46 protein-coding genes and 1 pseudogene (1 of these 47 running past the window's edge) are annotated in these 57,671 nt (G+C 72.8%); 22 read left to right on the top strand and 25 right to left on the bottom strand.

Going from position 1 to position 57,671, the window contains the following annotated elements; genetic code table 11:
• Positions 1–241: the start of a DNA-3-methyladenine glycosylase 2 family protein gene (locus P3T37_RS31570; protein WP_280727342.1), read on the bottom strand. It extends 686 nt beyond the left edge of the window; only the first 241 of its 927 coding nucleotides appear in the window; its start codon is at positions 239–241; its stop codon lies beyond the left edge, outside the window.
• Between the two features lie 19 nt (positions 242–260).
• On the bottom strand, positions 261–1,469 hold the full coding sequence (locus tag P3T37_RS31565) for a peptidoglycan recognition protein (RefSeq protein WP_280727341.1): 1,209 nt from the start codon (positions 1,467–1,469) through the stop codon (positions 261–263).
• Positions 1,470–1,606: 137 nt separating this feature from the next.
• Here P3T37_RS31565 and P3T37_RS31560 point away from each other — a divergent pair, with 137 nt between their 5' ends.
• Entirely contained in the window at positions 1,607–2,383 is a 777-nt protein-coding gene (locus tag P3T37_RS31560) for a TIGR03089 family protein (protein ID WP_280727340.1), read from the top strand.
• A 213-nt stretch (positions 2,384–2,596) separates the two neighbouring features.
• On the top strand, positions 2,597–3,829 hold the full coding sequence (locus P3T37_RS31555) for an LCP family protein (RefSeq protein ID WP_280727339.1): 1,233 nt from the start codon (positions 2,597–2,599) through the stop codon (positions 3,827–3,829).
• A gap of 30 nt (positions 3,830–3,859) precedes the next feature.
• Here the strand turns inward: P3T37_RS31555 and P3T37_RS31550 are convergent, their stop codons facing one another.
• The 4 genes from P3T37_RS31550 to P3T37_RS31535 all read right to left on the bottom strand — a co-directional run bounded on the left by P3T37_RS31550 (position 3,860) and on the right by P3T37_RS31535 (position 8,957).
• The gene (locus P3T37_RS31550) at positions 3,860–4,456 is read right to left on the bottom strand and encodes an acyltransferase (protein ID WP_280727338.1); all 597 of its coding nucleotides are present in this window, start codon (positions 4,454–4,456) and stop codon (positions 3,860–3,862) included.
• Positions 4,457–4,475: 19 nt separating this feature from the next.
• Positions 4,476–5,504, bottom strand: coding sequence for a glycosyltransferase family 2 protein (locus P3T37_RS31545; RefSeq protein WP_280727363.1), 1,029 nt, complete (start codon positions 5,502–5,504; stop codon positions 4,476–4,478).
• Between the two features lie 88 nt (positions 5,505–5,592).
• Positions 5,593–8,154: an FtsX-like permease family protein gene (locus P3T37_RS31540; protein ID WP_280727337.1), complete on the bottom strand. Its 2,562-nt coding sequence runs from the start codon at positions 8,152–8,154 to the stop codon at positions 5,593–5,595.
• 14 nt (positions 8,155–8,168) lie between these two features.
• Entirely contained in the window at positions 8,169–8,957 is a 789-nt protein-coding gene (locus P3T37_RS31535; protein ID WP_280727336.1) for an ABC transporter ATP-binding protein, read from the bottom strand.
• A gap of 322 nt (positions 8,958–9,279) precedes the next feature.
• On the opposite strand from P3T37_RS31535, the gene P3T37_RS31530 reads away from it, so the two are divergent.
• Positions 9,280–10,533, top strand: coding sequence for an LCP family protein (locus P3T37_RS31530; RefSeq protein WP_280727335.1), 1,254 nt, complete (start codon positions 9,280–9,282; stop codon positions 10,531–10,533).
• Here P3T37_RS31530 and P3T37_RS31525 read toward each other — a convergent pair whose 3' ends face one another.
• Entirely contained in the window at positions 10,534–10,659 is a 126-nt protein-coding gene (locus P3T37_RS31525; protein WP_280727334.1) for a hypothetical protein, read from the bottom strand.
• Positions 10,660–10,950: 291 nt separating this feature from the next.
• Positions 10,951–12,108: an acyl-CoA dehydrogenase gene (locus P3T37_RS31520; protein ID WP_280727333.1), complete on the bottom strand. Its 1,158-nt coding sequence runs from the start codon at positions 12,106–12,108 to the stop codon at positions 10,951–10,953.
• Positions 12,109–12,258: 150 nt separating this feature from the next.
• Between P3T37_RS31520 and P3T37_RS31515 the strand changes: the two genes are divergently transcribed.
• Together P3T37_RS31515 and P3T37_RS31510 are read left to right on the top strand one after the other, a co-directional pair.
• Positions 12,259–13,599: a UDP-glucose/GDP-mannose dehydrogenase family protein gene (locus P3T37_RS31515; protein WP_280727332.1), complete on the top strand. Its 1,341-nt coding sequence runs from the start codon at positions 12,259–12,261 to the stop codon at positions 13,597–13,599.
• A 37-nt stretch (positions 13,600–13,636) separates the two neighbouring features.
• A complete protein-coding gene (locus P3T37_RS31510; RefSeq protein WP_280727331.1) occupies positions 13,637–14,047 on the top strand; it encodes a CoA-binding protein in 411 nt (136 codons plus the stop codon).
• Here the strand turns inward: P3T37_RS31510 and P3T37_RS31505 are convergent.
• The 3 genes from P3T37_RS31505 to P3T37_RS31495 are packed head-to-tail and all read right to left on the bottom strand — an operon-like array spanning position 14,044 to position 16,936.
• Positions 14,044–15,234: a dipeptidase gene (locus P3T37_RS31505; RefSeq protein WP_280727330.1), complete on the bottom strand. Its 1,191-nt coding sequence runs from the start codon at positions 15,232–15,234 to the stop codon at positions 14,044–14,046. The two genes, P3T37_RS31510 and P3T37_RS31505, sit on opposite strands and share 4 nt — an antisense overlap.
• 14 nt (positions 15,235–15,248) lie before the next feature.
• The gene (gene purE / locus P3T37_RS31500; RefSeq protein WP_280727329.1) at positions 15,249–15,782 is read right to left on the bottom strand and encodes a 5-(carboxyamino)imidazole ribonucleotide mutase; all 534 of its coding nucleotides are present in this window, start codon (positions 15,780–15,782) and stop codon (positions 15,249–15,251) included.
• The gene (locus P3T37_RS31495; RefSeq protein WP_280727328.1) at positions 15,779–16,936 is read right to left on the bottom strand and encodes a 5-(carboxyamino)imidazole ribonucleotide synthase; all 1,158 of its coding nucleotides are present in this window, start codon (positions 16,934–16,936) and stop codon (positions 15,779–15,781) included. The genes purE and P3T37_RS31495 overlap by 4 nt, the downstream gene beginning before the upstream one ends.
• A 177-nt stretch (positions 16,937–17,113) precedes the next feature.
• On the opposite strand from P3T37_RS31495, the gene P3T37_RS31490 reads away from it, so the two are divergent.
• Complete coding sequence (locus P3T37_RS31490; RefSeq protein ID WP_280727327.1) at positions 17,114–17,650, top strand: GtrA family protein; 537 nt, start codon at positions 17,114–17,116, stop codon at positions 17,648–17,650.
• Between the two features lie 3 nt (positions 17,651–17,653).
• Here P3T37_RS31490 and P3T37_RS31485 read toward each other — a convergent pair whose 3' ends face one another.
• Positions 17,654–18,898, bottom strand: a complete 1,245-nt coding sequence (locus P3T37_RS31485; protein WP_280727326.1) for an ATP-binding protein — start codon at positions 18,896–18,898, stop codon at positions 17,654–17,656.
• A gap of 105 nt (positions 18,899–19,003) precedes the next feature.
• On the opposite strand from P3T37_RS31485, the gene P3T37_RS31480 reads away from it, so the two are divergent.
• Positions 19,004–19,276, top strand: a complete 273-nt coding sequence (locus P3T37_RS31480) for a type II toxin-antitoxin system Phd/YefM family antitoxin (RefSeq protein WP_280727325.1) — start codon at positions 19,004–19,006, stop codon at positions 19,274–19,276.
• Complete coding sequence (locus tag P3T37_RS31475; protein ID WP_280727324.1) at positions 19,273–19,530, top strand: Txe/YoeB family addiction module toxin; 258 nt, start codon at positions 19,273–19,275, stop codon at positions 19,528–19,530. Before P3T37_RS31480 ends, P3T37_RS31475 begins: the two co-directional genes overlap by 4 nt.
• A gap of 15 nt (positions 19,531–19,545) precedes the next feature.
• On the opposite strand, the gene P3T37_RS31470 is transcribed toward P3T37_RS31475, so the two are convergent.
• On the bottom strand, positions 19,546–20,220 hold the full coding sequence (locus tag P3T37_RS31470) for a response regulator transcription factor (protein WP_035801071.1): 675 nt from the start codon (positions 20,218–20,220) through the stop codon (positions 19,546–19,548).
• A 497-nt stretch (positions 20,221–20,717) separates the two neighbouring features.
• Between P3T37_RS31470 and P3T37_RS31465 the strand changes: the two genes are divergently transcribed.
• The 6 genes from P3T37_RS31465 to P3T37_RS31440 all read left to right on the top strand — a co-directional run bounded on the left by P3T37_RS31465 (position 20,718) and on the right by P3T37_RS31440 (position 31,628).
• Complete coding sequence (locus P3T37_RS31465; protein WP_280727323.1) at positions 20,718–22,226, top strand: oligopeptide:H+ symporter; 1,509 nt, start codon at positions 20,718–20,720, stop codon at positions 22,224–22,226.
• A gap of 199 nt (positions 22,227–22,425) precedes the next feature.
• Positions 22,426–25,425: a type 2 lanthipeptide synthetase LanM family protein gene (locus P3T37_RS31460; protein ID WP_280727322.1), complete on the top strand. Its 3,000-nt coding sequence runs from the start codon at positions 22,426–22,428 to the stop codon at positions 25,423–25,425.
• Entirely contained in the window at positions 25,403–25,585 is a 183-nt protein-coding gene (locus P3T37_RS31455; RefSeq protein ID WP_280727321.1) for a hypothetical protein, read from the top strand. Before P3T37_RS31460 ends, P3T37_RS31455 begins: the two co-directional genes overlap by 23 nt.
• Positions 25,586–25,684: 99 nt before the next feature.
• Positions 25,685–28,594 carry an AAA family ATPase gene (locus P3T37_RS31450; RefSeq protein ID WP_280727320.1) on the top strand — a complete coding sequence of 970 codons (2,910 nt, stop codon included), beginning with the start codon at positions 25,685–25,687 and terminating at the stop codon, positions 28,592–28,594.
• A 173-nt stretch (positions 28,595–28,767) separates the two neighbouring features.
• Complete coding sequence (lanL, locus tag P3T37_RS31445) at positions 28,768–31,512, top strand: class IV lanthionine synthetase LanL (RefSeq protein WP_280727319.1); 2,745 nt, start codon at positions 28,768–28,770, stop codon at positions 31,510–31,512.
• Between the two features lie 5 nt (positions 31,513–31,517).
• On the top strand, positions 31,518–31,628 hold the full coding sequence (locus P3T37_RS31440; protein WP_280727318.1) for an ALQxL family class IV lanthipeptide: 111 nt from the start codon (positions 31,518–31,520) through the stop codon (positions 31,626–31,628).
• 78 nt (positions 31,629–31,706) lie between these two features.
• Here the strand turns inward: P3T37_RS31440 and hutI are convergent, their stop codons facing one another.
• The 8 genes from hutI to P3T37_RS31400 form a co-directional block, all read right to left on the bottom strand.
• Complete coding sequence (gene hutI / locus P3T37_RS31435) at positions 31,707–32,873, bottom strand: imidazolonepropionase (RefSeq protein ID WP_280727317.1); 1,167 nt, start codon at positions 32,871–32,873, stop codon at positions 31,707–31,709.
• 57 nt (positions 32,874–32,930) lie between these two features.
• Positions 32,931–34,286: a formimidoylglutamate deiminase gene (locus P3T37_RS31430; protein WP_280727316.1), complete on the bottom strand. Its 1,356-nt coding sequence runs from the start codon at positions 34,284–34,286 to the stop codon at positions 32,931–32,933.
• Positions 34,277–35,461, bottom strand: coding sequence for an allantoate amidohydrolase (locus P3T37_RS31425; protein WP_280727362.1), 1,185 nt, complete (start codon positions 35,459–35,461; stop codon positions 34,277–34,279). Before P3T37_RS31425 ends, P3T37_RS31430 begins: the two co-directional genes overlap by 10 nt.
• A gap of 17 nt (positions 35,462–35,478) precedes the next feature.
• Positions 35,479–37,149, bottom strand: coding sequence for a urocanate hydratase (gene hutU / locus P3T37_RS31420; protein WP_280727315.1), 1,671 nt, complete (start codon positions 37,147–37,149; stop codon positions 35,479–35,481).
• 202 nt (positions 37,150–37,351) lie between these two features.
• On the bottom strand, positions 37,352–39,568 hold the full coding sequence (locus P3T37_RS31415) for an MMPL family transporter (RefSeq protein ID WP_280727314.1): 2,217 nt from the start codon (positions 39,566–39,568) through the stop codon (positions 37,352–37,354).
• 104 nt (positions 39,569–39,672) lie between these two features.
• Entirely contained in the window at positions 39,673–44,493 is a 4,821-nt protein-coding gene (locus P3T37_RS31410) for a type I polyketide synthase (RefSeq protein WP_280727313.1), read from the bottom strand.
• A gap of 184 nt (positions 44,494–44,677) precedes the next feature.
• On the bottom strand, positions 44,678–45,028 hold the full coding sequence (locus P3T37_RS31405) for a hypothetical protein (RefSeq protein ID WP_280727312.1): 351 nt from the start codon (positions 45,026–45,028) through the stop codon (positions 44,678–44,680).
• Between the two features lie 80 nt (positions 45,029–45,108).
• A complete protein-coding gene (locus tag P3T37_RS31400) occupies positions 45,109–45,975 on the bottom strand; it encodes a MurR/RpiR family transcriptional regulator (protein ID WP_280727311.1) in 867 nt (288 codons plus the stop codon).
• 194 nt (positions 45,976–46,169) lie between these two features.
• Here P3T37_RS31400 and P3T37_RS31395 point away from each other — a divergent pair, with 194 nt between their 5' ends.
• Entirely contained in the window at positions 46,170–46,625 is a 456-nt protein-coding gene (locus P3T37_RS31395) for a hypothetical protein (RefSeq protein WP_280727310.1), read from the top strand.
• A 40-nt stretch (positions 46,626–46,665) separates the two neighbouring features.
• Here the strand turns inward: P3T37_RS31395 and hutH are convergent, their stop codons facing one another.
• On the bottom strand, positions 46,666–48,246 hold the full coding sequence (gene hutH / locus P3T37_RS31390; RefSeq protein WP_280727309.1) for a histidine ammonia-lyase: 1,581 nt from the start codon (positions 48,244–48,246) through the stop codon (positions 46,666–46,668).
• A 103-nt stretch (positions 48,247–48,349) separates the two neighbouring features.
• Between hutH and fdhD the strand changes: the two genes are divergently transcribed.
• A complete protein-coding gene (gene fdhD, locus P3T37_RS31385) occupies positions 48,350–49,168 on the top strand; it encodes a formate dehydrogenase accessory sulfurtransferase FdhD (RefSeq protein ID WP_280727308.1) in 819 nt (272 codons plus the stop codon).
• Positions 49,169–49,912: 744 nt separating this feature from the next.
• On the opposite strand, the pseudogene P3T37_RS31380 reads toward fdhD, so the two are convergent.
• The 3 genes and pseudogenes from P3T37_RS31380 to P3T37_RS31370 all read right to left on the bottom strand — a co-directional run.
• Positions 49,913–50,953: pseudogene (locus P3T37_RS31380) on the bottom strand (sensor domain-containing diguanylate cyclase); the annotation flags it as partial.
• Between the two features lie 247 nt (positions 50,954–51,200).
• Complete coding sequence (locus tag P3T37_RS31375; protein WP_280727307.1) at positions 51,201–52,397, bottom strand: adenylate/guanylate cyclase domain-containing protein; 1,197 nt, start codon at positions 52,395–52,397, stop codon at positions 51,201–51,203.
• A gap of 168 nt (positions 52,398–52,565) precedes the next feature.
• A complete protein-coding gene (locus tag P3T37_RS31370; protein ID WP_280727306.1) occupies positions 52,566–53,453 on the bottom strand; it encodes a biotin--[acetyl-CoA-carboxylase] ligase in 888 nt (295 codons plus the stop codon).
• A 227-nt stretch (positions 53,454–53,680) separates the two neighbouring features.
• Between P3T37_RS31370 and P3T37_RS31365 the strand changes: the two genes are divergently transcribed.
• The 6 genes from P3T37_RS31365 to P3T37_RS31340 form a co-directional block, all read left to right on the top strand.
• Positions 53,681–55,282, top strand: coding sequence for an acyl-CoA carboxylase subunit beta (locus tag P3T37_RS31365; RefSeq protein WP_280727305.1), 1,602 nt, complete (start codon positions 53,681–53,683; stop codon positions 55,280–55,282).
• Positions 55,283–55,309: 27 nt separating this feature from the next.
• The gene (locus P3T37_RS31360; RefSeq protein ID WP_280727304.1) at positions 55,310–55,531 is read left to right on the top strand and encodes an acyl-CoA carboxylase subunit epsilon; all 222 of its coding nucleotides are present in this window, start codon (positions 55,310–55,312) and stop codon (positions 55,529–55,531) included.
• A gap of 68 nt (positions 55,532–55,599) precedes the next feature.
• Positions 55,600–55,725, top strand: coding sequence for a hypothetical protein (locus P3T37_RS31355; RefSeq protein WP_280727303.1), 126 nt, complete (start codon positions 55,600–55,602; stop codon positions 55,723–55,725).
• Positions 55,726–55,758: 33 nt separating this feature from the next.
• Positions 55,759–56,358, top strand: a complete 600-nt coding sequence (locus P3T37_RS31350; protein WP_280727302.1) for a nucleoside triphosphate pyrophosphatase — start codon at positions 55,759–55,761, stop codon at positions 56,356–56,358.
• Between the two features lie 102 nt (positions 56,359–56,460).
• Positions 56,461–57,306, top strand: coding sequence for a hypothetical protein (locus tag P3T37_RS31345; protein ID WP_280727301.1), 846 nt, complete (start codon positions 56,461–56,463; stop codon positions 57,304–57,306).
• A 249-nt stretch (positions 57,307–57,555) separates the two neighbouring features.
• Positions 57,556–57,671 (top strand): biotin carboxylase N-terminal domain-containing protein (locus P3T37_RS31340; RefSeq protein WP_280723437.1); only part of this gene is annotated, 116 nt, incomplete at its 3' end.

The following is a 57,671-nucleotide window of genomic DNA, read 5'->3' as shown; positions in this document are numbered from 1 at the left end:
GCAGCCGGTCGAGCAGCCACCCGGCGCCCGGGCCCCAGGCCTGCGCCAGCACCTCGCCGTACGCGCTCGCCACCCGCAGCGTGCCGATCCCCTCCGGCGTGCGCGAGGCCCGCCAGACGGCCCCGTCACCGGCCGTACGGTAGGCCGGATCGCCCGGGCCGCGTTGCAGCGGCGCCAGCGTGCGGTGCAGGTCCAGCGGACGGCCGGGAAGCCAGCGGCGCTCGGCCGGGAGGTCGTTCACGGGTCCAGTGTGGACTCCGTTACTGACGCCCCTGGAGGTGGGCGGCCTGGGTGCGGATGTCGGGCAGGTGGGTGAAGAGGGCGTTGCCCGGGCATTCGGTGTTGAAGGCGTCCCGGTGGCCGGAGATCGCGTCGAAGGTGTGCCGCCTGCCCTTCGGGTAGCGGCTGCCGTCGTTGGCGGAGAGCAGCGTGGTGGTGGCGCGGGCGTCCCGGCCGGTCAGGCCGAGCTTCCAGGCCGCGATCGCGGCGATGCCGTCGAGCTGGGCCTTCGGGGGCTGGGTCGAGACGAAGCTGCCGAGGGCCGCGACGCCGGCCGAGTCGGTGTTGAAGCCGAGCGTGTGCGCGCCCAGCACCGGCCGGTCCACCCCGCCGGCCCGGCCCTCGTAGACCGTGCCGCACTTGTCGACCAGGAAGTTGTAGCCGACGTCGCGCCAGCCGTTGGACCGCACGTGGTACTGGTAGATGGCGCGGATCAGCTTGGGCGAGTCCGCGCAGCCGTAGTCGTTGCCGGTGTCGGTGTGGTGGACGAAGACCTCCCGGACGGCGCCGGTGTAGCCGAAGTCCGGCTCGCGCAGGGACTCGTCGGCGCCCCAGCCGGCGCGGGTGACGATGCCCGGGCGCGGCGCGCCGTGGTCGGCGGCCGGGAGCGCGCGGGGCTGCGGGGGCGGCGTGGCGGCCACGCCGGGGCCGTCCGTGCCGGGGTCCACCAGCTCGACGCGCAGCCCGGCCGGCAGCGCTCCGCGCCCGGTGGCCCGGACCTCGACGCCGTCGCTGGGCCCGACCCAGAGCGGGGCGGTGGCGCCGCGGGCCCGCGGGCCGGTCAGCTCGGCGGAGCCGGTGTCCGGGCGGTCCTCGTCGTCCGCCACAAGCGAGCGCCAGTCACTCCAGCCTCCCTGGCCGGCCGGGTCGACGCTGCGGGTGCGGACCTGCACGGAGCCGTCCAGCGCGGCGGCGGGGTCGTCCCAGCTGACGCCGAGCAGGGAGTAGCCGGCGGTGTGGCGCGGGGTGAGGCCGCGGGTGGCAGCGCCCGAGCCGGCGGCGCGGGAGGCCGGGGGGTCCAGGGTGAGGGTGGTGGTGCGCGGGGCGGTGGACGCCGGTATCCCGGGGTCCGTACGGCGCACGGCGTCGGCTGCGTCCGCGGCCAAGGCGGTCGGGCCGGGGCCCGCGACCGGCAGCAGGAGGGCGGCGGCGCAGCCGGTCCCGATCAGGGAGACAACAGAAATACGCATAAATCGGATCATCAGTCCAACGGGCCCAGCTCGCCACCCGTCCCCGAAGCGGTTTCTGACGGGTCTTCGCCAAGCAGCGAACCGCCCGCGGGCCCCCTCCCATCTCCCCCGGGGAAGGCCCTAGGCTGGGGTGCACCATGAATGCGCCTTTCGCTGCCGACGCCCGCACCCCTGCCGAGCTGCTGCGCGCCGCCCTCGGTGAGGACCCCGCACGCCCCCTGGTCACCTTCTACGACGACGCCACGGGCGAGAGAGTCGAACTCTCCGTCCGCACCTTCGACAACTGGGTCGCCAAGACCGCCAACCTCCTCCAGGACGAGCTGAACGCCGGTCCCGAGGACCGCGCCGCCCTGCTGCTTCCCGCCCACTGGCAGACCGCCGTCTGGCTGGTGGCCTGCTGGTCGGTGGGCGTCACCGCGGCACCCGGCGGCGATCCGGCCGAGGCCGGGCTGGTGGTCAGCGGCCCGGACGGCCTGGAGGCCGCCCAGGCCTGCACCGGCGAACGCGTGGCCCTGGCGCTGCGCCCGCTGGGCGGCCGCTTCCCGCAGCGCCCCGACGGCTTCCTCGACTACGCCGCCGAGGTGCCCGGCCAGGGCGACCGGTTCGCGCCGTACTCGCCGGTCGACCCGGAATCGCCTGCCCTGGAGACCCTGGTGGACGGGTTGCCGCTGCGCCTGAGCGGCGAGCAGACCGTCCAGCTGGCCCGCGAGGGCGCGGCCAGGATCGGCCTGGAGCGCGGCGGCCGGGTGCTCAGCACCCTGCCGTACGACGACTGGTCCGGCCTGGAGGCCGGCCTGCTCGCCCCGCTCGCCGCGGGCGCCTCGGTGGTGCTCTGCCGGAACTCCGACAGCTTGACGGACGATCAGTGGCGCAGCCGGATCGAGTCGGAGCGCGTGACGCTCCGGCTCGGCTGAGCCGAAGCCGCAGCCGACAGGCACTGAGGCCCGGGTGAACGTCTCACCTGGGCCTCATCCATGTTTCAACTGTTCTGATCATGTAACAAATCGGCTGTTCGGCAGCCGTCACAGGGTACGTTCGCCCACGTAGCCACGGGGGGCACCTGCCGCAGTCGCGCCGCCTCGCGCCCGGGAAGTCCCCGGGAGGCCACGAGAGGCGGTCGACCAGCGGTGACGACGGACGAACAGCGGACACCGGTGCGACGGTCCCGGCGGCGCTGGCCGAAGATCATCGCCCTGACGCTGGGCGGCGCGCTGGTGGCGAGCTGCGGGGCGGGCTACCTCTACCTGCGCCATCTGGACCACAACATCCAGCACGCCCCGCTCAGCGCGGGCAACCCCCCGCCGCCGCCCGGCCCCACCGACTCCGCCGGGCACAGCGCGATGAACATCCTGATCATCGGCACCGACAGCCGGGCCGGCCTGGGCGGCGCGTACGGCGACATCGACAACACCGGTATCGGCAACAACGACGTCAACATCCTGCTGCACGTCTCCCCCGACCGGGACTCCGCCGTCGCACTGAGCCTGCCCCGGGACACCCTGGTCGACCTGCCGCAGTGCACCGACCCCAAGACCGGCGAGGTCTACCGCGCGCGGACCCACCGGCCGCTCAACGAGGCGCTCGGCCGGGGTGGCCCGAGCTGCGTATCGGACACCGTGGAGTCGATCACCCACCTGAAGGTCGACCACTTCGCACTGGTCAACTTCCAGGGCGTCAAGGACATCACCGACGCGGTGGGCGGGGTGGAGGTCAACCTCTGCCGTCCGATCGTCGACCGGGAGTCCCACCTCAACCTCCCCGCCGGCCGGAACACGCTGACGGGCGAACAGGGGCTGGAGTTCGTCCGGACCAGGATGGCGGTCCAGGACGGCAGCTCGCTCGGCCGCTTCACCATGCAGCGGGCCTTCCTCGCGGCGCTGCTGAAGAAGGTCACCAGCGCCGGGACGCTGCTCGACCCGACCACCGCGTTCCCGGTGATCGAGGCCGCCACCAAGTCGATCACCGTGGACGACGGGCTGGCCGGGACCACCAAGCTGGTCGAGCTCGGCACCCAGCTCAAGGACGTCAAGCCGGCCGACGTCGCCTTCGTGCAGCCGCTGATGCGCTACACGCCGGACGATCCCAACCCGGAGCTGCGGGCCAAGGCCGCCTTCGTGCAGCCGCAGGCGGACCGGCTGTTCGGCCTGATCCTCGCGGACCAGCCGCTCACGGGCGGCTCGCCCGGCCAGGGAGCCTCGCCGTCGGCTTCCGCGACGTCGGCCGTCGTGCAGGCCGCCGACATCTCGCCCAGCCCCAGCCCGAGCGCTTCGCCGTCGGGGACGTCGTCGCCCGGCGTCTCGGTGCACACCGGCGACGAGGGCGGCTGCGTCCAGGGCTGGACCGGCTCGCTCGACCAGTGACGCCCGGCCTGCCTGCCCCGGCCCCGGGCATCACGCCGGGGCCAGCAGGCCGTCCGTCTCGCGGTACTCCTCCGCCGTGCGCGGGCAGCGCCAGCGGCCGTCCCCGAGCGGCTCCAGCGGCTCGCCGGCCCGGCCGACCCACTTGATCCGGCGGGCCGGCACCCCGGCCACCAGCGCGAAGTCGGGCACGTCCCGGTGCACCACCGCCCCGGCCGCGACCAGCGCCCAGCGGCCCACCGTCACCCCGGCCACCAGCACCGCCCGGCCGCCGATCGAGCAGCCCTGGCGCAGCGTCACCCCCTCGGCCTGCCAGTCGCCGCCGCGCTTGAGCCGACCGTCGACGTCCACCGAACGCGGGTAGCGGTCGTTGGTCAGCACCACCGCCGGCCCGATGAACACCCCGTCCTCGACCACGGCCGGCTCGTAGACCAGGGCGTGGTTCTGCACCTTCACCCGGTCCCCGATCCGCACCCCGGGCCCGATGTACGCCCCGCGCCCGATGACGCACTCGGCACCGATCACGGCGTCCTCACGCACCTGCGCGAGCTGCCACACCGTAGTCCCGCCCCCGACCCGGGCCCGCGGATCCACCTCCGCACCCGCCTCCACACGCACCGTATCCACCATGCGGCAGACGGTAGCGCCTCTACTGAGGTTGGGGAGCGCGGGCGGCGGCGGGGGTGGTGCTGTCGATGACCTTGCGGGCCAGTTTGCGGGGGGAGGTCAGGAAGCCGAAGCCCCAGCTGAGGTGCATGGTGGCGAGGGCGAGCGGGAGTTGGAGGCGGGCGCGGGTGGAGAGGCCGCGGCCCTCGACGACCGAGCCGCCCAGGATGCCGAGCAGGTAGCCGGCGGGCAGGGCGAGGAAGGCGGGGTGGACGGCGGCGCCCAGCAGCAGGCCCAGCAGCACGCCGAGCAGGGCGGCCGGCGGGGCGAGGTAGCGCAGGTTGACGGAGCCGCGGTGGTAGCGGGTCACCACGCGGCGCCAGCGGCCGTAGTCCTTGTACTGCTTGCCCAGGGCGCGCATGCTCGGGCGCGGCCGGTAGGTGACCCGCAGCTGCGGGGTGAACCAGATCAGGCCGCCGTCCTGGCGGATGCGGTAGTTGAGTTCCCAGTCCTGGGCGCGGATGAACTCCTCGTTGTAGCCGCCGAGTCGGTCCAGCACCTCGCGGCGGAAGACGCCCAGGTAGACGGTGTCCGCCGGGCCGGCCAGGCCGCCGGTGTGGAAGGCCGCGTTGCCGACGCCGATCTTGGAGGTCATGGCGGCGGCGACCGCCTTCTCCCACTCGGTCTCGCCCTCGGCGTGCATGATGCCGCCGACGTTGGCGGCGTCCATCTCGCCGAGCAACCGGACCGCGGTGGTGATGTAGCCGGGCGTGAGCAGACCGTGCCCGTCGACCCGGACCACAATCGGGTGCCGGGAGGCGCGGATCGCGGCATTCAGTCCGGCCGGGGTGCGGCCGGTGGGGTTCGGCACGGTGCGGACCCGGGGGTCCTCGGCGGCCAGTTCGGCCGCGATGGCGTCGGTCCGGTCGGTCGACGGGCCGAGCGCGATCACCACCTCCATGCCGCCGGCGTACTCCTGTTCCAGGATGTGCCGGACGGCGGTGCGCAGGTGTCGTTCCTCGTTGAGCACCGGCATGATCACGGAGACCGCCGGCAGCTCCTCAGCAGCCATGGTGTTCATCGGGGCAACCGTACCGGTAAACGCGTGGACGCCGGCGGCCCCCCTGGTCGGGGGCCACCGGCGTCCGCGGGAGGCGGTGTCAGTCCGTGGCGATGGCGGCCAGGACGTTCATCCGGCCCGCCCGGAAGGCCGGCAGCAGCGCCGCGCCCAGGCCGACCAGCGCCGAGAGCAGCAGGATCACCACGATGGTGGTCACCGGCACGGTCAGGGTGTCCAGGCCCTGGGTGGCCAGCACCTTCTGCGAGCTGATCCCCCAGGCCAGGCCGAGCCCGGTGCCGAGCAGCGCGCCGAAGAGCGCGATGACCACCGACTCCAGCCGGATCATCCGGCGCAGCTGACGGCGCGACAGGCCGATCGCCCGCAGCAGGCCGATCTCCCTGGTCCGCTCCACCACCGACAGCGCCAGCGTGTTGACCACGCCGAGCACCGCGACCGCGATGGCCAGGCCCAGCAGGCCGTAGACCATGTAGAGGAGCTGGTTGACCGAGCTCTGGATGATCTGCTTGTAGCCGGCCTGGTCCTTGACCGAGAGCTGCGGGTAGGCGGCGAGCGAGTCCTGCAGCGAGGCGAGCGTCTTCTCGACGTCGGTGCCGGGCGCGGCCTTGCCGAGCAGCAGCACCGGCAGCGGCTGGTCGGCCGCCGGCACGGCCTGGGTCACCGTGTCGATGCTGGTGTTGAAGGAGTGGTCGGAGAGCGAGTTGCCCTCGGTGGTGATCAGCGCCACCGGCACGCTCTGGGTGTGGCCCTTGCCGTAGTCGATCGCCAGCTTGTCGCCGACCGACAGGTTGTGGTCCTTGGCGAAGGTCTGGTCGACCGAGATGCCGCCGCTGAAGGCCGCCTGCGGCGAGCCGGCGGTGACGGGCAGGTGCAGGTCGTCGACGAAGGTCGGGTCGGAGGCGTCCACCTGGGTCTCGGTGGTCCTGCCGTCCGGCGTGGTGATGTTCGCCGGGAGCTGCTTCTCCTCGGTGATGTGCGCCAGGCCGCTCGCGCCGCGCGCCGCCTGCACGATGGCCGGGCTCAGACCGCCGGTCCGCGAGGTGACGATGTAGTCCGCGCCGACCGACTTGTCGATCTGCGCGGTGGCCGAGCTGACCATCGAGGAGGTGACCACCGAGGCGCCGGTGACCAGCGACAGGCCGATCATCAGCGCGGCCGCGGTGGCCCCCGTGCGGCGCGGGTTGCGCATCGCGTTGCGCTGGGCGAGCTTGCCGGACGGGCCGAACAGCGCCGGCAGCACCGCGCCCAGCACCCGGATCACCCCGGTGGAGAGCAGCGGGCCGAGCACCACGAAGCCGACCAGCGTCAGCAGCACGCCCAGGCCCAGGTACGAACCGCCGGTGGAGGCCTTCTTCGCGGTGGCGGCCAGCACCAGCAGGGCGCCGCCGCCGGCCGTCAGCACCAGGCCGACCACCCCGCGGATCGTGTTGGCCCGGGCCTCGCTCGGCGTGCCGTGGTCGCGCAGCGCGGCCATCGGCGAGATCCGACCGGCCCGGCGGGCCGGGATCCAGGCGGCCAGCACGGTGATCACGATGCCGATGGCGTAGGCCGCCACCGGGACGCTCCAGGTGATCTGCAGCGCGCCCTGGAGGTTCATCCCGGCCATCTTCATCAGCGCGATGAGGATCTCGGCCAGGCCCAGACCGGCCAGCAGGCCGAGGGTGGAGCCGATCACGCCGAGCAGCAGCGCCTCGATCAGCACCGACTGGTTGACCTGCCGGCGGCTGCTGCCGATGGCGCGCATCAGCCCGATCTCACGGGTGCGCTGGGCGACCAGCATGGAGAAGGTGTTGATGATCAGGAAGCCGCCGACCAGCAGCGAGATGCCGGCGAAGCCGAGCATCGCGTACTTCATGAAGCTCAGGAAGCCCATGCTCTTGGAGCTGTCGGCCTTCTGCTCGTCGGCGGTCTTCACGTCGAAGCCGCTGCCGACCGCGGTGGTGATCTCGGCCTTCAGCTGGTCGTTGCTGCGGCTGCCGTCGCCGTAGGTCTCGATCGAGGTGAAGTCGGAGCTGCCGATCAGGTCGTGCTGGGCGGTCGCGACGTCCGTGAAGGCCATCGCCGCACCGGGGTTGGTGGTGGTGAAGGTGGCGATGCCGGAGAGCGTGAAGTCGTAGCTGCCGATCGTGGTGATCACCCGCAGCGGGCTGCCCACGGTGAGCTTGGCCTTCTTGGCGGTGTCCGCGTCGAGCAGGATCTGCGAGGAGTTCTGCGGGGCCTGCCCCGAGGTGATCTTGAGCGGGTTGCCGGGGGTCGGCGTCCAGGCACCGACCAGCGTCGGAGCGCCGGACGTCGGACCGACCGACTTGTTGGTCGCCGGGTCGACCAGGGTGGCGCTCGCCACCATGATCTCGCCGGTGGCCGACTTCACGCCGGGCTGGGCGGCGACCTTGGCGACCGTGTCGGACGGGACGGTCGGGGTCTTCCCGCCCTGGTTCTCGCCGGCCGCGAGCTTGTCGGGCTTCGGCTGGACCGCGACGTCGGAGGCGGTGGAGGCGAACAGCTTGTCGAAGGTGCTGGTCGCGGTGTTGGAGAAGATCAGGGTGCCGGAGACGAAGGCGACCGACAGCACCACGGCGATCAGCGAGAGCACCATCCGGCCCTTGTGGGCGAGGAAGCTCCGCAGGGACGTCTTGAGCAGCATGAGTACGCCCCCGCTCAGCTGGTGCGCTTGCCGTCGAAACGGCGCATGCGTTCGAGGACGGAGTCGGCGGTCGGGGCGTGCATCTCGTCGACGATCACGCCGTCGGCGAGGAAGAGGACGCGGTCCGCGTAGCCGGCCGCGACCGGGTCGTGGGTGACCATGACGATGGTCTGCGCGAGCTCGTCCACCGAGCGCCGCAGGAACGTCAGCACCTCGGAGCCGGAGCGCGAGTCCAGGTTTCCGGTCGGCTCGTCACCGAAGATGATCTCCGGACGGGCGGCCAGGGCGCGGGCCACCGCGACGCGCTGCTGCTGGCCGCCGGAGAGCTGGGTCGGGCGGTGCTTGAGCCGGTCGGCCAGGCCGACGGTCTCCACCACCTGGTCCAGCCAGGCCTGGTCGGCCTTGCGGCCGGCGATGTCCATCGGCAGCGTGATGTTCTCCAGCGCGTTGAGCGTGGGGAGCAGGTTGAAGGACTGGAAGATGAAGCCGATCTTGTCCCGGCGCAGCTTGGTCAGCTGCTTGTCCTTCAGACCGGTGATCTCGGTGTCGCCGATCCAGATCCGACCCTCGGTGACGGTGTCCAGTCCGGCCAGGCAGTGCATCAGGGTGGACTTGCCGGAGCCCGAGGGGCCCATGATCGCGGTGAACCGGCCGCGCTGGATGTCGACGTCGACCGCGTCGAGTGCCGTCACCCGGGTCTCGCCCGAGCCGTACGCCTTGGTCACGAGCCGCGCGGAGGCGGCGTTGGCGGACGGGCCGCCGGGGTTCTCGGATGTCTGCACGGCTGCAGTCGCAGTCGTCACTGGTCGCTCCTAGGTCTGTGGTCCCCCGCCGCCCCCAGCCCCGATTTCCACCAGGTCGAGCGGATGCCTCCAACGTAGGCCGCCCAGGTCAACGGGTCGTCATCCGCCGGGAGGAACCCTGATGGCGACGGAGGTACGGGTCCGCGACGCCGTCCCCTAGGGGTCCCGGCCCCGGGGCTCAGGGTCCTCCCGTACGAGGTTGTGCGGCGGCGCGGTGACCATGCGCCGGAACCATCGCCACCCTGCATCAACTCTGCTACAAGCGCTCTGGTGAGCGGCTCGGGACGACTCGGGCGGACCCGGATCGGGCATCCTCTGGAACATGAACACGTGGCAGGAGGGCCGCCCGAGCGGCGGTGGCAGTGGGTACGGCAGCGGCGCTGAGCCGACGCTGCCGCCGTCGCTCAACCCGCGCGGCCCGGGTGCGCCCGCCGCGCCGGGCGTGCCGCGCCCGGCCGGACCGCGGCCCGGGAACCCGTACGCGACGCCGTCCGCCGCGCCGGGCGGTGCCCCGGGCGGACCCGGTGCGCCGCGCGGCCCGCAGGGTCCGCAGGGCCCGCGCCCGCCGGCCGGCGGTCCGGCCCGCTCGCGGTGGCCGCGCCGGCGGAAGATCAAGGTGACCGTCCTGGGCCTGGTCACCGCGCTGCTGGCGACCGGCGTCGGCACGTACTTCTGGGCCGACTCCAAGCTGAACCACCAGAACGTGCTCGCCTCGTACCAGGGCCGCCCGGCCGCCGGGAAGGGCACCAACTGGCTGATCGTCGGCTCGGACAGCCGGGACGGCCTGAGCGACACCCAGAAGATCGACATGCACACGGGTACCGACAGCGGCAAGCGCAGCGACTCGATGATGATCCTGCACATCGGTTCGGGCGGGAACACCCTGATGAGCATTCCGCGCGACTCCTGGGTGCCGATCCCCGCGCACCTGGACACCTCGGGCAGCGGCAGGACCATCCCCGCCACCACGTCCAAGATCAACTCGGCCTTCAACAACGGCGGCGGCAGCCTGCTGGTGGAGACCGTCGAGACCAACACCGGCATCCACATCGACCACTACGCCGAGGTCGGCTTCGCCGGGTTCGCCGGCATCGTCGACGCGGTCGGCGGTGTGAACATGTGCATCGACCAGCCCATCCAGGACCAGGACTCCGGCCTCAACCTCAAGGCCGGCTGCCAGACCCTGAACGGCACCCAGTCGCTCGCCTTCGTCCGCCAGCGCCACCAGATGGCCGACCAGGACCTCGGCCGGATGAAGAACCAGCAGAAGTTCCTCTCCGCCCTCGCCCACCAGGCGGCCACGCCCGCCACCCTGCTCGACCCGTTCACCCTCTACCCGCTGATCAGCTCCGGCCTCGGCACGCTGATCGTCGACGACAACACCGGGCTGACCGACCTCGCCTCGCTGTTCGACGCGATGAAGGGCGTCAGCGGCGGCGGCGGGAAGAGCATCACCGTCCCGATCGGCAACCCCGACTACCACACCTCCACCGGGGAGTCGGCGGTCAAGTGGGACCCGGTCAAGTCGAAGCAGGTCTTCGACGCGATCAGGAACGACACCGCAGTGCCCTCGTGACTAGTCGCTCGGCGGCCTGACCGGCGGGCGGCCCGGGGGCGGCGGCTGGGCGGGACCGGGCGGCGGCGCGGGCTTGCCGCCCGGCAGATCCGTCGGCGGCTGACTGGGCGGCAGTTGCGGACTCACGATGTGCGGCTCCTCGTCTACTCCGGCCGGGGGTGGCGATGTCGGCGGCAGCGGAGGCCGGTTGCCCTTGCGAGGCCCACGGGTGCCGCGTCGGCCGCCGGGGTACGACGGCCCGGACGCTCCTGGCGGTGGGGTGTGGCTCATCGGTCGTGCTCCTCGTGCTCCTCGCGCTCCCGGCAGACGCGTCCCCCCATCGTCACCCGAAGCTGCCCCGCCCGGAGCCGACTTCACACGAAAGGGCCCCCACCTCGCTGCTGCGAAGTGGGGGCCCTTTCGGCTGTCCGGGTCGGACTACGGCAGGTTGCGCGCCATCACGATGCGCTGGACCTGGTTGGTGCCCTCGTAGATCTGGGTGATCTTCGCGTCGCGCATCATGCGCTCCAGCGGGTAGTCACGGGTGTAGCCGTAGCCGCCGAGGAGCTGGACGGCGTCGGTGGTGACCTCCATCGCGACGTCCGAGGCGAAGCACTTGGCAGCGGCGCCGAAGAAGGTCAGGTCGCTGTCCGTGCGCTGCGACTTGGCCGCGGCGGCGTAGGTGAGCTGGCGGGCGGCCTCCAGCTTCATCGCCATGTCGGCGAGCATGAACTGGATGCCCTGGAACTCGCCGATCGGCTTGCCGAACTGCTTGCGCTCCTTGACGTAGCCCGCCGCGTAGTCGAGCGCACCCTGGGCGATGCCGATGGCCTGGGCGGCGATGGTGACGCGGGTGTGGTCGAGGGTCTTCATCGCGGTGGCGAAGCCGGTGCCCTCCTCGCCGATCATGCGGTCGGCCGGGATCCGGACGTTGTCCAGGTAGACCTCGCGGGTCGGCGAGCCCTTGATGCCGAGCTTCTTCTCCGGCGCGCCGAAGGAGACGCCCTCGTCGCCCTTCTCGACCACGAAGGCCGAGATGCCCTTGGAGCGCTTCTCGGGGTCGGTGACCGCCATGACGGTGTAGAACTCGGAGACGCCCGCGTTGGTGATCCAGCGCTTGACGCCGTTGAGCACCCAGAAGTCGCCGTCGCGCACCGCGCGGGTCTTCATCCCGGCGGCGTCCGAACCGGCGTCCGGCTCGGAGAGGCAGTACGAGAACATGCCCTCGCCGCGGGCCAGCGCGCCCAGGTACTTCTGCTTCAGCTCCTCGGAGCCGGACAGCTGGACCGGCAGCGAACCGAGCTTGTTGACGGCCGGGATCAGCGAGGAGGACGCGCAGACGCGGGAGATCTCCTCGATCACGATCACGGTGGCCAGCGCGTCGGCGCCGGCGCCGCCATACTCCTCCGGGACGTGCACCGCGTGCAGGTCGTTGGCCTGCAGGGCGTCCAGCGCCTCCTGCGGGAAGCGGCTGTGCTCGTCGACGTCCGCCGCGAAGGGGGCGATCTTGGCCTCGGCGAGCGAGCGCACCGCCTCCCGGAGCATGTCGTGCTCCTCCGAGAGACGGAAGAGGTCGAAGTCCGAACTGCTCGCCATGGCCGATTTCCCCTTATTGGTCAACACCGTTAACTACCGTTAAGTAGATCCTAATTCTAGGCCCGTACCCTGCCTAGAGCAGGGTGACATGCACGACACGGGTGCAGATACCATCAGTCCCTGACCGTCCTACCCTCAAAGGGGAAGCCCGTGGCCCTGCGCATCTCGGTGATCGGTACCGGCTATCTCGGTGCCACCCACGCCGCCTGCCTCGCAGAACTGGGCTTCGAGGTGCTGGGGATGGACATCGACCCCGAGAAGCTGGCCTCGCTCGCCGCGGGCAAGGTGCCGATGTACGAGCCCGGGCTCTCCGAGCTGCTGCTCAAGCACGTGGCCGGGCACGAGGGTTCGACCGGCCGGCTGCGCTTCACGGCCTCCTCGCAGGAGGTCGCCGAGTTCGCCGACGTCCACTTCATCTGCACCAACACCCCGCAGAAGAAGGGGGAGTTCGCCGCCGACATGAGCTACGTCGACGCGGCGGTGGACGCACTGGCCCCGCACCTGACCCGCCCCGCCCTGGTGGTCGGCAAGTCCACCGTGCCGGTGGGCAGCGCGAGCCGGCTGCTCGACCGGCTGCGCGCGCTGGCACCGGCCGGCGACGCCGTCGAACTGGCCTGGAACCCGGAGTTCCTGCGCGAGGGCTACGCCGTGGGCGACACCCTGCACCCCGACCGCCTGGTGGTCGGCGTGCGCGAGGGCGGCCGGGCCGAGGAGCTGCTGCGCGAGGTCTACGCGACGCTGCTCGACGAGGGCGTGCCGCTGGTGGTCACCGACTTCGCCACCGCGGAGCTGGTCAAGGCCGCGGCCAACTCCTTCCTGGCCACCAAGATCTCCTTCATCAACGCGATGGCCGAGGTCTGCGAGAGCGCGGGCGCGGACGTCACCCAGCTGAGCAAGGCGCTCTCCTACGACGAGCGGATCGGCGGCCGCTTCCTCCAGGCCGGACTCGGCTTCGGCGGCGGCTGCCTGCCCAAGGACATCCGGGCCTTCATGGCGCGGGCCGGCGAGCTGGGCGCGGACCAGGCGCTGACCTTCCTGCGCGAGGTGGACTCGATCAACATGCGGCGCCGCAGCCGGATGGTGGAACTGGCCCGCGAGCAGTGCGGCGGCGGCTTCCTGGGCCGCCGGGTGGCCGTGCTCGGCGCCGCCTTCAAGCCGAACTCGGACGACATCCGCGACTCGCCCGCGCTGAACGTGGCCGCGCAGATCCAGTTGCAGGGCGCGCAGGTGACCGTCTACGACCCCAAGGCGATGGACAACGCCCGCAAGATGTTCCCCGGCCTCTCCTACGCGGCCACTGCGCTGGAGGCCGTCGAGGGCGCCCACGTGGTGCTGCACCTGACGGAGTGGCAGGAGTTCCGCGACCTGGACCCGGCCCAGGTCGGCGCCCTGGTCGCCGAGCGGCGGCTGGTGGACGGCCGGAACGTGCTGGACGCCGACGCCTGGCGCGCGGCCGGCTGGACCTACCGCGCGATGGGCCGTCCCAGCTAGCCGGAATGACCGGTCGGCCGCCGGGGTTGAAGCCGCTATGACGAGCTACCGGGACCAGGCAACCGCGCGCGAGATCCTGACCACCTCCGGGGACACCTGGGCCGTGGTCGGGCTGTCCAGCAACACCCGGCGCGCCGCGTACGGCGTCGCCCAGGTGCTCCAGCGCTTCGGCAAGCGCGTGGTGCCGGTGCACCCGAAGGCGGAGACCGTGCTCGGCGAGCAGGGGTACGCCTCGCTGGCCGACATCCCGTTCCCGGTCGACGTGGTGGACGTGTTCGTCCGCAGCGACCTCGCCGGGCAGGTGGCCGACGAGGCCGTGGCGGCCGGCGCCGCGGCGGTCTGGTTCCAGCTCGACGTGATCGACGAGGCGGCGTACCAGCGCACCACGGCGGCCGGCCTGCGGATGGTGATGGACCGCTGCCCGGCGATCGAGATCCCGCTGCTCTAGGAGTCCAGCTCGGCCAGCGTGGCGATGGACGGCCGGCGGGTGGTCTGCAACGCGCGGGCCGCGTCCTCGGCTGCGCGCAGGGTGCGGACGGCGTTCTGCCAGGTGAGCTTGGCCAGGTCGGCCTCCGACCAGCGGCGGCCGAGCAGTTCGGCGACCAGGTTGGGGTAGCCCGCGACGTCGCCCAGGTCGGCCGGGACGAACGCGGTGCCGTCGAAGTCGCCGCCGATGCCCAGGTGGTCGATGCCGGCCACCTCGCGCATGTGGTCCAGGTGGTCGGCGACGGTGGCGGCGGTGGCCAGCGGGCGCGGGTGCTCGGCCTCGAAGGCGTGGTGCACCTTCATCGCATCGGGGGTGTGCTCCAGGGCGTGCAGGCCGTGCGCCTCCATGTTGGCGTCCGCGAGGGCGGTCCACTCGACGGCGGCCGGCAGGATGAACTTCGGCACGAAGGTGGCCATCGCCACGCCGCCGTTGGCGGGCAGCAACGCCAGCACGTCGTCCGGGATGTTGCGCGGGTGGTCGCAGACCGCGCGGGACGAGGAGTGCGAGAAGATCACCGGCGCCTCGCTGACCCGCAGCGCGTCGCGCATGGTGTCGGCGGAGACGTGCGAGAGGTCGACCAGCATGCCGAGCCGGTTCATCTCCCGGACGACCTCCACTCCGAACGCGGTGAGCCCGCCCGCGGCCGGCGCGTCGGTGGCCGAGTCCGCCCACGGCACGTTGTCGTTGTGGGTGAGCGTCATGTAGCGCACGCCCAGCTGGTGCAGCGCCCGCAGGGTGGCCAGCGAGGAGTTGATGCTGTGTCCGCCCTCGGCGCCCATCAGCGAGGCGATCCGCCCGTCGGCCCGGGCGGCCTCCATGTCGTCGGCGGTCAGCGCCAGCCGCAGCCGCTCGGGGAACCGGTCGACCAGCGCGCGGACGAAGTCGATCTGCTCCAGCGTCGCGCTGACGGCCTGGTCACCGGCGAAGTCCGAGCGCACGAAGACCGACCAGAACTGCGCACCCACCCCGCCGGCCCGGAGCCGGTCGAGGTCGGTGTGCAGGCGGTCGCTCTGGTCCGCGGCCAGGTCGATCGCGTCCAGGTCGTAGCCGACCTGGGAACGCATCGCCCAGGGGAGGTCGTTGTGACCGTCCACCACGGGGGCGTCGACGAGCAGGGCACGGGCGCGGGCGAGCAGCTGAGGGTCCATGACCCCCGATTCTGCTACTTTCCGAAGCCGAAGGCGCTCGACCCGGCCACCTTGGCGCGCAGCTTCTTGCCCTTGTCGGTGGCCTGGGTGTTCAGCTCGGCCTGGAAGTCGACCATCCGCTCGGTGAGTTCGGTGTCGAAGGCGGCGAGCATCCGGACCGCCAGCAGGCCCGCGTTGCGGGCTCCGGCGATGGAGACGGTGGCCACCGGCACGCCGGCCGGCATCTGGACGATGGACATCAGGCTGTCCATGCCGTCCAGGTAGCGCAGCGGCACCGGGACGCCGATCACCGGCAGCGGGGTCACCGAGGCCAGCATGCCCGGCAGGTGGGCGGCGCCGCCGGCGCCCGCGATGATCGCCTTGAGGCCGCGCTTGTGGGCGTTCTCGCCGTACGTGATCATCTCGCGCGGCATCCGGTGCGCGGAGAGCACGTCGACCTCGTAGCGGACCTCGAACTCGTCCAGCGCCTGCGCGGCGGCCTCCATCACCGGCCAGTCGGAGTCGGAGCCCATGACGATGCCGACACAAGGAGTGGTGGGGGCACTCATTCGGTGATGGTTCCTCTCAGGTAAGCGGCCGCGTGGCGGGCGCGCTCGCGCACGTCGTCGAGGTCGTCCCCGAAGACGGTGACGTGGCCGACCTTGCGGCCGGGCTTCACGTCCTTGCCGTACATGTGGATCCGCAGGCCGGGGTCGCGGGCCATGCAGTGCAGGAAGGCGTGGTACATGTCCGGGTAGTCGCCGCCCAGGACGTTGACCATCACGGTCCACTTCGCGCGGGGGCGGGGGTCCCCGAGCGGGAGGTCGAGCACCGCGCGTAGGTGGTTCTCGAACTGCGAGGTGACCGCGCCGTCGATCGACCAGTGGCCGGAGTTGTGCGGGCGCATGGCGAGCTCGTTGACCAGGATCCGGCCGTCCCGGGTCTGGAACAGCTCGACTGCCAGGTGGCCGGTGATGTCCAGCTCCCCGGCGATCCGCAGCGCGAGCGCCTGGGCCTCGCCGGCCAGCACCGGGTCCAGGTCGGGGGCGGGGGCGGTGACCTCGGCGCAGACGCCGTTCTCCTGGAGGCTCTCCACCACCGGGTAGGCGACCGCCTGGCCGCTGGGCGAGCGCACCACGTTGGCGGCGAGCTCGCGCAGGTAGTCGACCTTCTCCTCGGCCAGCACCGCGACGCCGGCCAGGAACGGCGCGTGGGCCTGCTCCTCGTCGTCGACGACCCAGACGCCCTTGCCGTCGTAGCCGCCGCGGACGGTCTTCAGCACGACGGGGTAGCCCGCGCCCTCGTTGGCGAACGCGGTCACGTCAGCCGGGTCGGCGACCAGGCGGTGGCGCGGGCAGGGCACGCCGATGGCGTCCAGGGTGGCCCGCATCACGCCCTTGTCCTGCGCGTTCACCAGCGCCTCGGGGCCGGGCCGCACGGCGATGCCGTCGGCCTGCAGGGCCCGCAGGTGCTCGGTGGGGACGTGCTCGTGGTCGAAGGTGACCACGTCGCAGTCGGCCGCGAAGCGGCGCAGGGTCTCCAGGTCCCGGTAGTCGCCGAGGACGACGTCGGAGACCACCTGCGAGGCGGAGTCCTGCGGGGTGTCGGCAAGGAGTTTGAACCGCACTCCGAGCGGGATGCCGGCCTGGTGTGCCATGCGCGCCAGCTGCCCGCCGCCGACCATGCCCACCACTGGAAATTTTGCGCTGCCCGGGAAAGTCACGCTGCCAGGATATCCGGGCCGGTCGGGGGCGGTGTACCGGCGGCCGGGGGCGCTCGGCGGGGCGATCGGGGGCAGTCGGCTCGCAGGGATCCCTCATGAAGAGCCGGTAGCCTGGATGGCCGGACCACGCGGACGGCGTAATCCTCTTAGTTGAGCAGGCACAGGAGACCTCTGCGGATGACCACGACCAGCGATCACTCAAGTCCCTCCCTGCTGCAGCGCCTGCGCGGTGCCTCCGGCGAGGTGGTGAAGTTCGGGATAGTCGGGCTGGTCGGCATCTTCGTGAACTTCGGGGTCTCCAACCTCGCGATCCACGCGACCGGCTGGGCGCCCGTGCGCTGCTCGGTGATCGGTACGGCGGTCGCGATCGTCGTCAACTACCTGGGCTACCGCTACTGGGTCTACCGCGACAGCGACGCGGCCTCGCGCCGCCGCGAGATCACCCTCTTCCTGATCTTCAGCGGCATCGGCATGCTGATCGAGAACGGCACGCTCTGGTTCTCCACCTACACGCTGGGCCTGCACGGCACGATCGCGTACAACCTCTCGAAGGCGTTCGGCACCGGTCTCGGCACGCTGTTCCGCTTCTTCTCGTACCGCACCTGGGTCTTCAAGGCGATGCCGGAGCTGGCCGAGCCCGAGACGGACGTCAAGGTCGTCGCGCAGGCCGAGCGGATCCTGGCCACCGAGGACTCCGCCCACTACGTGAAGTGACTCCTACCGGGTGGTGACCCGGCCCAGGAAGAGTGCGAAGACCGGCGGCTGGAGCGCGAGCAGTTCCAGCCGTCCGCCGTCCGCCTCGGCGAGGTCGCGGGCGACCGCCAGGCCGATGCCGGTGGAGTTGTGGCCGCTGACCGTCCGCTCGAAGACCCGGTTGCCGAGCTCGGGCGGCACGCCCGCGCCCTCGTCCTGCACCTCGATCACCACCGAGCTGCCGGAGGCCCGCACGCGTACGGTGACCGTTCCCGCGCCGTGCATCAGGGTGTTCTCGATCAGGGTCGCCAGCACCTGGGAGACCGTCCCCGGGGTCCCCAGCGCGGTGATCCCGGCCAGGCCCTCGATCACCAGCCGCCGCCCGCTGCCGCGCAGCGAGGGCCCCCACTCCTCGCGCTGCTGCTTGATCACCTCGTCCAGGTCGAAGCCGCCGGCGGTCGGGCCGTGCGTGTCGCGCTGGTTGGTGAGCAGCCGCTGGACCACGTCGGTGAGCCGCTCGACCTGCTGGAGCGCGATGGTGGCCTCCTCGCGGACGGTCTCCGGCTCCTGGGCCAGTGCGGTGATCTCCTCCAGCCGCATGGAGAGCGCGGTGAGCGGGGTGCGCAGCTGGTGCGAGGCGTCGGCGGCGAGCCGGCGCTCGGCCGTGAGCATCCGGGCGATCCGCTCGGCGCTGGCGTCCAGCACCTCGGCGATCCGGTCCAGTTCGGGCACCCCGTAGCGCCGGTCGCGCGGGCGCGGGTCGCCGGAGCCGAGGCGTTCGGCGGTCTCGGCGAGGTCGGTCAGCGGGCGGGCCAGCCGTTTGGCCTGCCAGACCGCCAGCGCCACCGCGGCCTGCACCGCGAGCAGCGCGACCGCGCCGAGCAGGATCAGCATGCTGCCGATGTCGTGCTGGACGGTGGCGCGGGACTGCTGCACGGTCACCGTCTCGCCGCTGGCGCCGGTCTCGCTGGCCGTCAACGGGTGGCTGCCGGAGGGCCGTTGGCCGATCACGATCGGCTGCATGCCGGGGATCTGGATCTCGGCGTAGTAGCCGTCGGTGACCTGACTGCCGATCCGCTCCCCGGTGACCGGCTCACCCGCCGCGAGCCGACTCTCGACCAGGCCGAGCACCCGGAACGCGGTGGCGTCCACCCGCTCCTGGGCGGCGTTGACGATGGTCTGCTTCTCGACCAGGGCCAGGGGTACGCAGAACACCACCACGACCACCAGGACCACGCCCAGCAGCGAGTTGATCATCCTGCGTTTCACGGAACCAGCGTACCCGCCTGCGACCGGCCGCCCAGGACACCAAAAACCGTACATGACCGGTACCGTTAACTCGTACCAGTTCAGTACAGCCTACGGAGGGCAGCCATGGCCATAAGCGCCAGCGACGCGAGGACACGCCTTTTCCCTCTGATCCAGCAGGTGAACGACGACCACGTTCCTGTGCGGATCACCTCGAAGGCCGGCGACGCGGTCCTCATGTCGGCCGACGACTACGACTCGTGGCAGGAGACCATCTACCTTCTGCGGTCGCCCGCCAACGCCAGGCGGCTCATGGAAGCCGTCGCCAGGGACAAGGCATCCAGCCCGACGGTCAGCAAGACCATGGAGGAGCTGGAAGCCCTGGCCGGTGAGGTATGAGGAGTGTCCACTTCGACCCGGACGGCTGGGAGGACTTCCTCTTCTGGCTCGGGTCGAACCGGAAGATGGCACAGCGGATCACCCGCCTGACCGGCGAGATCCAACGTGACCCCTTCAGCGGGATCGGCAAGCCAGAGCCCCTCAAGGGCGACCTGGCCGGCTACTGGTCCCGGCGGATCGACGACGAGCATCGGCTGGTGTACCGGGCCGACGAGAAGGAGATCAAGATCCTCAAGGCCCGCTACCGCTACTGACCACCCAGAGGTTCGTCAGTTCTTCTCGAAGCGGAAGCCGACGCCGCGGACGGTGGCGATGTAGCGCGGGTTGGTGGCGTCGTCGCCGAGCTTCTTGCGCAGCCAGGAGATGTGCATGTCCAGTGTCTTGGTCGAGGTCCACCAGGTGGTGTCCCAGACCTGGCGCATGATGTCCTCGCGGGTGACCACCCGCCCGGCGTCCCGGACCAGCACCCGCAGCAGCTCGAACTCCTTGGCGGAGAGCGTCAGCTCCTCCTCGCCGACCCAGGCGCGGTGCGACTCGATGTCGATCCGGACACCGTGCGCGCCGGTGGAGAGCGAGTCGACGTTGCCGCGGCGCAGCAGCGCGCGGACCCGGGCGAGCAGTTCGGCCAGCCGGAACGGCTTCGTCACGTAGTCGTCCGCGCCGGCGTCCAGGCCGACCACGGTGTCCACCTCGTCGGCGCGCGCGGTGAGCACCAGGACGGGGCAGCTCTTGCCGTCGGCGCGCAGGCGGCGGCAGACCTCAAGACCGTCCATCCGCGGCAGGCCGAGGTCCAGGACGACCAGGTCGACCTCTTCCTCCAGGCCGGCTTCCAGGGCTGACGGGCCGTCCTCCCGGACGAGCACCTCGTAGCCCTCGCGCCGGAGCGCGCGGGCCAGCGGTTCCGAGATTGCGGGGTCGTCCTCGGCGAGCAGCACACAGGTCATGGGGCGATGGTAGTCCGCTCGGACGCCGCTGATCGTCGCTCCGGATCAACCGGTCCCGCGCCCGGACCCGACCGGCCCGTGACCGACCGTGAACTGAGGGTTCGCACGGCGGGGCACAGGGCCGTTCGGCCGCTGTGAAGTAGTTCACACCGGGTGATCGCACGGGTTCCCCCAGGTATCGGCCGCAGTGCCGGTCGTGCACCCCGCCGAGGCGAAGATCCCGCAGTTGGACCATGGCTTCGAAGGGCTTCTGGCTGGATTACCATCGATTAAGAAGATCCTCGCGCGTAGAACTTCAGCGGCCCGTTACCGTTTTGGTGTTCTTTATGCGCCGATGTCAGTGAAAAAGCGGACGTACAGTGGTCGCGTCCCCGTGTCGTGTACTGCGGATACCCCCTGCCCCCAGAAGTCCGCAGGAGCCCCGCGGTGTTCGGACGCCCGCCTCCACCCCCCTTGGCGGCGCGTCCCAGTCAGACTCAGGCAAGGAACCACTACTGATGGCGTCAACCACCACCCTGGACGCCGGCACCACGCCGGCTCCGCCTGGCGGCAAGACCTTCTTCGGGCACCCCCGAGGACTCGCCACGCTCTTCATGACCGAGACGTGGGAGCGCTTCAGCTTCTACGGCATGCGCGCCCTGCTGGTCATCTACATGGTCGCCGACCACAAGCACGGCGGTCTCGGGATGCCGGTCGCCACGGCGACCGCCGTCTACAGCGTCTACAACGCGATGGTCTACCTGCTGGCCCTGCCCGGCGGCTGGATCGCCGACCGGTTCCTCGGTGCCCGCAAGACGGTCGCGCTCGGCGGGACGATCATCATGATCGGCCACTTCCTGCTGGCGGTCCCGGTCGAGGCGTCGTTCTTCGTCGGCCTGGTCTTCATCGCGGTCGGCTCCGGCCTGCTGAAGGCCAACATCTCGACGATGGTCGGCCACCTCTACGAGGGGCCCAACGACCCGCGTCGCGACGGCGGCTTCACCATCTTCTACATGGGCATCAACCTCGGTGCCTTCGCCGCCCCGCTGGTCATCGGCACCGTCGGACAGAGCGTCGACTGGCACCTCGGCTTCGCGCTCGCCGGTATCGGCATGGCGCTGGGCCTGGGCCAGTACCTGTTCGGCACCCGCCACCTCAGCCCCAAGAGCAGCGTCGTCAGCTCGCCGATCACCTCGGTCGAGAAGAGCGCCCTGCTGCGCAAGGGCGCCTTCTGGCTGGCCCTGGCCGCGGTCTTCTACGGCGTCGTGGTGCTGAGCGGCACGTTCACCATCAACTGGGCGGTCTGGCCGCTGTCGATCGCCGGTATCGCGATCCCGATCGTGGTGTTCGCCCGGATCAAGCGCGACAAGGACCTGACCGCGGACGACCACTCCAAGATCCGCGGCTACATCTGGTTCTTCGTGGTGGCGGCCGTCTTCTGGATGATCTACGACCAGTCCGGTTCGACGCTGAGCGTCTTCGCCGACAGCAGCACCAACCTGTCGATCTTCGGCTGGAAGTTCCCGTCCAGCTGGTTCCAGTCGCTGAACCCGCTGTACATCATGGCGCTGGCCCCGGTCTTCGCCTGGCTCTGGGTCTGGCTGGCCCGGCGCATGAAGAACCCCAGCACCACCATGAAGTTCGCCTTCGGTCTGCTGATGATCGGCGCCTCCTTCCTGGTGATGATGCTGGCGATGGCCGCCGCGACCGGTGGCGTCAAGGTCTCGCCGCTCTGGCTGGCCATGGTCTACCTGGTGCAGACGGTCGGCGAGCTGACCCTCTCCCCCGTCGGCCTGTCGGTCACCACCAAGCTGGCCCCGGCGAAGTACGCCAGCCAGATGATGGGTATCTGGTTCCTCGCCGTCACGGCGGGCGACTGCGTCGCGGCGATCATCCAGCTCGGCCTGGGCAACGCCACCGGCAGCACCTGGTACTTCGCGATCCAGGGCGTGGCGGCGATAGTGGCCGGTGTCGCGCTGGTGATGTACCGCAAGAACGTCATCAAGCTGATGGGCAACGTGCACTGACGCGCTGACCTCACACCGAAGGGGCGGTACCCGATCCGGGTACCGCCCCTTCGTGCTGTGGTCATGGGGGTTCCACACCCATCTTCTGATCAGCCGTTACCACCCCTGTGGGGGACGGGCCCCCAGGGACCGCAGCCCTGGCGCGAGGGTTCCGGCGGCCTCTTGTGCGGGCCGGGCGCGGGCTGCCACGCTCGGCGCTGTGATCACTTCGTCGCTCAGGAGTACGACCGGGCCGCCGCCTGCGGCTGCCTGGTGGTCACGCGGCCTGTCCGCGGCCGAGCGGCCCGGCGACCTGCGGCCGGACTGGGCCGCGTTCGTCGACGAAGTCCTGGCGACCTCCGCGACGCCGGTCGTGCCGCCCGGGGAGCTGCGCGGCACGGCCTGGTTCAGGACCGTGGTGACGCCCTTCGCCGAACTGGCCGCGACCCGTCTGGTGACGCCGGGCGCGCCGGCCCGGGTCGACCTGGCCGCCGTCCGCGCGCTGTTCGTGCACCAGCTGGCCGAGAGCCTGGCCCGGCAGGCGGCCCGCACCCTCGTCCTGGAACTCAACGTGGCGAGGGTGAACGGACGGCTGCTCGGTGACACGCCGTCCAAGCGGTTCCGCCACTTTCTCGCCCTGGCCGCGAGCCGCGAGGGTCTGCGCGCCCTGTGCCACGAGTACCCGGTACTCGCCCGGCTGCTGGCCCGGACCTCGCTGGCGGCCGCCGAGGCCCTGACCGAGCTGCTCGCCCGCTTCGCCGCCGACCGGGCCGACCTGGTCGCCGCCCTGCTGTCGGGCGCCGAGCCCGGAGCGCTGACCGCCGTCCGGACCGCCGGTGACGGACACCGTCGCGGTCGCAGCGTCGCGGTGCTCCACTTCGCCGGCGGCGACCGGGTGGTGTACAAGCCGCGATCGCTCCGCGCGCACCGGCACTTCACCGAGCTGGTCGGCTGGTTCAACGAGCAGCCCGGGACGCCGGGGCTGCGCACCCCCGCGCTGCTGGACCGGCCCGGCTACGGCTGGGTGGAGTTCGTCGCCCCGCAACCCTGCGTGAGCCCGGAGCAGGTGGAGCGGTTCTATCTCCGCCAGGGCGCGTGGCTCGCCCTGCTGCACGCGCTGGACGGCACCGACCTGCACTTCGAGAACCTGGTCGCCTGCGCGGACCACCCCGTCCTGGTCGACGTCGAGACCCTCTTCCACCCGCCTGCCCCAGCGGGCCGGGACCAGGCGGAGCAGGACCCGGCGGCGCTCGTGCTGGAGTCGTCGGTGCAGCGGACCGCCCTGCTGCCCCGACCGGTCCTCGGGGACCTGGCGGCGCTGGACGTCTCGGGCCTCGGCGGCGACCCCGGGGCGCTCTTCCCGAACGACGTGGTGGCCTGGGCTGCCGACGGAACCGACGAGATGCGGCTGGTCCGCCAGGCCGGCGAGCTGGCCGGCGCCGGGAACCGCCCCCGGCTCGACGGGGTGGACGCCGACCCGGTGCAGCACACCGAGGCGCTGGTCGCCGGCTTCCGCACGGGCTGCCGGGCGATCACCGCCGGGTGGGTGGACCTCGCCGGTCCGCACGGCCTGCTGCACCGGTTCGCCGAGGACGAGGTGCGGGTGATCACCCGGGCGACCCAGGCCTACGGGACGCTCCTGGACGAGTCGACCCACCCCGACGTCCTGCGGGACGGGGTGGAGCGCGACGGACTCCTGCGGCTGCTGGAGACGGACGTGCTCGGCCAGGGCCGGCCCGGGCTCGTCGAGGACGAGATCGCCGAACTGTGGGACGGCGACGTCCCGTTGTTCACCACCAGGCCGGGCGCGACGGACCTGTGGACCGGCACTGGTCGGCGGATGTCCGGCGCCCTCGACCGGCCGGGCCTGGCCCGGGTGGCGGACAAGATCCGGGCGATGGGGCCGGCCGACCTCGACGAGCAGGAATGGATCATCCGGGCGTCGCTGGCGACCAGGTCGACCGCGCCCGCGCACGACACCGGCGAACCGCTGCCCGAACCGTCCGGCCCGGCCGCCGGACCTGCTCCGGACTCCGGACGGCTGCTCGCCGCCGCCCGGGCCATCGGGGACCAGCTGGTCGATCGGGCCCACCTGGGCCCGCAGCGCGCGAACTGGCTCGGACTCCACCTGCTCGGGGACCGCTGCTGGCGGCTCGCGCCGGCCGGCGCCGAGCTGGGCGGCGGGTATCCGGGGCCGGCCCTGTTCCTCGCCCAGCTCGCCGCGCTCACCGGAGCCGCGCGCTACGCCGAGGTGGCCCGCCGGGCGCTGCGGCCGGTCCCGCGCCTGCTGGACCGGCTCGCGGCGAGGCCCGACGAGCTCGGCGCGGTCGGATCAGGGGCCTTCGCCGGGCTGGGCGGCCTCCTGCATGCGCTGACCCAGGTGGCCGTGCTGCTGGACGACCGCGAGGTCCGCGACTGGCTCGAACCGGCCACCGCCCTCACCGTCGCCGCCGCCGAGGCCGAGGACTCCTCCGGGGTCGCCGACGGTACGGCCGGCGGCCTGGTGGCGCTGCTCGGCGTGCACCAGGCCACCGGCAGCGCCCAGGCCTGGCGCGGCGCGCGGGACTGCGCGGCCCGCCTCCTCGACCGCCCGCTGCCCGCCGCACCCGGCTTCACCGCCGGTGCGGCCGGGGTCGGTTGGGCGCTGCTGAGGTTCGCGGCGGCCGGCGGCGATGCCCGGTACGAGCGCGCGGGGTTGGCCGCGCTGCGCTCGGCGGCCCGTGCGGCGGATGGCCTGTCCTGGTGTGCGGGCCTGCCCGGCGTCGCGCTGGCGGTGACCGACAGCACCGTGGCGGCGGCCGACCCGGAGCTGGCCGCACTGGTCGAACGCGCCGCTCGCGCAGTCGTGACCGGCGGCCGACTGCCCAACCACAGCCTGTGCCACGGCGAACTCGGCGCCCTCGAACTGCTCGGCCGGGCCACCGGACCAGCCGAACGGGCCGCGCGGGACCACCGGGCCGCAGCGCTGCTGGCCACCCTCGCACGGACCGGGCCGCGCTGCGGCACCCCCGGTCACCTCGCGTCCCCCGGCCTGCTGAACGGTCTGGCCGGCATCGGCCACGGACTGCTGCGGCTCGGGTTCGCGGACACCACGACTTCGGCACTGCTGCTGCGGCTGCCGAGTAACGAAAGGCCGGCATCCCGTCGGCCGCTACCCCTCGGAGAATTCGACCCCTCAGAGAAGGAGACGCAACGCCATGGACGAGCAGAACAGGGTTGACCTGTGGAAGCAGCCGACTGCGCGGCGGAACCAGAACGCCGATCACCCGGCCGGTGAGATCCGGCTGCGGACCGGCGACGGGCTCACCCGCCGCGCCGACCTGCTGGGGGCCGCGACAGTCGATCAGCGGGACATCTTCACGACCATGAGCTGGATCTGACGCAGCGATAGGACCAGGTCGGGCAGCCGGTGCGCCTACGGGCGTACCGGCTGCCCGAGTTGACCGCGTACGTCGGAGCCATCCACTAGCGTGTGGCGCATGCCAACCACTTCGCCGGCGGTCGTCGGTCGTGACGTCGAACTTGCCCTGCTCCAGGCGGCTCTGACCGAGCTGCAGAGCGGCGGCGGCCGTTCGGTCCTGTTGCTGGGTGAGGCCGGGATCGGCAAGTCCCGCCTGATCGGCTGCACCGCCGAGCAGGCCACCGCGCTGGGCCTGCCGGTGCTGCGCGGCCGGGGCAGTGCGATCGGCGCGGGCACCCCGTTCCGTCCGATCGTCGAGGCGCTGAGTTCGCACTTCCGGATCGGCGGGCCGCCCGAGGATCCGGAGCTCGGACCGTACCGGCCGGTGCTGGCCCGGGTGGTCCAGGAGTGGCGCCAGACACCGGCCCCGGACTACCCGGAGAGCCTGGTCGAACTCGGCGAGGCGCTGCTGCGGTTGCTCGCCGTCCTCGGGCGGAAGGCCGGCTGCGTCCTGGTGCTGGAGGACCTGCACGAGGCGGACTCCGAGACGGTCGCCGTGGTGGAGTACCTGGTCGACAACCTCGCCGGACTGCCGGTGCTGCTCGTCGCCAGCCTGCGACCGGAGCCGGGGGCCGCACTCGACCTGGTGCGCTCGATCGAGCGGCGGCGGATGGCCTCGGTCGTCACACCGCAGCCCCTGGAGCGGCGGGCGGTCCAGGCCATCGCCGCGGGCTGCCTGGGTGTTCCGGCCGACCGGGTGCCGCCTGCCGTGGTCGAGCGACTGACCGTCGCGAGCGACGGAAACCCTTACCTGGTCGAGGAGTTGCTCGCCGAGATGGTCGGTTCGGGAGCGCTGCGACCGGGCACCGACGGCTGGCAGGTGGCCGGCGACCTCTCGGGAAGCGTCCCGGCGGCGGTGGTCCACGTCCACCACCAGCGGCTGGCCGCGCTGGACGAGCCGGTGCGGGAACTCCTCCTGCTGGCGGCGACCCTGGGGCCGCGGTTCTCGGTCGCGACCCTGCAGATCATCACCGGGCACGACGACGCGAGCCTGTTCGCCCACCTGAGAGCCGCGGTGGCGGGGAACTTCGTCCTGCCCGACGACGCAGCCCCGGGTGAGTACGCCTTCCGTCACGCGCTCACCGCGGAGGCCGTGCTGGCGAGCATCCCGGCAGCCGAACGGGCCGCCCCGGCCCGGCGGGCCGCGGCCGCGATCCAGCAGGCCGAACCGGAGCTGTCCGCCGACCGCTGCCAGCTGGTCGCAGGGCTCCTGCTGGCGGCGGGCGACCGGACGGGCGCGGCTCTGCTCTACGCCGACGCCGGCCGCCAGGCGCTGGCCGACGGAGCCTCGGGATCGGCCGTCCGGCTCCTCGAGCGCGGCCAGGAGCTCGGGGCCGCCGCGGACCGTACCGACATCACCGCGTCACTGGCGTGCGCGCTGGCCGAGGCCGGTCAGCTCGACCGCGCCATCGGCCTGGCCGACGACCTGCCGCTGACGGGCGCCGCGAGCCCGGCGGCCGAGGGCCGGATCGAGCTGCACACCCGGCTGGCCTGGGCGGCGGTGATCGCCGAACGCTGCCCGGAGACCGTCGCCCAACTCGCGGCGGCCCGGGCGCTGCTCGGCGACCGCGGCCAACCCGCGCAGACCGCCGCGCTCGACGTGATCGAGGGCCACCTCGCGCTGCTTCCCAGCCAGGACGCGCGGGCCGTCGACGCCGAACGGTCGGCCCGGGAGGCGGCCGAGGTGGCGGAGCGGGAGAAGCGTCCGGTGCTGGCCTGCCAGGCCTGGCAGCTGCTCGCCCTGCTGGCCCGCGAACGCGGTTTCGACGACGCGGACGGCTGTCTGGAACGCATGCTCACCGTGGCCGAGGCGAACGCCCTGCCGGTCTGGCGCCTGGAGGCCCTGCTCCGGCTCGGCGCCAACGCCTTCATGCGGACAGGTGACGCCCGCAGGCTCGAACAGGCCAGAGCGGCGGCCCAGGAGCTGGGTGCGATCACGCTGCACCAGCGGGTGGAGAGCCTGCTGGCGATGAACGCGGTGCTGCGGGGAGATCCGGCGACGGCCGAGGAGATCATCGGCCGATGTCTCGACGCCAGCGCCCGGATGCGCAATCTGGACATCCACCGCTACCTGCTGCTGACCTCGGCCATCCTCGCCGCGCACCGCGGCCGACGCCGGGAGATGGAACGCGTGCTGCTGGCGTTCCGTCAGGCCGGGGGCGAGAAGTCCTTCCTGACGCCGGTGATGCTGGGACTCTGCCGGGCCGTCTGCGCGCTGCTGGAGGAGGACCGGAAGACGGCGGCGGCCGAGCTGGCCGCCGGCGCGCAGTGGGAGGCCCAGCACCCGAACGTGTTCTATCTGGCCGGGCGGTACGGCCTGCGGCCGCTGCTGGCGGTCCTGGCCGGCACGGCGGGGCGGGCCGAGTACCTCGTGGTGGCCGGGGCCCCGGCGGCGGAACTGGCCTGGAACCGGCAGTTCCTGCTGTTCGCCGACGCCGTCCTGCTGGGGCGGGAGGGCCGGGCCGAGGAGGCGGCGCAGGTCGTCGAGCAGGCGCGTCGGACCGGCGGGCTCTTCCCGACGGGTCACCACCTGGGCCTGCGCCTGGTCGCGGAGGCGGCGCTGGCCGAGGGCTGGGGTGACCCGGTGGGGTGGCTGCGGACGGCCGAGGAGTACTTCCACGCTCTGGACGTCCCCTCGGTGGCGTCGGCCTGCCGGGCCCTGCTCCGGCAGGCCGGCGTGAGTGTCGCGCAGCACCGCAGCGGGAGCGAGCTGATACCCGAGGCGCTGCGCAGGTACTGCCTCACCCCGCGCGAGTACGAGGTGCTGGCCCTGCTCGTCGAACGGCCCGGCAACCAGGACCTCGCGCGCCGGCTGTCCATCTCGCCGCGCACGGTGGAGAAGCACATGGCGAGCCTGATCCAGAAGACCGGCCAGGCGGACCGGGCGTCGCTGTGCCGGCTGGCGATCGAGTTCTCCGGGGCCGGCTGAGCCGAGGCCGGCTGAGGTGGGGCCGGCTGAGGTGGGGCCGGCTGAGGTGGGGTAGCCGCCCGGAAGATGGGGGCGGTACCCCCATGCCCCGCGCCGGGCCCGCCGCCAGGATTGGTGGCAGACGCCAGGCCCGAGGGGGGCTCGGCCGGCCAGTTCACCAAGGAGGCGCGGCGATGACAGCTCCGGACGGCGCGGTGGCCGCCCAGGTCCCCGACCGGGACGCCGAGTTCCTGCCGGAGGTCGTCCGGTCGCTGCTGCGGGCGCGCGGCGGGTCGTCCTGGACGGTGACCCCGGAGGAGTTCTGGTGCCGGGTCAGCCCCGGACAGCGCCCGAACGGGCCGACCCAGGGCTGGAAGCTGCACGTCACGGCGACCCCGCTCGCCGCGCCGCTGGTCCTGAACCGCTGTGCGTCGGTACTGATCGACGATCAGGCCTCGTTCAAGTTCGCCGGGACCCTGCAGCGGGTCGCCGAACTGGTCGACGGACGCTACGACCGCGGCGGCGGCGGCAAGTTCATCACGGTGTATCCGAGCGACGAGGAGCAGTTCCGCCGCCTTGCCGAGCTGCTGCACCTGGCCACCGCGGGGCTGCCGGGGCCGGGGATCCTCTCCGACCGGCAGTACCGGCCCGAGAGCTCGGTGTACTACCGCTACGGCGCGTTCCGCGGTCTCAGGCGGCTCGGTAACGACGGCGCCTGGGAGTACCTGGTGACGGCGCCCGACGGGAAGCCGGAGAAGGATCAGCGACTGGCCTGGTACAGCCCGCCCGACTGGGCCCGCTCACCGCTCCCCGAACCGGTCGGCGCCAGTGCCGAGCGGCCGGCCGAGGTGCTGCTGGGCGGCCGGTACGTGGTGAAGCGGGCCATCCGGCACGCGTACAAGGGCGGGGTGTTCCTGGGCACGGACAAGGAGACCGGCCGCGAGGTGGTCGTCAAGGAGGCCCGGCGGGATGTCGGCGCGGGCCTGAACGGCGAGGACGCCGCCGCCCGTCTGCGGCACGAGGCCGCCATGCTCGCACTGCTCGGGCCGCTCGGGCTCACCCCCGAGGCGCTCGACCAGTTCGGCCAGGGGGGGAACCAGTACCTGGTCCAGGAGCGGATCATCGGGGGGACCCTGCGGAACTGGGTGGCCGAGCAGCCGGACCGGTCGCTCGCATCGGTGCTGCACCTGGCCGGGCAACTGGTCGCCGCGGTGGACGCGGTGCACGAGGCCGGACTGGTCCTGCGCGATCTGAGCCCGAACAACCTGATGGTCACCGCCGAGGGAAAGCTGTGGCTGATCGACGTGGAGACGGCCTCCCGGCCGGGCGAGCAGGCCCGCCGCGCCTACACCCCCGGGTACGGCGCGCCCGAGGTGGTGGCGGCTCCCAGCCATGGGCCCGCGCCCGCCTTCGAAGCCGATCTCTTCAGCCTCGGTGCGACGCTGTTCCACCTGGCCAGCGGCGTGGATCTGCTCCTCTCACCGGACCGGCCGACCGTCCGTCCCGAGGAGGAGCGGCGCTTCGAGCTGGTCACCGGGGTTCTTTCGGCGAGCGGTGAGCTGCGGCGCCTCGAACCCCTGATCCTCGGCCTGGTGGCCGAGGATCCCGGGAGTCGCTGGAGCCTGCGGCGGGTACGGGAGTTCCTCTCCACGCCGGCCCCCACACCGGGTACCGGCAACGAGGCCGGACAGCCGCCGGACGCGCGCCTGGCGCCCGAGGAGGCCGAGCGGATGATCGCCGACGGCCTCACCCACCTGCTGGCCGGCCGGACGCCCGACGGCGAGTGGCTGTGGCCCGCCGAGGGCTTCGCCCTGCGCACCGACGCGCTGAACGTGCAGTACGGCGCCGCCGGAGTGCTGGGAGTCCTGACCGCGGCCGCCGCGGTCCGCGACGACGCCGGGCTGCGGCTCGCCGTCGCCGAGACCGCGCAGTGGGTCGCCGACCGCCTGGGGAAGGGCGTACGGACCCTGCCCGGCCTGTACTTCGGCCGGTCGGGGACGGCGTGGGCCCTGCTCGACGCCGCACTGTCGACCAAGGACGACGCGCTGGCCTCCAAGGCACTGGAGTTGGCCCGGCAGGTGCCGCTGGACTGGCCGAGTCCGGACGTCTGCCACGGTGTGGCGGGTGCCGGGCTGGCACAGCTGCACTTCTGGCAGGCCACCGGCGAGGACGGCTTCCGCACCCGGGTGGTCGAGGCCGCCGAGCAGCTGGTGGCAGCGGCCCGGCCGGGCCGGTCGGGCGTGGGATGGCCGGTGCCGGCCGACTTCGACTCGGTCCTGGCGGGCGCCACGCATCTCGGCTTCGCTCACGGCGTCGCCGGCGTGGGGACCTTCCTGCTGCTCGCCGGGACGGCGACCGAGCGCGCGGACTTCGTCGACCTGGCCCGGCAGGCCGGGGACACGCTGGTGACGGCTGCCCGGTCGGACGGTACGACGGCCGGATGGCCGATGGCCGACACCGGCGCCGGGTCCGCGCATCCGCCGTACTGGTGCAACGGCTCCTCGGGGGTCGGCACCTTCCTCATCCGGCTCTGGCAGGCCACCGGCCTGCCCCGGTACCGGGAGCTGGCCGAGCAGGCCGCGGCGGAGGTGTACCGCAAGCGCTGGCAGGCCTCGCCCACCGCCTGCCACGGCCTGGCCGGAAACGCCGACTTCCTGCTGGATCTGGCCGAGGCGCTGGACGACGCGCGCTACCGGCGCTGGGCCGAGGAACTCCTCGCGTGCGCTCACGCGCGCCGGGTGTTCCGCGCCGGGCTGCTCCTGGTGCCCGACGAGGGCCTGGTCGACGTGTCGGCGGGCTACAGCACCGGCCTGTCCGGGCTGCTGGGCACGCTGCTGCGACTGCGCCACGGAAGCCCGCGCATGTGGATGCCCAACACACAGACCTGCCAGGAGGCCGGCCCGACCGGCCTCGACGACGCGGTAGGAGAAAGGAGGTGATTCAGATGACGACCGATGTCAACGCGCTCCAGGCGCTCGACAGCGAGGAGCTCGAGGCGGCCACCGCCAAGAACTCCGTCCAGTGCACGTTCACCTGTGACTGGACCAGCTGGTAGAACCTCACCCGCAGGTCAGGCTCCGGCCCCGCACCCCGACTGGGGTGCGGGGCCGGACCCACGTCCGCCCTGAAGGTCTCAGACCTCCCGGACCCCCGCGCGCCAGACGGCGGCGGTGAGCGGGACGCCGGGGCGGTAGGCGAGGTGGACCGGCGAGGGGGCGTCCAGCAGCAGCAGGTCGGCGCGGGCGCCGGGGGCGATCCGGCCGACGTCGGTGCGGCGCAGCGCGCGGGCTCCGCCGGCGGTGGCGGCGTGCACGGCCTCGTCCGGGGTCATGCCCATCTCGCGGACGGCCACCGCGATGCAGAAGGCCATCGAACTGGTGAAGCTGGAACCCGGGTTGCAGTCGGTGGAGAGCGCGACGGTGGCGCCCGCGTCGAGCAGCCGGCGCGCGTCCGGGTACCGGGCGCGGGTGGAGAACTCGGCGCCGGGCAGCAGGGTGGCCACCGTCTCGCTGCCGGCCAGCGCGGCGACGTCGGCGTCGGTCAGGTGGGTGCAGTGGTCGGCCGAGGCCGCGCCCAGCTCGACCGCGAGCTGCACGCCGGGGCCGTGACTGAGCTGGTTGGCGTGCACCCGGGGGATCAGGCCGCGTTCCTGGCCGGCCTTCAGGACGGCACGGGCCTGGTCGCCGTCGAAGGCGCCGTTCTCGCAGAAGACGTCCACCCAGCGGGCGTGCGGGGCGCAGGCGTCCAGCATCTCGCCGGTCACCAGGTCGACGTAGCCGGCCGGGTCGTCGGCGAACTCGGGGGCCACGATGTGGGCGCCGAGGTAGGTGGTCTCGGGGGTGTGCGCGGCGGCGATCCGCAGGGCGCGCGCCTCGTCGGCGACGGTCAGGCCGTAGCCGGACTTGCACTCGATGGTGGTGGTGCCCTGGCGCAGCGCCTCGCGGACGAACCGGGCCAGGTTGGCGTCCAGTTCGGCGTCGCTCGCCGCACGGGTGGCAGCGACCGTGGTGCGGATCCCTCCGGCCGAGTAACTCTGGCCGGACATCCGGGCGTTGAACTCGGCGGTGCGGTCGCCCGCGAAGACCAGGTGGGCGTGCGAGTCGACGAAGCCGGGCAGCAGGGTGCGTCCCTCGGCGTCGTGCACCTGGTCGGCGGCGGGGGCGTCGGCGGCGCGGCCGGTCCAGGTGACCACCGAGCCGTCCACCACCACGGCGGCCTGCTCGACCAGGCCGAGCAGGCCGGGGTGGGACGGGTCGTTGGTCACCAGACTGCCGATGTTGGTGATCAGGGTGCTGCTCATGAGGCCCTCTCGGATCCGGGCCGGGGGGCGGATCGGTCGACCCGCCCCCCGGAGGGGTTACGCAAGCAGTGCGGCGATCGAGGCGCGCAGTGCGGACGGGACGTCGGCGACCAGCTGGTGCACGCCGTCCTGGACGATCCGCCGGCCGCCGACCACCACGTGCCGGACGTCCGCCGCCGATGCCGCGAAGACCGCGGTCTCGGCGCCGAGCCGGGGCAGCGGGCCCGCGGTGCGTACGGAGTCCAGCGCGATGACGGTGAAGTCGGCGAACGCGCCGGCCTCGATCCGGCCGGCCTCCGGCCAGCCGAGCGAGGCGTGACCGTCCTCGCTGCCGGCCCGCAGCAGCGCGTTGGCCGTCCAGTGGCCGCGGGTGCGGGTGCGCAGGCGCTCGTTCAGCTCCAGCGCCCGGGCCTCCTCGAACGGGTCGATGACCGCGTGGCTGTCGCTGCCCAGGGTGACCTGGCAGCCGCTGTTCGCCAGGTGGCGGGCCGGCCCGATGCCGTCGGCGAGGTCGCGTTCGGTGGTCGGGCACATGCAGATCACCGTGGAGGAGTCGGCGAGCAGCTTGATGTCCTCCTCGGTGAGGTGGGTCGCGTGGACGGCCGAGGTGCGCGGCCCGAGCACGCCGTGGTCGGCGAGCAGCCGGGTCGGGGTGACCCCGTGCGCGCTGAGGCAGGCCTCGTTCTCCGCGGTCTGCTCGGAGAGGTGCACGTGCAGCGGGGCCTTGCGCATCCGGGCCCAGTGCGCGACCGTGCTCAGCTGGCCGGCCGGGACGGCGCGCACCGAGTGGACGGCCGCGCCGAGCCGGGCGTGCTCGCGCGGCTTGAGCTCGCTGACCCGCTCGGCCCAGGCATCGGCGTCGCCGTCCCCGAACCGCAGCTGCGGCTTGGTCAGTTCGGCGCCGAAGCCGGAGGAGAGGTAGCAGGTGTCCAGCAGGGTGATCCGGATACCGGCCCGGGCGGCGGCCTCGATCAGCGCCTCGCCCATCGCGTTGGGGTCGTTGTAGCGGGCGCCGCCAGGGGCGTGGTGCAGGTAGTGGAACTCCCCCACCGCGGTGATGCCGGCCAGCGCCATCTCGGCGTAGACGGCGGTGGCCAGCGCCAGGTAGCTGTCCGGGTCCAGGGCGCCGGCGAACCGGTACATGGTGTCCCGCCAGGTCCAGAAGGTGCCGGAGCCGACCTGGACGGTCCCGCGCAGCGCGCGGTGGAAGGCGTGCGAGTGCGCGTTCGCCTGACCGGGCACCAGCAGGCCGGCCAGCCGGACGGCCTGCGGCGGGCAGGGCCCGCTGTCCGGGGTGACCTTGGCGATCCTGCCGCCCGCGGCCACCTCGATCAGCACGTCCGACTCGACCACCGGGCCGTTCACATGCGGCAGCCAGGCGTGCTCGGCCCAGTACACCGTGGTCACTGACATGCCAGGTCCTCCAGAACGTCCGCCAGAGCCGCCACACCCGCGAGGCAGTCCGCCTCCTCGGCGTGCTCCGCCGGGGAGTGCGAAACGCCGCTCGGGTTCCGTACGAACAGCATGGCGGTCGGAACGGCGGACGCCAGGATCCCGGCGTCGTGTCCGGCGCCGGTCGGCAGGATCGGCACGCCGCCCAGCCGCTTGGCCAGCCGGTCGCGCAGCGGGCCGTCGAAGTCGACCACCGGCGTGTACGACTCGCGGGTCAGCTCGACCCGGACGCCGTCGCGCTCGCCGCGCTCGGCCGCCGCCACCCGGATCTCCTCGACCAGGGCCTCCAGCACCTGCTCCTCGGAGGCCCGGGAGTCCAGCCAGCCGCGGATCAGCGAGGCGATCGCGTTGGTGCCGTTCGGCTCGACGGCGACCTTGCCGAAGGTGGCCAGCGCGCCGGCCAGCCGGGCCTTCTTGCGGGCCGCGAGCACGGTGGTGGCGTACGTCAGCATCGGGTCGCGGCGGTCCTCGATGCGGGTGGTGCCCGCGTGGTTGGCCTCGCCGTGGAAGTCGAAGCGCCAGCGGCCGTGCGGCCAGATCGCGCTGGCCACGCCGACCGGCTGGTCCTCGGTCAGGTAGCGGCCCTGCTCGACGTGGAGTTCGACGAAGGCGCCGACCCGGGAGAGCCGGTCGTCGTCCGCGCCGATCGCGGTCGGGTCGTAGCCGGCGCGCTCCATCGCGTCGGGCAGTCGGACGCCGTCGGCATCGCGCAGCTCGTACGCCTGCTCGCGGCTGAGCACGCCCGCGCTGAGCCGGGAGCCGATGCAGGCCACGCCGAACCGGGCGCCCTCCTCGTCGCCGAAGTTGACGATCGCCAGCGGCTTGGTGAACTCGGCCTTGCGGGCGCGCAGTTCGTCCAGCGCGGCGAAGGAGGAGACCACCCCGAGCGGGCCGTCGAAGGCGCCGCCGTCCGGGACGGAGTCCAGGTGCGAGCCGGTGACGACGGCGCCGTCCTGCTGCGGGTCGCCGAGCCAGGCCCACTGGTTGCCGTTGCGGTCCAGCTCGTAGGCCAGGCCCCGGGAGCGGGCCTGCTCCTCGAACCAGGCCCGGCACTCGGCGTCCGCGCTGTTCCAGGCGTGCCGGCGGTACCCGCCGGATGCGGCGGAGCGGCCCACGGGGAGCAGCTCCGCCCACATCGCACCGAACGTGTCCGTCACAGCTCGCCCATGGGGATGCGCACACCGCGCTCGGCCGCGACCTCGCCCGCGATGTCGTAGCCGGCGTCGACGTGCCGGATGACGCCCATGCCGGGGTCGTTGGTGAGCACCCGGCGGATCTTCTCGCCCGCCAGCGGCGTGCCGTCGGCGACGGTGACCTGGCCGGCGTGGATCGAGCGGCCGATGCCGACGCCGCCGCCGTGGTGGATGGAGACCCAGGACGCGCCGGAGGCGACGTTGACCATGGCGTTCAGCAGCGGCCAGTCGGCGATGGCGTCCGAGCCGTCCAGCATCGCCTCGGTCTCGCGGTACGGCGAGGCGACCGAGCCGCAGTCCAGGTGGTCGCGGCCGATCACGATCGGCGCGGAGAGCTCGCCGGAGGCGACCATGTCGTTGAAGCGCTCGCCGGCCTTGTCGCGCTCGCCGTAGCCGAGCCAGCAGATCCGCGCCGGCAGGCCCTGGAAGTGCACCTTCTCCTGGGCCATCTTGATCCAGCGGTGCAGCGACTCGTTCTCCGGGAAGAGGTCGAGCACGGCCTTGTCGGTCTTGTAGATGTCCTGCGCGTCACCGGAGAGCGCGGCCCAGCGGAACGGGCCCTTGCCCTCGCAGAACAGCGGGCGGATGTACGCCGGCACGAAGCCGGGGAAGTCGAAGGCTCGGGAGTAGCCCGCGAGCTGGGCCTCGCCGCGGATCGAGTTGCCGTAGTCGAAGACCTCGGCGCCCTTGTCCTGGAAGCCGACCATCGCCTCGACGTGCTTGGCCATCGACTCGCGCGAACGCTGGGTGAACTCGGCCGGCTTGGCCGCCGCGTAGTCCGCCATGTCGTCGAAGGCGACGCCGATCGGCAGGTACGCCAGCGGGTCGTGGGCGCTGGTCTGGTCGGTGACGATGTCGATCGGCGCGTCCATCGCGAGCAGCTGCGGGAACAGCTCGGCGGCGTTGCCCAGCAGGCCGATGGAGAGCGGCTGGCGCTTGTCGCGGGCGTCGGTGGCCAGCTCCAGCGCGTGGGCCAGGCTGGTCGCCTCGACGTCGAGGTAGCGGTGCTCGATCCGGCGGGCGATCCGGGACGGGTCGCAGTCGATGCAGATCGCCACGCCGCCGTTCATGGTGACGGCCAGCGGCTGGGCGCCGCCCATGCCGCCGAGCCCGGCGGTGAGGGTGATGGTGCCCTCGAGGGTGTTGTTGAACTTCTTGGCCGCGACGGCGCCGAAGGTCTCGTAGGTGCCCTGGAGGATGCCCTGGGTGCCGATGTAGATCCAGGACCCGGCGGTCATCTGGCCGTACATGGTGAGCCCGAGGTTCTCCAGGCGGCGGAACTCCTCCCAGTTGGCCCAGTCGCCGACCAGGTTGGAGTTGGCGATGAGCACGCGCGGCGCCCACTCGTGGGTCTGCATCACGCCGACCGGGCGGCCGGACTGGACCAGCATGGTCTCGTCCTGCTTGAGGGTCTGCAGGGTGCGCACCATGGCGTCGTAGGAGCGCCAGTCGCGCGCGGCCTTGCCGGTGCCGCCGTAGACGACCAGCTTGGAGGGGTGCTCGGCGACCTCGGGATCGAGGTTGTTCATGAGCATCCGCAGGGCGGCCTCCTGCTGCCAGCCCTGGGTGCTGAGGTTCGTCCCGCGGGCGGCCCGAACCTCGCGCGGTCCGCTCGTCTGCTGCTGCACCATGCCGTCGCTCTCCCTACTGCTGCCTGCCGACCGGACTGGTCCGGATGGATCCATTCATCGACTGTATGTCTGAATATATCCAATCACCAGGCGGCGAGCCAGACCCCGGACCGAATCCCCCCTCCACGGTGCGCCGGGCCGGTCCCCGACCGCAAGGCGACCTGCCGCCGGGGACCGCTCTGAATAGCCTCATTCACTGCCGTCAGTGACCCGAGGCCATCTCGAAGCGCCTGGTCAGCCGCTTCACCCAGGCCGGCGCCCACCAGGCCCGCTCCCCCGCCAGGCGGAAGAAGACCGGCACCAGGACGCCGCGGATCAGCACCGCGTCCAGCAGGATCGCGATGCCCGTCCCGAGCCCGAAGAACTTCACCAGGGAGACCCCGGAGAGGCCGATCGCGAAGAACGACACCGCCAGCAGCCCGGCGGCGGCAGTGATGATCGGCCCGCTCTCGCCGAGGCCCGCCCGCACCGACAGCTCCACGGCGTCCCCCGCGACGTGCCGCTCCTTGATCCGGGAGAGCAGGAAGACCTCGTAGTCCATCGAGAGCGCGTACGCGACGCAGACCAGCAGCACCGGCATGGTGATCGCCAGCGGCGAGGGGGTGAAGCCGAGCAGCCCCGACAGGTGGCCGTCGACGAAGACCCAGACCATCGCGCCGGTGACGGCGGCCAGACCGAGCGCGTTGAACAGCACCGCCTTCACCGGCAGCAGCACACTGCCGGTGGCCAGCAGCAGGAGCACCAGGGTGCCGAGCACCGCAAGGCCCACCGCCCAGGGCAGACGGCTCGACAACGAGCTGGTGGTGTCCGCGAGTTGGGCGGCCAGTCCGGCGACGTGCAGCAGCCGGTCGCCGGGCACCGGCACCGCCCGCACCCGCTGCGCCAGGGCGCTGCCCTGAGCGGAGTACGGCACCACCTTGGTCTGCAGGTCGAAGCGGACCGACGAGCCGTCGGTCATCCCCTGCGGCGCGGGGGCCGGGGTCGCCGCGCCGGCCGCGAAGACGCCGGCCGGGCTGGCCACTTCGTCGACACCGGGCACCGCGGACAGCGCCCGTGCGTAACTCGCCAGGTCGGCGCCCGAGGGATCGCCGGTCCAGACCGGGGCGACCACGGTGAGGGTGTCGCCGTCGCCGCCGGGGAAGGAGCTGGTGAGCAGGTCGGACACCTGGCGGCTCTCGGTGCCCGCGGGCAGCGCCCGCGCGTCCGGTATGCCGAACTGGGCGTGTCCCAGCGGCAGGGCGAGCACCAGCAGGGCGCCCGTCACCAGCAGTCCGGCCGCGCCCGGACGACGCATCGCGGCGCCCGCGATCCGTCCCCACAGCCGCAGTTCAGCAGCCGGCCGCTCGGCGCGGACCCGCCCGATCGGCCACTTGTCGATCCGGTCCCCGAGCAGCAGCAGCGCGGCCGGCAGCGGCCCGAGCGCGCCCAGCACGGCGATCACCACGGTGGCCACCCCCGCGAAGGCGAACGAGCGCAGGAAGTAGAGCCGGAAGACCAGCAGGCAGATCAGCACCGTCGCCACGATGGTGGCGCTGAACAGCACGGTCCGCCCGGCCGTCGCCAGGGTGCGCCGAAGGGCCGCCAAGTCACCGTCGCCCTGGCCGCGTTCCTGCCGGTAGCGGGCCACGATCAGCAGGCTGTAGTCGACCGCCAGGCCCAGGCCGAGCGCGGTGATCAGGTTGGTCGAGAAGATCGACACCGAGGTGAACTCGGCCAGCCCCCAGAGCGCCGCCAGCGCCCCGACGATCGCCAACACCCCGATGGCCAGCGGCAGCAGGGCCGCCACCACACCGCGGAAGACCAGCACCAGGAGCAGCAGGGTCAGCGGGATCGCCACCGACTCGGCGATCGCCAGGTCCTGCGCGATCCGGTCGGTGAGGTCGTTGTTGATCTGCCCGATGCCGCCGAACTGCACGGTGCTGGAACCGTGTCGGCCGGCCAGCAGGGTGTGCAGGGTACGGACCTTGCGGCCCACCGCGTCCTGGTCGCCGGCCACCGCGACGGCGGTCAGGCCCGCCGAACCGTCGGCCGAGCGCAGCGCCGGGTCGGCGCCGTCGTAGTACGAAGCCACCACCCGCACCCCGGGCTGGTGGGACAGCTGGTCGAGGACGGACCTGCCGGCCGCCGTGCTCGCCGGGCTGTCCGCGTTCCCGCCCGCATCCCGCACCAGCACGAACAGATCGGGTTGCGCCGCGGGGAAGTGCTGCTGGAGCAGTTTCGCGGCGGCCACCGAGTCGGCCGCCGGGTCGTCGAAGCCGCCGGACTTCAGCACGCCGAGCGTGCCGCCCGACAGCACCGCGGTGAGCAGCAGGAAGAGCAGCGCGGCCAGCAGCACGGCCCACGGGCGGCGCAGCGGCAGCGGGGGCGGGGTGGGGGCCGGCCCGGTCGGCCGGGGGGCGGAGAGTTCGGAGGTGTGCACGGTGGGTCCTGCTCCTCGATCGGCTCGATCACCAGGGCATGGGGTGGGCGCGGAACCGGGGTGCCCCGGGCAACTTGCCCAGGACACCCCGTGGTTCGGGTGGGTCAGCGGTTCAGCAGCTGCCACTGCTCGGCGAGCGTGGCGACGCTGTAGTCGATCTGCTCGGCCGTGTGCTCGCTGGTGACGAAGAACCGCAGCCGGGTCAACTCCTCGGCCACCGCCGGGTGCAGGATCGGGTTGGCGCTCACGCCGCGGTCGAAGAGGGCGGCCGAGAGCTGGACCGCCTTGGCCGAGTCCTTGACGATGGCCGGGATCACCGGCGAGCCGTAGCTGTCCCCGGTGTCGATCCCGGCCTCGCGGGCCAGCCGCAGGAACCGGTCGGAGTTCTCCGCCAGCCGCTTGAGGCGCTCGGGCTCGTCCCGCATGACCCGGATCGCCGCGAGCGAGGCCGCCGTGTTGGCCGGCGTCAGGCCCACGCTGTAGACGAAGCCGGGCACCGAGCACTTCAGGTAGGTGATCGTCCGCTCCGACCCGGCCACGTAACCACCGCAGCCGGCGAGGGACTTGGAGAGCGTCCCGGCCCACAGGTCGATATCCGAGCGGTCCACCGCGAAGTGCTCGCCGACCCCGCCGCCACCGGCGCCCACGGTGCCCAGGCTGTGCGCCTCGTCGACCAGCACCATCGCGCCGTGCCGCTGCTTCACCTCGATCAGGGCCGGCAGGTCGACCAGGTCGCCGTCCATGCTGTAGACGCCCTCGACCACGATCAGCACCCGGCGGTACTCGTGGCGGACCTTGCGCAGCAGCGCGTCCAGAGCGGCCATGTCGTTGTGCGGGAACGGACGGCGGCGCGCGCCGGAGAGCTTGCAGCCCTGCAGGATACTGTCGTGCGCGAGGGAGTCGTGCAGGATCAGGTCCTGCGGGCCCATCAGGTGCCCGATCACGCTGACGTTGGTGGCGTGCCCGCTGACCAGCGCGATGGCCGCCTCGCAGCCGTTCAGGTCGGCGAGTTCGGCCTCCAGCTCGCGGTGCAGCGGGCGGTCACCGGAGAGGAAGCGGCTGGCCGAGACCGAGCTGCCGTAGCGGTCCACGGCCTCCTTGACGGCCGCGGTGACCACCGGGTGGCCGGACAGGCCGAGGTAGTTGTAACCGGAGAAGGAGATCAGCTCCTGATCGCCGACCCGGGTGGTGTCCCGCATCGTGCCCTCGTGCAGCAGGAAGTACGGGTTGCGTTCACCGAGGCCGGCGATGCGCGCCTCGAGCCTGATCAGCTCGGGGAAGTCCTCGATCCGGTGCTCGGCGGGGGCCGATTCGAGCTCCACGGGGGCGAGTTCCACAGGAGCGGAGGCCAGCGCACGCGGAGCGGCCGGCACGCCGAGCAGCTCGGCCGTCACCTCGATGACCTGCGCGATGGTCGGCTGCTTGGGGAGGAAGCCCTCGACCATCCGGTCGGCCGCCACCGGGAAGGCCCGACGCAGCCGCTCCAGCAGCTCGGTGACCATCAGCGAGTCGAAGCCGAGATCCTGCCCGACCAGCACCTCGTCGCTCAGCTGGGTCACCGGGAAGGCGCTCACCGCCGAGATCTCGGCGTACACCAGCTCGCGGACCCGGGCGGCCTCCGCGGCGACCGGCGGAAGGAGCTGCGCCGGGGACCGGGCCGGCAGCTCGATGCCGACCGACCACTGCTCGATCAGCGGGTGGTTCACGGCGGCGGCGCCCACCCTGGCGGGGACCTGAGCGGGCGCGGGAGCCTGAGCGGGCGCGGCATAGGCCTGAAGCAGGGTCAGCTGCTGGCGGAGCAGTTCCACGACGTCGTTCATCACGGTGTCCTGTCTCTCGGGGTGCTCGGCTGCTGCTCGTACGGGCACGGCGACGGGTGCGGGGGTGGGGGTGGGAGCGGGGACGGGCGCGGCGGACGGCTGCGCGGGCCGGGCCGGCCGGCGGGCCGACACGGCCGCCGGTCCCCCGCTCTCGACGGCGGCGAGTCCCGGCGCGGTCGGCGGGCCCGGCACCCGGGAGGCGACCACCGAGCGCCAGTGGGACTCGGTGGCCAGCGGGGAGGGCGGCAGGGTCGCCAGCGACGCACCGGCCGGCACCAGCGCGGCGAGGTCGACGTCCACGCCCAGCACGGCGAGTTGGCCGAGCGCGGCGAGGAAGGTGCGGGCGTCGTCCGGCTCCTCACCGGTGAGCGCGACGCAGTGCACCCGCTCGGGCTCCGGGACGCAGCGCAGGACGGCTCCCAGCAGCCCGGAGCCGCCGCACACCTGGACGAAGACCCGTGCGCCGGCCGCGAAGGCCGCGCCCACCGAGTCCGCGAACAGCACCGGGGAGCCGGCGTGCCGGCCCCACAGCTCGCGCAGCACCGCCGGGTCCTGCTCGACCGCACCGCTGACCGAGGAGACGAACACGCCCTCCGGCGAGCTGATCCGGCGCTCGGTCAGGTCCCCGGTCAGCTCGGCCAGGACCGGATCGAGGAGCGGCGAGTGGAAGCCGTTGGAGACCTGCAGCGCGGTGGCCGTCAGCCCCACGCGCTCGCACCGCAGGGTGAGCTCGGCGAGCGCCTCCCGGGTTCCGCTGAACACCACCTGGCGGGGGTGGTTCCAGCAGGCCACCCAGACGTCCGCCAGGCCTTCGCTCAGCGATTCGGCCTGCTCCCGGGTGGCCCGGACGGCGACCATCCCGCCGCTGCGCACCGCCTCGGCAGCGCGCATGGTGGCACCGCGGCTGAGCAGCAGCCCCGCGCACTCGGCGTCGTCCAGCGCGCCGGCCAGCACGGCCGCGGGGAACTCCCCCACGCTGTGACCGAAGCTGACGGCCGGCTCGACGCCCAGCCCGCGGGCGAACCGGGCCAGCGCCACCCCGAACGCGCCGAGCACCGGCTGGCACACGTCGGTGCCGGTGAGCCGGCGACGGCCCTGGGACGAGTCGCTGTCCGGCCCGTACACCGCGTCCAGCAGCGGGAAGCCGCCGGGCTCGGCGGTGGCCAGCGCGTCCCAGTAGTCGACGCCGGCCCGCACCGCAGGGAAGCGCTCGTACAGGTCACGCGCCATGCCAGGGCGCTGGCTGCCCTGGCCGGGGAAGATCAGGGCGATCGCGCGATCCGCCTGCGGCACCGTCCCGGCCGCCGCGTACAGGCCCTCGCCCAGTGCCCCGACCCGGCCCAACGCGAGTGCGGAGCGGGCCTGTTGGACGCGTGCGCGGAGCTCGGACGGGGTTCCCGCGACGACCGAGAGACGGGCCGGGAGCAGCTGACGGCTCGCCAGCGTCCGGGCGATCGCGGGCAGGGTCGGCTCGGGGGTGTCCTGCAGCGCCTCCAGGAACCGGACCAGGTGGGACTCCAGCCGGTCCAGTGTGGCGGCGGAGAAGACGAACAGCTCCGGCCGGTCCTGGGCGGCGGGGTCCGGCAGGTCGCCGGGCTCCGGCTGCGGGGCCTCCTCCAGCACCACGTGCACATTGGTGCCACCGAAACCGAAGTTGCTCACCCCGGCCCGGCGCGGGGTCGCACCGGGGTGCTCCCACGGCACGGCGGCCTGCGGGATCCGCAGCCCGGCCGCGGCCAGGTCGTCCGGGCGCGGCGAGTCGGTCGGCGGCATCGGGACGACGGTCCCGTGGTGCAGCATCAGCGCGGTCTTGATCAGCGACGCCGCACCGGAGGCGCCCAGCGAGTGGCCGATCAGCGACTTCACCGAGGAGAGGTAGGCCGGGGTCGGCTCGGTCGGCTCCGACCGGCGCAGCTCGGTGATGGCGTCCAGCTCGGCCCGGTCGCCGACCACCGTGGCGGTGCCGTGCGCCTCGAAGAACCCGACCGAGCCGGCGGAGAAGCCGGCGTCCGCGTAGGCCCGCCGCAGCGCGGTCAACTGGCCCTCGCTGCGCGGGGTCATCGGCCCTTCCGCGATACCGTCGTTGGAGCTGCCGATGCCCTGGATCACCGCGTAGACCCGGTCCCCGGCGGCCAGCGCGTCCTCCAGCGGGCGCAGCACCACCACGCCGGCGCCGTCGCCCAGCACGAAGCCGTCGGCGTCCTTGTCGAAGGGCCGGCAGACCCCGCCCGCGGAGATCGCGCCGACCTTGGAGAAGGCCAGCAACGTCCTTGGTTCCAGGGCGAGATAGGCACCGCCCACCAGCGCCACCCGGCACTCGCCGCTGGCCAGGTGGCCGAGCGCCTGGTGCAGCGCGACCAGCGTCGCGGAGCAGGCCGCGTCCACCGCGAAGCTCGGACCGTGCAGGTTGAAGTGCTGGCTGACGTTGGCCGCGGCCATGTTGAGCAGTGCCCCCGGCAGGGTGGCCGAGGGCATGGTGAGCACGTCGGGGATGAGTTCGAGGTACTCGTTGATGTTCAGACCGAAGAAGACCCCGGTGGATTCGCGGTCGAACTCCCGGCGCTCCCAGCCGGCGTCCTGGAGGGCCTCGCGGGAGGCGTCCAGCAGCAGGCGGTGCTGCGGGTCCATCGACTGCACCCGGCGCGGGCTCATCCGGTAGTGGCGGGCGTCGAACTGGTCCACGCCGTCGATCGTGGCGAGCCGGTCGGTGTACGCACCGGCGCGGGCACGCCGGTCCTGCGGGGTGTGGATGAGTGAGTGGTCCCAGCGTTCCGGCGGAACGGCGCGGAACTGGCGCTCACCGCTCCGAAGTATTCTCCAGTACTCGGAAACATTTGCGGCGCCCGGAAAACGGCAGCCCATACCGACAATTGCTATGTCACGCAAGATAGCTCCCACGGCATATGCATGAAACGAACGGAATCGAGGCCGGTCCGCACCGGGCGGCCTCGGCGGTCGGTTGGTCGTGATGCTCTGCGGGGCATGGCCTGGCAGCCCGCTCTGGGCAGGCTGGACTATCGGGCCACGCTCTGGCCTGCGGAGATGATGAAGGGGAGGGCAAGGGGTCAGGACCGCACAAGTCCCGACTGCTCGTGTCGCCGACATTAGCGAGGTGATCGGGGAGCGGCAACAAACTCGACAGAGAGTCGCCGCGACTACACCCACGGTTCATTCGACGCGCGAAATTCCAGCACTTCGGCACCCCGACTGTTCACCTTTCAACCTTACTGACTAATCGTCAACTTGGTTGCAGGGCAAGCACTCTGGAGAAGCGGAATGCGCGATTTCGTCAGGCGGCCGCGCCGCCGTCCCAGTCGATGCCGATCTCGGCGAGCCAGCGGCGGTCCTGCTCGGCGGCGGCAGCCGGATCCGGAGGGGTGGGCGGCAGCACGGGCATGGACGGCGGGCGGGGGATCTCCTGGATCGGGCCGAGCCCGTAGCGCTCGGCCGTCGAGCCCGGACCCGCGCCGGGATCCACGATGCCGACGTGCACCGCCGACTCGTCGCCGGGCTCCAGCACCGTCAGGCCGGGCTCCGGAGGGCCGGCCAGCGCCACCCGGCGACCGCAGGCCGGGCAGGCCCACTCCTCCGCACCGGAGGAGAGCCGGCCGACCGGTCTCATCTCGTGGATCACGCGCATGCGGACACCCCCGTTCGTCCTACAGAGGGGATGCCCGCAGGCTGCCAGGCCTATGCCTGCGCCACGGAGACCGACCGGTCCTATTCCAGGAAGAGACCGCGGGTCGCCGCCGAGTGCTCGATCGACTCCAACCGGGCCTCTGCACCCGGGAGTTCGTCGCACATGCTCTGCAGCAACACCCGCCCCAGGACCATCGGGGCGCAGGCCGTGTCGAAGACCAGGCCGGTGCCGACCTCGGCCGGCAGCAGCAGGTCGGAGAGCTTGGCGACCGGCGCGAAAGCGCTGTCCGCGACGGTCAGCACGGTCAGGCCGCAGTCCCGGGCGACGGCCAGCGCGTCCATCAGCTCGCGCGGGTAGCGCGGCAGCGCGAAGCAGAGCAGCGCGGAGGCGCCGGCCGCGGCCGCCTGCTCGATCCGGTCGACCAGCATGCTGCCGCCCTCGTCCAGCAACCGGATGTCCGGGTGGACCTTGGAGGCGAAGTACGCGAAGCCGCGGGCCTGCGCCGAGCCGGCCCGCAGGCCCAGCACGGGCAGCGGCCGGGAGGCGGCCAGCAGCCTGGCGGCCCGCACGATCGGCTCGGGATCGGCCAGCAGAGCGGCCAGCCGCTGGAGGTGGGCGATCTCGGCCAGCACGGCCTGCTGCTGCTCGTTGCGCACCACGTCGGCCGCGGTCTCCGGAACGGCCTGCTCGCCCGCCCCGAGGTCGCGCAGCCGCTTGCGCAGCGCCGGGTAGCCGTCGTAGCCGAGCGCCACCGCGAAGCGGGTGACCGAGGGCTGGCTGACGCCGGCCAGCTCCGCCACCTCGACGCTGGAGAGGAAGGGCGCCTCGCCCGCGTGCCGGACCAGCGCGTGCGCGATCCGGCGCTGGGTGGGCGTCAGCCGGTGGCCGTCGAAGAGCTCCAACAACCGCGCGGACGGACCGGGGGACGGCTCGGCGCTCGCGGTCATGGTGACTCCCTTCGAGGTGGGCGGACCGGTACGGGTCCGCTCGACTGTGCAGCAGTCGGCGGCTGCGGGCAATGACGTCTCGTACGCCGGGACGATCGCCGGTGCCCCGGGCCCGTCAGGGTCACCCTGATTTCCCCCTGAGAGCAGGGCAGGCGGGTGGACCGGGGGCTCGCGCGCAGGCCAGGCTGTGCAGCATGGAACCTCGCCGCGACGCCCGTCCGTCCGAACTCAAGCACGACCTCGACGCCGCCCTGCAGACCCGCAAGGAGCTCGGCGCCGAGTACGAGTCGGAGCTGGTCGACTCGTTCCTGTCCCGGATCGACGCCCGCCTCGACGCCCGGGTCGAGCAGCAGGTCGCCGAGCGGATGAACCAGTACGGGCCGGGCCCCTACGAGTCCGGGCGACCCGAGCGGCCGGCCCGCGGCGAGCGGCGCCGCGGCTGGAACGGCAAGACGCTGCCGGTGCTGTCGCTGATCTTCGCGGTCCCGCTGACCGCCATCGCGACCAGCTCCAACAACGGCAGCGGCATCGGGGGCCTGCTCGTCTGCTGGGCCGGCATCGTCGGCGTCAACTTCGCCGCCGCCCACGCCGAGCGGCGCGAGCAGCGCGAGGAGAAGAGCCTGCGGGCGGTGCGGAGCGAGTGGAGCTGACACCCACCCGCTCCGCACGGCCCGCACGGCCCGCACCCGACTAGGCCAGCGGGCCGGTGACGGCCTCGACGGCGCGGACCAGGGCGCCGGAGGCGACCAGCGCCTCGGCCGCACCCAGGTCGGGCGCCAGGAAGCGGTCCCGACCGGCCCCGCCGACACCGGCCTCGCGGGCCGCGGCGAGCGCGGCGGCGGTGGCCGGGGCGAGCGAGACCGTACCGTCGACGGTACGGATCTCCAGCGCACGCGCCGAGGCGGTCAGCTCGACGGCCAGGATGCGGCCCAGGTTGTCGACCGCCTGGCGCAGCTTGCGAGCGGCCGACCAGCCCATCGAGACGTGGTCCTCCTGCATCGCCGAGGACGGGATCGAGTCCACCGAGGCGGGGACGGCGAGCCGCTTGTTCTCGCTGACCAGCGCGGCCTGGGTGTACTGCGCGATCATCAGACCGGAGTCCACGCCCGGGTCGTCCGCCAGGAAGGCCGGCAGGCCGTGCGAGCGGCTCTTGTCGAGCAGCCGGTCGGTGCGCCGCTCGGAGATCGAGCCGAGGTCGGCGGCGGCGATGGCCAGGAAGTCCAGCACGTAGGCGACCGGCGCGCCGTGGAAGTTGCCGTTCGACTCCACCCGGCCGTCGGGCAGCACCACCGGGTTGTCGACCGAGGCGGCGAGCTCGCGGTCGGCGACCGTGCGGGCGTGCGTGAGGGTGTCGCGGCCGGCGCCGGCCACCTGCGGGGCGCAGCGGATCGAGTAGGCGTCCTGGACGCGCGGCGCGTCGTCGTGGTGGTGCCCGGTCAGGCCGGAGCCCTGGAGGACGGCCAGCATGTTGGCGGCGCTGAGCGCCTGGCCCGGGTGCGGGCGGATCGGGCCGTGCAGCTCGGGGGCGAGCACCTTCTCGCTGCCGAGCAGCGCCTCCAGCGACATGGCGGCGGTGATGTCGGCGGTGGTGAAGAGCCGGGCCAGGTCGGCGCAGGCCATCAGCAGCATGCCGAGCATGCCGTCGGTGCCGTTGATGAGGGCCAGGCCCTCCTTCTCCAGCAGCTCGACCGGGGCGATGCCGGCCTCGGCCAGCAGCTCGCCGGCCGGGCGCTCCACGCCGTCGGGGCCATACGCGACGCCCTCGCCCATCAGCACCAGCGCGCAGTGCGAGAGCGGCGCGAGGTCGCCCGAGCAGCCGAGCGAGCCGAACTCGCGGACCACGGGGGTGATGTCGGCGTTGAGCAGGGCTGCCATCGTCTCGGCGACCAGCGGGCGGACGCCGGTACGGCCGGAGGCCAGCGTCTTCATCCGCAGGAAGATCAGCGCGCGGGTGACCTCGCGCTCGACCGCCGGGCCCATGCCTGCCGCGTGCGAGCGGACCAGCGACCGCTGGAGCTGGGCCCGCAGCTCGGGGCTGATGTGGCGGACGGCGAGCGCGCCGAATCCGGTCGAGACGCCGTACACCGGCCGGGGCTCGGCGGCGAGGGCGTCGATCCGGGCGCGCGAGGTGGCCATTTCGGCCAGCGAGTCGGGGCCGATCTCGACCCGGGCGTTGCCCCGCGCTACGGCGAGCACGTCCTCAGCGGTGACGTCGGCCTTGCCGACCAGGACGAGCGGCGCGTCGGGGGCGGCAGCACTGTGCATATCCATATGCACTATCAGATCAGCTGAATGGAGATATGACAACCGGGTGCGGGTGGAATCCCAGCGTGCCTCATGCTGGAGGGGTAACGGGCGAGCGAGAGGCGGACGGATGGCGCGGGCGACGGCACGGCGGCGCGTGGTGCGGCTGACGGGTGCGGAGCGGGGAACCCGCCCGGACGCACTGGCGGCCGAGGAGCCGTTGGAGATCCGGGTCGGCGGCGAGCCGCTGACGGTCACCATGCGCACTCCCGGCCAGGACTTCGACCTGGTGGCCGGGTTCCTGGTCGGCGAGGGCCTGGTCCACACGGCGGACGGGCTGGCCGCCCTGCGCTACTGCGCCGGAACGGACGAGGACGGCGCCAACACCTACAACGTGGTGGACGCCGCCCTGCGCGGCGCCCCCGCGCTGCCGCTCTCCGCACACCGCAACCTGCTCACCACCAGCGCCTGCGGCCTGTGCGGCCGGGACACCGTCGACGCCGTCCGCACGCACGTCCGGTGGCCGATCGCCGAGGACCCGCTGCGGGTCGCACCCGAGCTGCTCTACGCCCTCCCCGACCGGCTGCGGGCCGCCCAGCGGACCTTCGACAGCACCGGCGGCCTGCACGCCGCCGGCCTGTTCACCGCCGCCGGCGAACTGCTCTGCGCCCGCGAGGACGTCGGGCGGCACAACGCGGTGGACAAGGTGGTCGGCTGGGCACTGCGGGCGGGCCTGCTGCCGCTGACCGGCCACCTGCTGCTGGTCAGCGGCCGGGCCTCGTTCGAGCTCACCCAGAAGGCGGCGCTGGCCGGGCTCCCGCTGCTGGCGGCGGTCTCCGCGCCGTCCTCGCTGGCGGTGGACCTCGCCGAGGAGCTCGGGCTCACGCTGCTCGGCTTCCTGCGCGGCGAGTCGGCGAACGTCTACACCCGGGCGGACCGCGTCCACTAGGCCCAGCTACCCGGGCGGCGGCGAGGCGGGCCCGGAGAGCGCGACCGCTACCAACGCCCGCAGTGCTGGGGCGATCTGACCGAGCGGCAGGGTGGCGTCGTCCGCATAGAGTTCGAGCAGCCAGCCGCCCGCCGGGTTGGCACCACCGGCCGCGACCATGCCCTTGTAGCCGCCGACCACCAGGACGGCCTCCTCCGCCGGGTCGTTCCCCACCGAGCCGGTCCGCAGCGCGAAGGCGCCGCCGCGTACCGCCGTCCCGGTGAGCGGGTAGTGGTCGAGGTCGAAGACCGCGTCGGGCGCCTCGATCCGGGCGCGCTGGTTCTCCGCCCGGCGGGCCGCCCCCGGGGACACCGCCCCCTCGCCGCGGGTGCCCGGCCCCTTGGTCATCCGGTACACCGCGTGCTGCGCGGTGTGCATCAGCTGCGAGCCGGGCGGGACGTAGCTGATCCACCAGGCGACCGCGTCCAGCAGCCGGGCCGAGGTCTCGGCGACCGAGGCCAGCCGGCCCAGCGTGTCGGCGGGGTGGCTGGCCCGGCCACCGCCCTGGTGGTCCAGCACGCCGAGCACGGCGGTGAGCAGCTGCCCGGGGTCCGCGCTGTGCGCGGCGCCGCGGAACCGGCGGCGGTCGCCGTGCACGCCCCGGCCGCCCGGGCCGCCGCGGCTGCGTCCGTCGGCGCGATGGTGCGGGTCGGCGGCGTCGGCCAGCAGCACGGTGGGGTCGGGGGCCAGGCCCGGGCCGTGGCTGCGGCCGGCCACCACCGGATGCGCGGCGCGCGCGGCCTTGGCGCGGTACTGGGCGGCGTCGGCGAGCCGGAACAGCCGGTCGGGCGTGCTCACCGGGCCGATCGAGTCGCCGGTGGAGGCGATGCCGCAGGCCACCCCCTCGCCGTCGGCCAGCTGGAGCGCCCGGGCGCACAGCTCCTCGGCCACCGCGACCACCTCGTCGGACTTCTGCCCCTCGGCCAGCAGGCAGAACTCGTCGCCGCCGAGCCGGGCGGCGAGGCTGCCGGGCAGCTTGGCGCCGGCCATCGAGAGCTGGTTGGCGAACCGCTCCAGCAGCCGGTCGCCCATCTCGTGGCCGTGCTGGTCGTTGATCCGCTTGAGGCCGTTGACGTCGCAGACCACCAGCGAGACCACCGTGTTGTCCCGGTTGTGGGCGGCCAGCGCGCTCTCCAGCCGGGCGTCCACGGCCCGGCGGTTGGCCAGTCCGGTGAGCGGGTCGGTGAAGGCCAGCCGGCGCAGGTCGGCCAGGCGCTCGCTCTGGGCCAGGCCGGCCGAGATCTGCGCGGCCAGCAGGGTGGCGTACTGGGCGTCGGCGTCGGTGAAGAGCGGGTGGCCCTCGCCGCGGGCCAGGTAGAGCTCACCCCAGGCCTGGCCGTGCAGCACGATCGGGGCGACCAGGCAGCAGGTCCGCCCGCGGCGACGCAGCCCGGCGGCGCGCTGGCGGCAGAACGCGCCGGTGTCGGAGTGCAGGTGGGCGGTCAGGCCGGCGTGCTCGCCCGGCGTCAGGTCCTCGGCGGTCTGCACCCAGGCGCGCGGCAGCCGGCCGGTGGACCAGTGCTCGTCGAGGAAGGTGACGATCTCGGGGAAGTCGGCGACCGGATAGGACTCGTCCTCCGGGATCTCCTCCTCGCCGGCCGCCAGCTCGCCGTGGTTGACCAGCACCCGCAGCCGCCCGGACTCGCGGTCCCAGACCGAGACGGCGCTCATCGAGGCGCCGAGTGCCGTGGTCGCGCGGGCCGCGGCCGCCCGGAGGGCCTCCAGCGCGCTCTGCGCACCGGCCATGTCCTGGGCCATCTCCACGACCGCCTGAAGACGCTGGTCGAGGCCTGCGGCCACCGGATCCGCCGAGCCCGCCCCAGGATGTCCGAGTTCCGCCATCAGCTGCGCACCACCCACGCTCGCCCCAACCGTCGATTCGGCCTCGTGTCCCGTTCGAGGTCAAGATTAGGGGTGATTGACGAGGATATGCCCGGTTTGCCGGAAAAGGGCTGACCAAGCCCGGGATCCATGCCCCGGGCTCGGCGCCGACTCACCCGTTCGGTGGACGCATCCGCCTGGTGAGCAGCCAGGGCTCGACCAGCCCGAGCCCGCGCACCGGGCGGCGCCACATCGGCTGGAGCTGGAAGCGCGGACCGCCCGCGGCGGCCTGCTGCGGGGTCATGCTGCTCAGCGGGGCCCCGGACGCGGCGGCCAGCGCCTCGGCGAGCTGGGCCTGCGCCGAACCCGACCCGTCCATGGCGCCCTGCGTACCGGCCCCCGCCAGCTCCAGCGCGGCGGCGAACTCGCCGTCGATCAGTACGGCGTCCCGCTGCGCGATCGAGGTGAGCCGACTGGCCAGGTTGACCGTGGTACCGAAGACGTCGCCCATCCGCGAGGTCACCGCGCCGAAGGCCAGGCCGACCCGCAGTGCGGGCATGGTGTCGTCCTTGGTCAGCGTGTCGACCAGGCTGAGCGCGATCTCGGCGGCGGTCACCGGGTCCTCGGAGACGTAGAGGATCTCGTCGCCCAGGGTCTTGATCAGCCGGCCGCCCTGCCCGGCGATCAGGTCGGAGCAGGTGGACTCGAAGGTCTCCACCAGCTCGCCGAGCTCCTCCTCCTCCAGCCGGCGCGAGAGCCGGGTGAAGCCGACCAGGTCGGCGAAGCCGACGGCGAGCCGGCCGCTGGTGATCTCGGTGTCCTCGGCCGCCTGGACGACCCGCCCGGTGACGGCGGCGAGCTGGCGCCGCCAGACGTAGACCAGGAACTGCTCCAGCTCCGGCAGCAGCAGCTCGACCAGCGGGTAGGCGACGTCGGCGCGGGTCAGGCCGGGCTCACGCGCCTGGGTGAGGTTCTCCAGGAAGGTGTCCATCTGCCAGCCCGCGAGCCGCGCGGTGGTCTGGCCGGTCGAGCGCGCCACCTGGATCGCCATCGACTCGTTGATCAGCCCGGACTCCACCAGGCCGGCCAGGCGGCGCAGCGCGATCACGTCGCTGTCGTTCAGCGCCCGGGACTGGCCGATGTCGGGGAAGCCCATGGCGCGCCAGAAGCGGGTGGCCAGCTCCATCGGGACCTCGGCGGCGCGGGCCGCCTGGTACGGGGTGTAGCGGCGCGGCGCGTCCAGGATCAGCCGCTCCAGATCGAGGGCGACCGTGCCGTCCGCGCCCTCGGGTTCGGCGGCGCCGTGTCGTTCAGGGTCGGCGCTGCCGTACGAGCTGTCCTCCGGCGCCCCACCGTCGTCGTCTGCCACCGGTCCGTCCCCGTGCGGTCGTCGCACTTGCCTTGAGGTCCTGCCCTGTGCGGGACAGCGCACCGTCGCATCGACAGTGGCGCGCCTCACACCGTTGCCAGGTGGAATGGTCGCACGGAATCGCCGGATCCGGGGCATCAGGTGCGGATCCGGCCCCGCCAACAGGTTTCAGGCCGTGGCTCTCACGTGCACGACATCGCCCGCGCCGACCGGCTGCCGGGTCCCGTCGGCCTTGCGGACCACCAGGCGGCCGTCGCCGTCCACGGCCACCGCCTCGCCGCGCAGCTCGCGATCACCCGGCAGCTGCACCAGGACCTGGCGGCCCAGCGTGGTGCAGCGCGCCGCGTAGGCCGGCAGCAGCCCGCTGGCGTGCGGGTCGCCGGCGGCGGCCTGCCACTCGCCGTACAGCTCGGCGAACTGGCGCAGCACCGCGCGCAGCAGCGTGGTCCGCTCGGTGACCTCGGCGCCGGCCAGCGCCAGCGAGGCGGCGGTCGGGACGGGCAGCTCGTCGGCGCGCAGCGACACGTTCAGGCCCAGGCCCGCCACCACGGCCTCGCCGGTCAGCTCGGTCAGGATGCCGCCGAGCTTGCGTTCGCCGCCGTCCACGGTGACCTGGAGGTCGTTGGGCCACTTCAGGCCGACCTCGATGCCGCCGACCCGGCTGATCGCACCGGCCGCGGCCACCCCGACCAGGATCGGCAGCCAGCCGAGCCGCTCGCGCGGCACGGTCGGGCGCAGCAGCAGGGAGAAGAAGAGGCCCGAGCGGGCCGGGGCCGTCCACTGCCGGTCCAGCCGCCCGCGCCCGGCACTCTGCCGCTCGGCGACCAGCACCGCGCCCTCCGGCGCCCCGGCGATGGCCCGGGCGGTGAGGTCGCTGTTGGTCGAGCCGGTCTCGGTCACCACGTCCAGCGCCGTCCACAGGCTGCCGGGCAGCACGAGATCGCGGCGCAGCGCGTCGGCGTCCAGCGGCGGGCGGTCGAGGTCGGTCCAGGGGGACGGGCCGTCGTGGCCGAAACCACGCAGTCCGCTGCGTCGGGGGCGATCCGGCTCGGTCATGATTCCTACCCTAGGGCGTGTCAGAGCCCCTAGGGCGCGTCAGGGCCGAACTGCGGCCGGCCGTAGGCCGACCCATGGTCCCGCAGAACTCCGGTGAACACACTGTGTCGCTGGCCATAACGACAGAACCGCCCGGCTGGCTACGCTACTGCGCAGTAGTTCGCGGTACCGTCCTGCCCGGACTCCCCTCATCCACCGCGACTCTTTCGAGTGAGGAACTCCACGGGATGACCGAGGCCGTATCTCTCCCCGCCCAGCAGACCCCCGCCCCGCACACCACCGCGGGCAAGCTGGCCGACCTGCGGCGCAGGCTCGACGAAGCGGTGCACTCAGGCTCCGCCGCAGCAGTCGAGAAGCAGCACGCCAAGGGCAAGCTGACGGCTCGTGAGCGGGTGCTGGAACTGATGGACGAGGACTCCTTCGTGGAGTTCGACGAGTTCGCCCGGCACCGCTCGGTCAACTTCGGCCAGGAGAAGAACCGCCCGTACGGCGACGGCGTGGTGACCGGCTACGGCACCGTCGACGGCCGCCAGGTCGCCGTCTTCGCCCAGGACTTCACGGTCTTCGGCGGCTCGCTGGGCGAGGTCTTCGGCGAGAAGATCGTCAAGGTGATGGACTTCGCCCTGAAGACCGGCTGCCCGGTCATCGGCATCAACGACTCCGGCGGCGCCCGGATCCAGGAGGGCGTGGTCTCGCTCGGGCTGTACGGCGAGATCTTCCGCCGCAACGTGCACGCCTCCGGGGTGATCCCGCAGATCTCGCTGATCATGGGCCCCTGCGCGGGCGGCGCGGTCTACTCCCCCGCGATCACCGACTTCGTGGTGATGGCCGACCAGACCTCGCACATGTTCATCACCGGCCCCGACGTGATCAAGACCGTCACCGGCGAGGACGTCGGCATGGAGGAGCTGGGCGGCGCCCGGGCGCACAACACCAAGTCCGGCAACGCGCACTACCTGGCCGCGGACGAGAAGGAGGCCATCGAGTACGTCAAGAGCCTGCTCTCGTACCTGCCCTCCAACAACCTCTCGGACCCGCCGGCCTACCCCGAGGAGGCCGACCTCGCGGTGAGCGAGCAGGACCTCGAACTCGACACGCTGATCCCGGACTCGGCCAACCAGCCGTACGACATGCACACCGTCATCGAGCACGTCCTGGACGACGGCGAGTTCCTGGAGACCCAGCCGCTCTACGCGGCCAACATCATCACCGGCTTCGGCCGGATCGAGGGCCGGCCGGTCGGCATCGTCGGCAACCAGCCGATGGACCTGGCGGGCTGCCTGAACATCGCGGCCAGCGAGAAGGCCGCGCGGTTCGTCCGGACCTGCGACAGCTTCAACATCCCGGTGATCACCTTCGTCGACGTGCCCGGCTTCCTGCCCGGCACCGACCAGGAGTGGGACGGCATCATCCGGCGCGGCGCCAAGCTGATCTACGCCTACGCCGAGGCCACCGTGCCGCTGATCACCGTGATCACCCGGAAGGCCTTCGGCGGCGCGTACGACGTGATGGGCTCCAAGCACCTGGGCGCGGACCTCAACCTGGCCTGGCCGACCGCGCAGATCGCCGTGATGGGCGCGCAGGGCGCGGTGAACATCGTCTACCGTCGAGAACTGGCGGCGGCGGAGGATTTCGAGGCCAAGCGGGCCGAGAAGCTCGCCGAGTACGAGGACACCCTGCTCAACCCGTACCTGGCCGCCGAGCGCGGCTACGTGGACGCGGTGATCGCGCCCTCCGAGACGCGCCGGCACATCGTGCGCGGACTGCGGGCCCTGCGCGGCAAGCGCGAGGTGCTGCCGCCCAAGAAGCACGGCAACATCCCCCTGTAGGCCCCATCTGCTCGGAAAGGACCCCAGATGCCCCCCATCCAGGTGCTGCACGGGCAGCCGACCCCCGAGGAGCTGGCCACCGTCCTGGCGGTGGTCTCAGCCCGGGCCGCCGCCGCACAGGCCGCCGCCGAGGCGGCCCGCCGCGCGGCGACCGGCCCGGCCTCCCCATGGAACGACCACGCCCGCCGAATGACCCCCACCCCCCACCCCGGCCCCACCGTCTGGCGCACCTCCGGCTGGGCGAGCTGAATCCGCACCGGAACGCCTGAGTACCCGTACTCAGGCGTTCCGGTGCGGATCGGGGCAGGCTGGTGGGCATGCTCTGGTCAGATCCATCCGAGGACGAGTCTCCGCAGGCGCGGCAGGCGCGGCGGATGCTGCGGCGGGCCGGGTGGCTGCTGGCGGTGGCGGCGGTGCTGGGTGCGCTGCTGCTGGTGCGGTGAGGCGGCTGCGGGGCAGGCTCTAGGCTGGTCGGCATGACCGATCGCCGTACGCTCGTGCTCGCCTCCGCCTCCCCCGCCCGGCTCGGACTGCTCCGTCAGGCCGGGCTCGACCCGCAGGTGATCGTGAGCGGGGTGGACGAGGACGCGCTGACCGCCGCCACGCCCGGCGAGCTGGCCCTGGTGCTCGCGCAGGCCAAGGCCGCCGCGGTGGCCGAGCAGCTGACGGACGGTGAACTGGTGATCGGCTGCGACTCGGTGCTGGAACTGGATGGGCAGGCCCTCGGCAAGCCCGCCGACGCGGCCGAGGCGCTGGCGCGCTGGCGCTCGATGCGCGGGCGGGCCGGGGTGCTGCGCACCGGGCACTGCGTGATCGACACCGCGAACGGCCGCAGTGCCTCGGCCACCGCCTCGACCACTGTCACCTTCGGTACGCCCGACGACGACGAGGTCGCCGCCTACATCGCCTCGGGCGAACCGCTGCACGTGGCCGGGGCGTTCACCCTGGACGGGCGCTCGGCGCCGTTCGTGGAGCGGATCGAGGGCGACCACGGCAACGTCATCGGGCTCTCGCTGCCGCTGCTGCGCGGGCTGCTGGGCGACCTGGACGTCCGGATCACCGACCTCTGGGCCTGATCTCCGGTCTGATCTCCGGGCCTGAAAGATCATGGAGCCCAGGACTTGAGAGCCCTTGTCCCGCTAGGCTGACGCCCGCTGCCGAACGGGGAAGGCCGGGGGATGACCGACAGTGTGCTGAACGTCCTGCTCGGGCTGCTCACCAGCGCGATAGGCGCTGGGATCGGGTGGCTCGCGCAGTCGCTGCGCCGGCGTCGCCGGCTGGAGCGGACCCGGGCGTTCTTCGGGATGCCCGGCGGGACCGAGTGCCTCCTGGTGGTCAACCGGCATGTGGCCAGCGGCCACAGCAAGAGCGTCTCGCGCAACGACGTCTTCGCGCTGATGGAGTTGGCCGCACTCGTTCGCGAGTGCGGCGCGCAGGCCGACATCGTGCCGCACGACCAGGTGCGCCAAGGGCTGGGCGGCAAGGCCGAGTTCTGCATCGGCGGGCCGAGCGGCAACGAACGGACGGCGGCCCACCTGGGCTGGCGGCTGCCCGGCGTGGCGTTCATCACCGAGCCGGGCGGCCCGTACGGGGGCGTGCTATCGGTCGGCGCGCTGGACTACCGCTTCGAGTTCGACGACAGCGGCTCCGGCGGCCGGACGTACGTCCTGCTGGCGCGGCTCGACGCCGGACCGCACGGCCGTCCGACCTTCCTGATCGCGGGTCAGACCGCGACCGCCAACCACGCCGCCGTCCGCCACCTGACGTCCCATCACCGCGAGCTGGCCCGTCGCTACGGGTCGAACAGCACGTTCGCGCTGGTGCTGCGGGTGGTCAATCCGACGGCGTACGGTCCGGACGTGGTCCAGCAGGTCGCCGACGTGACCCGGGAGGCGCTGGCGGCGCGCGAGCCGCAAGCTCCTGCGGCGGCTCTTCCGGCAGGCGGCCGGACGGCCGTCCCGGCACCCGGCGAGACACCCGGCGAGGCCGCTTCCGAGCAGCCCGCCGAGGGTCGGGCCGGGTGATGTGGCGAAGGCCACGCCCGCGCTACGGCGGCTCCAGCGCCGTTCGACCGGCTGGAGACCGACTACAGAACGGCTACAGAACCACTACAGGCCTCAGGCGTACCGTTGCCACCTGCGGACCTGCCGTTGCGTGCTCAAATGATCACCAAATCGGGTAACGCTCCGTGTGGGCAAGCTCACCACCTGGGGCTACTCGCCGGTACCACCTCCTCATCCCTAGACTCAACGAGGTTCAAGAAGGGAGCCACAGTGCGCAAGGTGCTCATCGCCAATCGCGGGGAAATCGCCGTCCGCGTCGCCAGGGCCTGCTCGGATGCCGGTATCGCCAGTGTCGCCGTGTATGCCGAGCCCGACCGGGACGCGCT

Origin of the sequence: Kitasatospora sp. MAA4 (genome assembly GCF_029893355.1) — a bacterium.
Lineage (GTDB): Bacteria > Actinomycetota > Actinomycetes > Streptomycetales > Streptomycetaceae > Kitasatospora.
This window is presented reverse-complemented; position numbering and strand designations above follow the sequence as displayed.

Coding starts and splice junctions, on each gene's coding strand:
- P3T37_RS31565 (WP_280727341.1), bottom strand. CDS start 1,469: ATGCGTATTTCTGTTGTCTCCCTGATCGGGACCGGCTGCGCCGCCGCC.
- P3T37_RS31560 (WP_280727340.1), top strand. CDS start 1,607: ATGAATGCGCCTTTCGCTGCCGACGCCCGCACCCCTGCCGAGCTGCTG.
- P3T37_RS31550 (WP_280727338.1), bottom strand. CDS start 4,456: ATGGTGGATACGGTGCGTGTGGAGGCGGGTGCGGAGGTGGATCCGCGG.
- P3T37_RS31545 (WP_280727363.1), bottom strand. CDS start 5,504: ATGGCTGCTGAGGAGCTGCCGGCGGTCTCCGTGATCATGCCGGTGCTC.
- P3T37_RS31540 (WP_280727337.1), bottom strand. CDS start 8,154: ATGCTGCTCAAGACGTCCCTGCGGAGCTTCCTCGCCCACAAGGGCCGG.
- P3T37_RS31530 (WP_280727335.1), top strand. CDS start 9,280: ATGAACACGTGGCAGGAGGGCCGCCCGAGCGGCGGTGGCAGTGGGTAC.
- P3T37_RS31520 (WP_280727333.1), bottom strand. CDS start 12,108: ATGGCGAGCAGTTCGGACTTCGACCTCTTCCGTCTCTCGGAGGAGCAC.
- P3T37_RS31510 (WP_280727331.1), top strand. CDS start 13,637: ATGACGAGCTACCGGGACCAGGCAACCGCGCGCGAGATCCTGACCACC.
- P3T37_RS31505 (WP_280727330.1), bottom strand. CDS start 15,234: ATGGACCCTCAGCTGCTCGCCCGCGCCCGTGCCCTGCTCGTCGACGCC.
- purE (WP_280727329.1), bottom strand. CDS start 15,782: ATGAGTGCCCCCACCACTCCTTGTGTCGGCATCGTCATGGGCTCCGAC.
- P3T37_RS31490 (WP_280727327.1), top strand. CDS start 17,114: ATGACCACGACCAGCGATCACTCAAGTCCCTCCCTGCTGCAGCGCCTG.
- P3T37_RS31480 (WP_280727325.1), top strand. CDS start 19,004: ATGGCCATAAGCGCCAGCGACGCGAGGACACGCCTTTTCCCTCTGATC.
- P3T37_RS31475 (WP_280727324.1), top strand. CDS start 19,273: ATGAGGAGTGTCCACTTCGACCCGGACGGCTGGGAGGACTTCCTCTTC.
- P3T37_RS31470 (WP_035801071.1), bottom strand. CDS start 20,220: ATGACCTGTGTGCTGCTCGCCGAGGACGACCCCGCAATCTCGGAACCG.
- P3T37_RS31465 (WP_280727323.1), top strand. CDS start 20,718: ATGGCGTCAACCACCACCCTGGACGCCGGCACCACGCCGGCTCCGCCT.
- P3T37_RS31455 (WP_280727321.1), top strand. CDS start 25,403: ATGGACGAGCAGAACAGGGTTGACCTGTGGAAGCAGCCGACTGCGCGG.
- P3T37_RS31450 (WP_280727320.1), top strand. CDS start 25,685: ATGCCAACCACTTCGCCGGCGGTCGTCGGTCGTGACGTCGAACTTGCC.
- lanL (WP_280727319.1), top strand. CDS start 28,768: ATGACAGCTCCGGACGGCGCGGTGGCCGCCCAGGTCCCCGACCGGGAC.
- P3T37_RS31440 (WP_280727318.1), top strand. CDS start 31,518: ATGACGACCGATGTCAACGCGCTCCAGGCGCTCGACAGCGAGGAGCTC.
- hutI (WP_280727317.1), bottom strand. CDS start 32,873: ATGAGCAGCACCCTGATCACCAACATCGGCAGTCTGGTGACCAACGAC.
- P3T37_RS31430 (WP_280727316.1), bottom strand. CDS start 34,286: ATGTCAGTGACCACGGTGTACTGGGCCGAGCACGCCTGGCTGCCGCAT.
- P3T37_RS31425 (WP_280727362.1), bottom strand. CDS start 35,461: ATGTGGGCGGAGCTGCTCCCCGTGGGCCGCTCCGCCGCATCCGGCGGG.
- hutU (WP_280727315.1), bottom strand. CDS start 37,149: ATGGTGCAGCAGCAGACGAGCGGACCGCGCGAGGTTCGGGCCGCCCGC.
- P3T37_RS31410 (WP_280727313.1), bottom strand. CDS start 44,493: ATGTCGGCGACACGAGCAGTCGGGACTTGTGCGGTCCTGACCCCTTGC.
- P3T37_RS31405 (WP_280727312.1), bottom strand. CDS start 45,028: ATGCGCGTGATCCACGAGATGAGACCGGTCGGCCGGCTCTCCTCCGGT.
- P3T37_RS31400 (WP_280727311.1), bottom strand. CDS start 45,975: ATGACCGCGAGCGCCGAGCCGTCCCCCGGTCCGTCCGCGCGGTTGTTG.
- P3T37_RS31395 (WP_280727310.1), top strand. CDS start 46,170: ATGGAACCTCGCCGCGACGCCCGTCCGTCCGAACTCAAGCACGACCTC.
- hutH (WP_280727309.1), bottom strand. CDS start 48,246: ATGGATATGCACAGTGCTGCCGCCCCCGACGCGCCGCTCGTCCTGGTC.
- fdhD (WP_280727308.1), top strand. CDS start 48,350: ATGGCGCGGGCGACGGCACGGCGGCGCGTGGTGCGGCTGACGGGTGCG.
- P3T37_RS31370 (WP_280727306.1), bottom strand. CDS start 53,453: ATGACCGAGCCGGATCGCCCCCGACGCAGCGGACTGCGTGGTTTCGGC.
- P3T37_RS31365 (WP_280727305.1), top strand. CDS start 53,681: ATGACCGAGGCCGTATCTCTCCCCGCCCAGCAGACCCCCGCCCCGCAC.
- P3T37_RS31360 (WP_280727304.1), top strand. CDS start 55,310: ATGCCCCCCATCCAGGTGCTGCACGGGCAGCCGACCCCCGAGGAGCTG.
- P3T37_RS31355 (WP_280727303.1), top strand. CDS start 55,600: ATGCTCTGGTCAGATCCATCCGAGGACGAGTCTCCGCAGGCGCGGCAG.
- P3T37_RS31350 (WP_280727302.1), top strand. CDS start 55,759: ATGACCGATCGCCGTACGCTCGTGCTCGCCTCCGCCTCCCCCGCCCGG.
- P3T37_RS31345 (WP_280727301.1), top strand. CDS start 56,461: ATGACCGACAGTGTGCTGAACGTCCTGCTCGGGCTGCTCACCAGCGCG.